The sequence below is a fragment of the Nonomuraea sp. NPDC001831 genome (assembly GCF_042892035.1).
In the GTDB taxonomy this organism is placed as follows: Bacteria; Actinomycetota; Actinomycetes; order Streptosporangiales; family Streptosporangiaceae; genus Nonomuraea.
This window is the reverse complement of the sequence record NZ_JBIATU010000010.1, coordinates 222,577-279,306: the sequence shown is the minus strand read 5'-3', so window position 1 is coordinate 279,306 and position 56,730 is coordinate 222,577. Positions and strand designations below refer to the sequence as shown.

Genomic DNA, 56,730 nt, shown 5'->3' with positions numbered 1-56,730 from the left:
GGGTGATGTCCACTATGGTCCATGGTGATACTCCTTAGGAGGGGTGACCGATTTTTAGGGGTATGGGGTATGCCGGTAAAGAGGGAGGTGAGCCTCTTGTCGGCGGCATGTGGGCGAAGAGAGGTCCGAGGACCGGCTTCACGCGAGCGACCAGGCTACTATGACGTATAGTAGACATAAAGGCGTGCCCCCACCGTCCGTCCGCCTCGGGAACAGCCCGGCCGCCCCCGTTCGGGCGGGCATGAACAGGCGGGGACACGGCGGCGCGGTGTGGCCTCGCCGGACCGTGCCCTGTGGCTCCATGGAGATCCGGCCCGGCCCCGCGCGCTGAGTGCGGGGTGGCGGCCGGCATCGTCGCTCGGCACGCCGCTGCCGGCCGGGCCGGGGGCTATCGCGGCGACGAGGCTCTGCATGGAGAAGGCGGCCACCGTCGCGGCCATGGCGGTGCGACTGGTCGCGGGGGCCGTGGGGCACTGGACGCGCTGGGAGATCGCCTGACGCCGTCCGGCCGCCTGGCTACTAGCGGCGGTAGTAGGTCAGAGCGACAGCAGCGAGTGGCAGTGGTGGGCCAGGAACGAGCCGACCCCCGGCGCCAGCGCCACCGCCGCGGGCCCGCCGAGCAGCGCGCTGACCGCCAGCAGCCCGGTCAGCCGTTCGCGGCGGCCGAGCGGCTGCTCGGGGCCGAGCAGCCGGCGTACGCGGCTGAGCGCCGTCTCCCCGCCCGCCCCGAGCGTGAACGCCGGCGCGCGCCCGGTGGCCAGGCTCACCAGCGCCGCGGCGATCTGGGCGCGCGGGTGACGGCGGGCCGCGACGTCGTCGGCGAGCAGCTCGACCAGCCGGGCGATCTCGGTCCTGGCCCGCTCGAACAGCGGCACCCCGGGAAACGCCCGGACCAGGGCCTCGGCTCCCGCCAGCACCAGATGATGACGGCCGCGCAGGTGCGCCCGCTCGTGCTCCAGCACGGCGGCGATCTGCTCCGGCGTCAGGGCCCGCAACGCGCTCGTGGTGATGACGGTCTGCGCCCGCCGGCCCGGCACGCAGTACGCCAGCCGTTCGTCGTAGTCGATCACCACCACGCCCAGCTCGGCGTCGCGCCGTCCGAGCAGCCGCAACATGGCGGTGTGCCGGCGACGTTCCACGGCGGCCCGCACCAGCACCGTCCCGCCGCACCAGAGCACCCTGGCGAGCACCGCGCCGGCCGCCAGCATGGCCGCGAACCCCACCCGCGACACGCTGGAGCCGTCGCCCAGCATGTCGGCGCACGCCTCGAACAACCCCGCCAGCCCGTGGCCCACGATCTCGGCCGGCACGGCGAAGGCCAGCGCGGCGAGCACCGCCGAGGCGACCACGGACGCCGCCCCCGCCTGCCACAGCGCGATCGCCAGCCGCGGCGCCCGGTCGGCCCACTTCGCGGCCCGCTGCCCCGGCACGGGCAGCCAGACGGCCGCCACCACGGTGTAACAGGCCAGCACGACGGCGGCGATCATGCGGGACGGCCCCGCTGCGGGTAGACCTGAAGGGCCGCCTCCAGCGCCGCGGCCTCCTCGGGGGTGAGCCGTTCGAGGAAGTGCACGAGGGTGGCGGCCTGGTTGCCGCTGCCCGCGAGCGCGCGGCGCATCAGGTCGGCGGTGTAGGCCTCCTTGGAGGCGACCGGTTCGTAGACGTAGGCGCGGCCGACGGCCGCGCGCCGGAGCATGCCCTTGGTGTGCAGCTTGTCCATCACGGTCATCACCGTGGTGTAGGCGATGGTCCGCCGCTGCTTGAGGTCTTCGAAGACGTCGCGGACCGAGGCGGGACGCCGCCTGGCCCACATCCAGTCCATGATCGTGGATTCGAGCTCGCCAAGGCCACGCATCATGCCGGTCATGCTACCCGCGGTCGTAGTCAGAGCGCCTCGCCCGCGGCGATGGACCGCTTGAGCCTGATCAGGTCCTTCGGCGCGTTGACGGCGACCGCGCCGACCAGCACGCCGTCGCGGGCGAAGGCCACGGCGAAGCGGTCCTCGTCCGGGTGGCCGGCGACGATGCGCGCCTCGTCGGCCAGGTGGGGCAGCCCGGCCGTCTGGATGCGGGCGCCGTGCACGTGGGTGGCGAAGTTGGGCACGTCCGCGAACGGCTGCGCCTCGTCGGGCCCGGCCAGCAGGTTGCGGGCGGCCACCGCGCCCTGCTCGTTGGCGTTGGACCAGTGCTCGACGCGGATCAGGGCGTCGCCGTACAGGCGGTGCGGCCAGCGGGCCACGTCGCCCGCCGCGACGACGTTCACCGAGCCGGTGGCGTACAGCGTCGGCTCGCACAGCACGCCGTCGTCCACGGCCAGGCCGCTGCCCGCCAGCCATTCGGTGTTGGGCGTCACGCCCATGCCGCCCACGACCAGGTCGGCGGACAGGACGCGGCCGTCGTCGAGCCGCACCTGCCCGCCGGTCACCTCGGTGACGCGGACACCGGTGACGAGTTCGACGCCGTTGCGCTCGTGGTGCCCGGCCAGCCAGCGCGCCGCCGCCGCGCCGAGGCCCGCGTGCATGGGGTGCGGGCCGGAGTCGACCAGGGTGACCTTGCGGCCGAGCTGCCTGGCCGTGGTCGCCACCTCGCCGCCGATGAACCCGCCGCCGATGACCAGCACGTGCTCGTGGCCGGAGTCCAGCTCGGCGCGCAGGGCCAGGGCGTCCTCAAGGGTGCGCAGGGTGTGCACGCCGTCGAGCCGCCTGGGACGGGCGCCGCTCGCGACGACCAGGCCGTCGTAGCCGAGCTCGGCGCCGTCGTCGAGGACGACCGTGCGGCTCCTGGCGTCCAGGCGTACCGCCTGCCTGCCGCGCAGCCAGTCGTCGCCGAGCTCCTCCGCGCCGGGGAGCGTGACGTCCTCGTCGCCGCGCAGGACGCTCTTGGACAGCGGCGGCCGGTTGTACGGCGCGTGCGCCTCGGCGCCGACCAGCGTGAGCTCGCCGTCGAAGCCCTCCCGGCGCAGGGTCTGGACGGCCCGCAGCCCCGCCAGCGAGGCGCCGACCACAACGATCTTGTCAAGAGTTCTCATGCGGGGCAACGATACCGGTAGGGGGTATGGCCGAGGCAATGTGACGCGCGTCTCACATACCCCTCCTCCGTATGGCTTGCCTTTCCTGAAGATCGGGCGTACGTTCTCTTCCGACATACCCGGCCGGGGTATCACGAGAGGAGCGAGGCGATGAGCACGAAGACCTACACGGTGTCCGGAATGACCTGCGGCGGCTGCGCGGGCACCGTCAAGACCGAGATCGGCAAGGTCGCCGGGGTCTCCTCGGTCGACGTCGAGCTGGCCACGGGGCAGGTGACCGTCACCTCCACCGACGCCCTCGACGACGCGAAGATCAGGGACGTCGTCGAAGAGGCGGGCTACGAGCTGGTGGCCGGCTGAGCAGGCGGGACCACCGAAGCGGCGCCGGGCCGACCCCGGCGCCGCTTCGGCCTGTCCGGGGCTGATCCCGCCGCCGGTTCGGCTCGGGCGGCGGGATCGGCGCCGGGCTCCGGCTCAGGGCTCCCGGGTCAGCGCCTGGTGCAGGCCCCGGCAGGCCCGGGTGAGCGAGGTCGAGCCGCGTCTGTCCGCGTGGGCGGCCACCTCCGGGATCGCGCCGCGCGCGCCGGCCCACATGGCGACGTCCGTGGCCAGCACGACGGCGTCGGTGTGCGCACGCCGGGCCCGCTCGCCCCCGCGCGGGAGGAAGACGGCCAGGAAGTGGCGCAGGATCGTCCACGCCTCGGCGTGCGCGCCCTGCCGGGCGGCCAGTTCCAGTGACGGCAGGGCGAGGTCGGCCCGCGCGCCGCCGCGGCGGCTCAGCATGCCCAGCGCACGGCCCGTCTCAGCGGCGGGCAGCGCGCCCTTGGCCGCCAGTTCGAGCAGCGGGGGCACCGCGTCGTCGCCCTCCGCGGTGAGCAGGAAGGCCAGGACCAGGGCCGTGGCCGGGCCGGACTCGCCTCCGGCCAGCGCCAGGCCGCGCAGGTCGTCGATGCCGGGCGGGACCGCGTAGTCGAGCAGGCAGAGCGCCAGATGGGCCGCCGCGAGCTCCCGGTGGTGCGGCGTCATGCGCGGCCAGAAGTCACGTGACCCGCGCCGGAAGCGGCCCCTCCCGGAGGGCGCGGCCAGCAGGGCGTCGACGCGGGCCAGGCCGGTGGGCTCGGCAGGCGGCCAGCTCACGGCGGCGATCCCGCGCCGGTCGAGGACCTGCTCATGGGACGCCGAGCCGAGCTCGGGGCTCCAGGTCACCTCGACCCGCGGGGGCGGCGGCGCGCCGCGCCCGAGCCGGCGGGCCACCGCGGCGGCGGCCTGCGAGGCGATGCCCTGCGCCCGTCCGGCCAGGTCGGGGGCCGGTTCGGGCGGCAGCCGCAGCAGGGCCTGGGCCAGGTCGAACGGCAGCGGTTCGCGGCCGGAGCGCGCGCACCCGGCCAGGCGGGTGAGCAGCGTCTCGGGGTCGAGGTGGCCGTCGGCGCGGGTGGGCGTGGCCAGCAGGACCGGGGGCAGGGCTCCGGCCTTCGCGGCGCGCAGCAGCTCGTCGAGGCGGGACAGCAGGAAGGCGTGAGGGCCGGCGCATACCTCCGGGCGGGGGAGCCGGTCCCACTCGGCGGGCGCCGGCCGGGCGCCGGGGTCGTAGAGATCGGTCTCGACGTCGTCCGTCCGCAGCAGCTTCTCCTGCACGTCGTCGGGCAGATCGTGCAGCGGGAGCATCGTGCGCAGGCCGGGGAGCAGGCGGAAGGCCGTGGCCGCGAGGTTCACCATGCCGTCGTACAGGGCCTGCCCGACGTCGCCGGGCGTGCTCCGGTACGGCGTCCACTCCCGCGGCGGACGCGAGCCGGGCGGCCCCGGATCCTCGCCCGGGTTGACCAGCTCCCTGGCCAGCGCGGTGCACCAGTCGCGCGGCGACTCCCACACCGGCATGTCGTAGAGCACCGGCCGCAGCTCCTCGCCGAACCGCCGGGCCAGCGTCTCCCGCAGGGAACCGGGGTTCGCGTGGGCCTCCCGGACGACCGCCGCCAGCCACGCCTCGACGGCGATCCAGTCCACCTCCGCCGGCGGACCGGCCTCCGGGCTGCGGACCGGGAACGGGCCCGGCACGGTGGCCGCGGGCAGCAGGCCAGGGGTGAAGTCGCCGGTCCGGCCCGCGCCGAAGCGCTCGTGCAGCCGCCGGGCCGAGGCCGGGGGCAGCAGCTCGGCCCCCTCCAGGAGCGCTGCGGGGTCGGTGAGGTGACCGGCGTACTTGAGGGTGAGGGCGACCGCGCGGTCGCGCACCTCGTGGGAGGCGTGCCCGTACGCGTTGCTCAGCGCCGCGACGTGGTCGTTGACCCGTTCCGGCTGGGGGCCGAGGGCGCGGTCGAGCCAGGTCAGGCCCTTCACCGCGAGCCCGGCCTCCGGGCGGAAGGTCATCGACTCGACGGCCTCGGCGACGTCCGCCGGGTCGAGCCGGGCCCCGCGCACCTGCCGCCAGGCCAGCTCGGCCACCGGGCCCGGCGCGGTGGCCAGCAGCCGCAGGTAGTCGCGCAGCCGTCCGGCCGACTCCGCCGGCGTGGGCGCCACGAGCGTGTGCAGCCGGACGAAGAAGCGCAGGTCACGCGTGTCGCCGCCGAGCAGGAAACGGCGCACGCAGCCCGCGATGACCTGCTCGCGCGGCAGCGCGCGGCCGGCCAGGGCCAGCCAGTGGGACGGCTCGGGGGTGAGCTTCTCCTCGGCCAGCGCCCGGCCCGCGCCGGGCGCCTCGAAGATCCGCGGAAGCAGGTGGGGCGTCAGCGGGTCGTCGGCCACGGCCGGCGCCGACAACCAGGCCGCCACCAGCGGCTCGTGGTCGGGCGGGGGGACCGGGCCGTCGCGCAGCAGCGCCAGAGCCAGCGGCACGGCCCGGTCGTCGGGACGGCGGACGCGGCGCGCGAGCCGGGCCGCCAGCTCGGCCCGCCAGGCCGCCGGCCGGCCGGAGACCGCTCTGACCAGCCGGTGCGGGCTCGGCACGCCGGACGTTCCCGGATCGAGGTCGCGCTTCATCAGCCAGGTGGCCGCGCCGGCCGGGCCGGGAACGGTCGCCGCGCCCACCATCATCAGCGCCTCGGCGGGACCGGTGAGCTGGTCGAAGGCGTCCCAGCGGGCGGCGAGCAGCCGCGGGCGCAGCTCGGCGAGCAGGCCCGGCAGCTCGGCGGCGACGGCGGCCCGCTCGGCGCCGGTGAGGTCCGGCAACCGCGCCGCCAGCCGTTCGGCGTCACAGGCGAGCACGAGGCGCCTGATCTCGGCGCGGACGTCGTCGGCGGTCATGACGTGGCTCCGGTCAGCTGGGCGTGGAGGCGGCGGCAGGCGTGGGCGAAGCGGGTCGTCCGGCGGCTGCCCGCGAACTCGGCGACGACCGGGATCTCCCCGCGCGCGCCGGTCCAGAGCGCCACGTCGGTGGCGAAGGCGACGAGCCGGGTGTGGCTCACGGTGACCCGCCGCCCCTCGCCGGGCAACATCACGGGCAGCAGGGCCCGCATGACGCGCCACACCTCGTGGTGGCCGCCGGCCTCGGCCAGCCGGGTCAGGGCCGCGATGGCGGGGGTGGTCTCCTGCCAGGTGCGGCGCAGCACCAGCGCGAGCCGGCGGCCGATCTCCTCGGCGGGCAGCTCGCCCCTGGCGGCCAGGCGCAGGGCCAGCGGGATCATGCCGGGCACGCCGCCGGCCAGGAGGAAGGCGAGGATCAGCGCCGTGGACTCGCCCATCGGCCCCTGGGCGAGCTCCAGGCGGGTGATCTCGGCCGGAGCGGTCCAGGCGCCCCAGTGGTGGCCGTGCAGCAGGTAGGGCAGGAAGTTGACGGCCACCACCTCGCGGTGCGAGGGCAGGACGGCGGGCCACGCCCCCAGCGTGTGGCCGGACTCGCCGCCCGCCCGCTCGGCCGGTTCGCGCAGCACCACCTCGTCGATCAGCCGATGGCCGGTCGGGGCCGTCACCCGCAGCACGGGCCGCAGCCTGACCTCGGTGAAGTGCTCCGGCTCGCCGTCGCCGAACTCGACCATGGACGCGTGGACCATGTGCCGCCACACGTGGCCGCACTCGGGGTCGGCCATGCCGTCACCGGCGAGCCAGCGGGCGGCCGACCGCGCCGCCTCCGACTCGACCTTGGCAGCTCGCTCGGCAGCCGCCGGATGGCGGCCCCGCGGCAGCCGCAGCAGCGCCTGCGCCAGGTCGGCGGGGAGCGGTTCCACCCCGGCGGCGGCGCACGTCTCCAGCCGGCCGACCAGCACGTCGGGGTCGAGGTGGCCGCTCGTCCAGGTCGGGGTGGCCAGCAGCACCGGCGGGAGGGCGTTCGTGCGCAGGGCCGCGGCCAGCTCCGCGTAGCGGTGCAGCAGGAAGTCGTGGAGCGGGGCGACCCGGCCGAGGCGGGGCAGGCGGTTGCGCCGCCGCCACTCGTCCTGCTCGGACAGCGCCTGCGGCAGGTACGAACGCCGCCGCGGCGGCACGAACACGACGGTCACCTGCGCGAGCGGCTCGTCCGGGCCCGGCGGGGGCACCGGTTCCCCCAGCCGCATCGCCGCGATCCGCACGGGATCCACGCCGAGCGCGGTCATCTCGTCGTAGGCGCGGTCGAGGAGGTGGTACGGCATGACCTCCACGGAGTCGTCGTACCGGACGCCGGGCCTCTTCCGCACCGGACGGGGATCATCGGGTTCGTTCAGCCTGATCCGGCCTCCGGCGAAGGGGATCTCCCGGTCGCCCTCCCGGGCCACCGCCTTGGCGGGACCTTCGTCGCTGGTCCAGGTGATGGAGAAGACGCGCAGCGGGGCGTCGTCGTCGAGGAAGCGGCCGGGCCGGTAGCCGCCCACCGTGATCCGCCCGGTCGGCGGCTCCTGGTCGGACTCCTGTCCGCGGGTGACGGCGCGCACCCCCATGGAGTGGGCGGCGCGGTCCCAGAACCTCTCCGGCTGGATCGGCGGGAGCTCTGGCACGCTGCCGGGGGTGACGAGCTCGGCGGCCAGCGCCGTCCGCCAGTCGCCGGGGTCGAGGCACACGTCCCTGAGCCGCCAGTGGCCATGGGCCTGCGCGACGTGGGCCTGCTCGACGTGGGGCGCGAGCCTGCGGCGCAGCTCAGCCCGGTCGTCGGCGACGCCGGTGACGAAGGCCGCCAGCCAGCGCTCCTCGTCGATCCAGGGCTCGTGCCCGTCCGGGAAGATCGACGGCTCGGGGAAGGGCAGCGCCTGCGCGGGCTCGGGCAGCGGCGGGAACTCCTTGGGCTCCAGCAGCTCCTCGACCGGGGTCTCCCCGCCGAACCGCTCGGCCAGCCTCGCGCCCAGATCGGCGGGGAGCTCGCGGACGGCGTCGAGGATCGCCTCGGCGTGCTCGGTGAGCAGGCCGGCGTGTTTGAGCGTCAGCTCGACCGCCCGGTTGCGCACGTCGAAGGACGTGTGCCCGTACGCCGTGGTCAGCGCGGCGACGAAGTCGGCGGCGGTCTCCGGCGTGGCCCGGATCGCCTGGTCGAGCCAGCGCAGCCCGGTGGCGGCGAGCTTGGCCTCGGCCCGGAAGGTGAGCGCGTCGACCGCCTCGACCAGGTCGGCGTGGTCGAGCGGCATCGCGGCGCGCACCCGCGCGGCGGCCGACTCGGCGACCGTGCCGGGCGCCGACGGCAACAACCGCAGGTAGTCGCGCAGACGGGCGGCCGACTCCGCGGGCGTGGGATCGAGCAGCGTGTGCAGCCGGACGAAGAACCGCAGGTCCTGCTGCTCGCCGCCACGCAGGAACCGGCTCACGCAACCGTCTAGGGCCTGCTCCCTGGGTGTCTTGCGGGCGACGGCGGCCAGCCAGCGGGAGGGCCGGGGCTGCAGCGACTCCTCCCGCAGGACGCGGCCGGCGCCGTCGGCGTCGAAGATCCGGGGCAGCAGCACGGGGGCCAGCGGGTCGTCGGGCACGGTCGGCAGGAACAGCCAGGCGGCCACCAGCGGGTCGTGGTCGGGCGGCACCGCGCCGGACCGGCGCAGCAGCTCCAGGGCCAGCGGCGCGATGCGGTCGGCGGGACGGCGCACCCGCCGGGCCAGCCGCACCGCGACGTCCCGGCGCCATTCCGGCGGACGGGCGGCCGCCACCCGGCACACCTGGTCGACCCTGATGGCCGGCCCCCAGCGGCGGTTGACGTCGCGGCCGGTCATCCACGTCACCGCGGCGGCCGGGCCGGTGATGAGTCCGACCCCGGCCACCAGCAGTGCCCTGGCCATGCCGGTGAGCAGCTTGTCGACCTCCCAGGAGACCATCTCCCCGAAGTCGTCGGGGTGCTCGGCGCGCACCTGCTCGGTGCGGACCCGGCGCAGCTCCTTGACCAGGCCGGGCAGCTGCCCGGCCAGCTCGGCGCGCTCCTGCTCGGTGAGCGTGACCAGCAGGTCGGCCAGGCGGCCGGACTCGTTGCGGACGACGAGGTCGCGGATCTCCGTCCAGCGGGTCATCGGGAGACCTCCACGGCGGCGCGGGCGACGATCCGGGCGGCCAGCACGTGCTTGCACGGGCCGCGGGAGCCGCGGTGGTCCCACCACCACTCGCAGGTGCAGGAGCCGTCGGCCAGCGAGACCTGACGCGTGCCGCCCGAGGTGCGGACGGTGGCCGACTCGCCGTCGAGCCGCACGGCGCCCGCCTCGACGAGCCTGCGCGCCTTGGCCAGCCGCGGGTTGAGCACGGTCACGTTGTCCTTGTCGTAGGGCAGCTCGCGGTGGAAGTGGGCGGCCTCGGCCAGGTCGTAGCCGACCCGGCCGGCGACGCCGAGCTGCGTCAGCGCGGCCCGCACCCGGTCGGCGGGGATGCCGGCGCGGTCGGCCAGCAGGCCGATCTCGACCTCGGGCTCGAAGTTGAGCAGCATGCCGACCAGGTCGGCGTCGTTCTCGGCCGCGTCGGTGGCCAGGTCGTCGAGCACCGCGCCCTCGCCGGAGAAGCCGCGCCAGCGCTCGGGCGAGAGAGTGAGCGTGTAGCGCATGCCCGGCAGCTCCAGCTCCCAGGCGCTGGAGGCGGCGTCGGACGGGCCGTACACCCGCAGGGCCTTGGCGAAGCGGAGCAGCGGCAGCAGGGTGGCCAGCCGGTTGGGCCCGGCGAGCTGGACGGACCCGGGAGCCGGGCGGTCGGAGACCTTCAGGTCGCGCCCCGCCTGCGCCACCCACACCGTGCCCCTCCTGGGCAGCCCGCGCAGGAAGCGCACCGCCGCCATGCCGGCCAGCTCGCCGCGCTGGTCCATGCCCGAGGCGATGACCTGCACCTCGGCGAAGCCGCGCAGCCAGCGCTCGGGCAGCGGCACCTTCTTCTCCACCACCGCGCCGTCCGTCGTGGTCACCACCAGCTCGTCGAGGCCCACTCCCAGGTGCAGCGGGTCGCGCGCGCCGATGCGCGCCAGCGCCTCCCGCAGCGGGGCGTTCACGTCGACGTTGGTGGTGCCCCGGTCGAAGACCTCGCCGTCGAGCGCGCCCTGCAGCAGGTCGAGCCGGGCGTACACGCCGCCGCAGGCCGAGAACGACTCGAAGCGCAGGCGGTCGCCGTTGCACGTCACCACCGGGTCGCGCACCCAGCCGGGCCGCTCCTGCGGCTGGTGGTAGCGGGCCAGCGCCACGTCGGCGACGCCGAGCAGGGCCGCCGCGGCGGGGGCGGCCTGGGTCACCACGCCGCTGAAGAAGCGGGGGGCCACGGCGGGGCCGGACAGGGCACGGCCGCCGGAGGTCGCGAGCCCGAGGCGACCGTCGATGAGGGAGGAGGGCGCGGCGTACGTGTACGCCTGCGTCGCTGAAGTCATGGCCGGGACGATAGATCGCGCCACCGACAAGATCTCCGCTGCGCGTTCCGCCGGTTTTGAGGCCAGATCATGTTTGATTCCGGATGGTCTACTCATTTCGGACAAGCCGGTTTATGCTCTGGGCATCTCGAAGTGGATCACTCCCCAGGAGGCGCCCATGAAGAAGATGACCATCCGCCGCAAGAGCACGCAGCGCCTGATGTCCGGGGCCCGCCGGCTCTGGATCGAGTGGTGCTGGTAGGTGCCGAGACGGCGGGCGCTCTCGGGTGCCCGCCCCTGCGGCTCCCGGTGCGGCCGTGAACCGCTACGACTGCCATCGCGGCCACGGGCCCTACGCCGGGGTCGCCGGATTCCTCGCCACGATCGCCGCCGACCGTCCCCGCCTGGCCGCCCGCCATCGGGTCGAGCTGTACGCGATCGCCCCCTGGCTCGACCGCACGGCGCGGCCGGCCGTCGAGGAGGAGCCGATCCGGTTCCACCCCGCCCGCCGCACCGCCTGCCTGGCGTACGGCGCCGCCGAGTTCGCCGCCGCCTGGGCCGGCAGCCTCCGCCGCCCGGTCACCGTCACCTTCGACCACGTCGCGAACGCCGACGAGACCACCGCCGAACTGCTGGACACCCTGGTCCCGCGGACCGCCGCCACCCCGCTTCACCTGGACCTGCGTGCCGACGGCCCAGCCGAGCCGCCGCCGCTCCCCACGGACCCGGACGCCGTCCGCGCCGCACTCGGCGACGGGCTGGCCCGCGGCTTCTACCACCACGCGGCCCGCGTCGCCGCCCACGGACGCACCCTCGTCACCCCGGACGGCGACCTGCGGCAGTGGTGGGCCTGCACCACCGGCCTGGCCACCGCCCTGGCGGCGCTGGAGCGCGCCGAGGAGGCGCTCGCTCTCTACGACGAGGCCCGCGCCGCCACCGATGACCCGAAGATCAACATGTCCGCCGCGTACGCCACCGCCATGTTGTACGCCCGCCACCTCCCGGCCGCCCGCCAGGACCCCGCGCAGGCGCGGCACTGGCTGGAACAGGCGCTCGACCTGGCGCGGAGCGTGGACGACCCGCGCCAGCAGGTGATCTCCACCGTCTTCTACGAGCAGGGCCTGGCGTTGCTGGACGCCAGGGCGGGCGCACCCGGCCAGGCGCTGCGGCTGGTCGACGACGGCCTGGCCAGGCTGACCGCGGTGCTCGCGCCGGGCGAGCACCCGCAGCACCTGGCCCGCCTGCGGCACAACCGCGCCCAGGTGCACCTGGCGCTCGGCGACCCGGAGCGGGCCCTGGCCGACCTGGACAGTGTGATCGCCCACGATCCGGACAACAGCGAGTACTACGTGGACCGGGCCGCCCTGCACCGGGCGGCCGGTCGCGTCCAGGCGGCGATCAAGGACTACGGCACCGCCATCAGCCTGGGGCCGCACCTGCCCGAGGCCTACTACAACCGCGCCGTGCTGCACCTGGAACGCGGCCGCCACGACCGGGCCCGCGAGGACCTGGAGCACGCGCTCGCCATCGACCCCGGCCACCTGGACGCCCGGATCGCCCTGGTCAACGCCCACCTGGAGCGCGGCGCGCTCGACGCCGCCGAACGGGAGGCGCTGGCCGGCCTCGCGCTGGCCCCCAAGGATCCCGCGCTGTTGTGCACGCTCGGCCTGATCCGCTCCGAGCGCGGCGAACCGGCCGAAGACCTGTTCACCCAGGCTCTGGAGGGCGACGAGACGCTGGTCGAGGCGTGGACCAACCGCGCCGCCGTCCGCTTCGAACGCGGTGAGGTGACCGCCGCCGTGGCCGACCTGGACCGGGCGGTGGCCCTGTCGGCCGCGCCCGAGCCGCGCTACAACCGGGGCACCGCGCTGGCCCGGCTCGGCCGCTGGGAGGAGGCGGCCCGCGACTTCACCGACGCGCTCGCCCAGCCCGGCCTGGACCGGGCGCTCCGCCGCGACCTGCGCGCCGAGCTGGCCCGCTGCCGGCGCGCCCGCCCAGGCTGACCCGCGCCGGCTGACCCGCGCCGGCTGGCCCGCGCCGGCTGGCCCGCGCCGGCTGACCGCGCCGGCTGACCGCGCCGGCTGACCCGCAACGGCTGACCCCCGTCGGGGTCAGCCCGCCGATCGATGCGCGGCCGGGGTCACCCCCGGCCGGTCCTGTCACAGGTGGTGTCCTCGCCGGGCAGGACGCCGTCCACCAGGTACCGGGTGACGGTGGCGTCCACGCAGGCGTCGCCCGCGGCGAGGTAGGCGCCGTGGCGGAAGGCGCCGCGCAGGGTGACCATGCGCGAGCCGCTCAGCGCCCGGTGCATGGACCGCTGGCCGGCGAAGGGCGTGACGGGGTCGCCGTCGGCCCCGACGACCAGCAGCGGGACGTCGTTGCCGAGCCCGGTGGGCGCCTCCACCGGCGCGGCCGGCCAGAACGAGCAGGGGCCGAGGTTGCGGGTCATCGGCCCGAACAGCGGCTCGTCCGCGCGGTGGGCCTGGATGTCGCGGTAGTACGACTCCAGGTCGCGGGAGGCGGCCCGGTCCGCGCAGAGGATCGGGGTGCCCGCCCGGTCCTCGGCCGGCCCGGACCCGGTGAACAGGCCGTCGAGGGTCTCCTTCAGCGACGCCGGGACGGTGACCGCCTCGCCGCGGGCGGCGCCGGCCAGCGTCCGCACCTCCGCGGCGAAGCCGGCGTACGCCTTGGCGCTGTCGTCGTAGAGGCGGACGAACAGCAGGTAGGGGACGTGGTGGGCGTCGATCCGGTACCCGCCGACGCGCAGCGGACGACGGGACGCGGCCCGGTTCACCCGCTCCACGGTGGCCAGGACGTCGGCCTCGGTGGCGCCCAGCCCGTACTCGGAGTCGCGGGCGGCGGCCCAGGAGGCCCAGTGCCTCAGCGCGGCGTCGATCGCCGGGCCGTTCGCGGACAGCAGGTCGGGGCCGTAGACGTCCGGGTCCACCGCGCTGTCCAGCACGAACCGGTCGGCGCGGCCGCCGAACAACTGCGTGTAGACGGCGCCCAGGTAGGTGCCGTAGGAGTAGCCGAGGTAGGACAATCTGGGCTCGCCGAGCGCGGCGCGGATGACGTCCATGTCGCGGGCGGTGTTGCGGGTGGAGGCGTGCGGCAGCAGGTCACGGTTGCCCTGGACGCATCCGGCGGCCAGCTCCTGCATGAGCGTGGCGCTCTCGCCGAACGTGCGGCGGGTCGGGCCGGCCGACCTGGTGGGGGTGTCGGTCGTCCACCGGCAGCGGATCGGCGTGCTGCGGCCGACGAAGCGCGGATCCATCCCGATCAGGTCGTAGCGGGCCGCGACGGCGGGCATGAGCCTGCCGAGCAGCGGCCGTTGCAGCCCGCTTCCGCCCGGCCCGCCGGGATTGATCAGCAGGACGCCCCGGCGCGCGCCGGGATCGGCCGCCTTGATCCGTGAGATCGCCACCGACACGGTCCGCCCCCGGGGCCTGCGGTAGTCCAGCGGGACGGTCACCTCGGCGCACTGGGCGCCCGCCGCGTCCAGAGCCGCGCCGGCGTCGTCGCCAGGACCGGTCGCGCAACGGTGCCAGGCGAGCGCCTGACGGTGGAACCTCGCCAGGGCGTCGGTCCCGTTGTCGCGCCTGACGTCCGCCGACGCCTGTCCGGTGACCGCCATCCCCGCCAGCAGGGTCGCGCTCGCGGCGACGGCTGTGACGATCTTTCGTGCACGCACAGAAAGCCCCCTTTTCTGATGATGTCGGCACCGACGCTAGGGGGCCGTGCGATTGATCTTGATCGGCCGAACGGCCGACCGGGATCGGCCGTACGGACATTCCGGCGTCCTGACCCGGACGGCCTGGCCCGCAGCAGGTACGCCTCTCCCGCGACACCCGCGCCGGGCCGCCGCGCGCGGGGCTCGGTCAGTGGCCGTCGCAGCAGGCGGTGCGGGCTTCGTCGAGGTGGGCGGGGTCGTTCCACCAGTGGCCCGCCGTGCTCGGATGGACGGGGACGCGGGCCTTGACCCGGCCGGCGGGCGCCGCCCGGCCGGCGGCAGCGGTGGCGGTAGTGGTCGTGGCGGACGGGTAGGGCGCGAGCAGCTGCTCGACGGTGTGGTGCCTGCCGCCGACGACGACGGCGGTGACGTTGGCCGCGTCCTCGATGCGGGACAGCGGGTCGCCGTCGACGATGGCCAGGTCGGCGTACATGCCCTCGGCGATCCGGCCCAGCGGGAGGCCCAGGTAGGCCCCGGACGTGCTGGTCGCGGAGGTGAGCGTCTCGCGCGGGGTCAGGCCGTACCGGACCATGGCCCGCAGGTTCATGTGCAGGCTGAGCCCGAGGTGGTCGATCGGCGCGTCGGTGCCGGCGGTGACCACGCCGCCGCCGCGGATCATCGCCTTGAGCTGCGCGACCTGGTTGGCCAGGTTCGTCCGGACCACCTGGACCGTCGCCGGGTCGGCGGTCTGCGCCGCGGTGACCGTCGCCCGCAGCGCGGCCGTCCGCCAGTTCGGGTAGAGCCGGCGCACCCGTTCGTCGGTGACCAGCGAGGTGTCCTCCCGGTACAGGGACGAGGAGTTGAACAGGGTGGGGGTCCTGGCCATCTTCGAGGCGTTGAACATGGAGATGACGTCGGAGTAGCCCGAGCCGACGTTCGTGACGGTGCGCGAGTAGCCGAACCGGTTGGTGGCGCCGACGTGCTCGGTCTGGTCGCCGCCCATGGCGATCGCCGGGTAGTGGTAGTGCGAGCTGACCGGTTTGCCCTGGCGGTGGGCCCAGTCGATGACCTCCCGGTGCCAGACGACCGGCAGCCGCACGTAACACTTGAGCAGGTCGTAGTCGAGGGCGGCGGCCCGCCGCAGTTCGAGCCGCAGCTGCTCGTGCGAGTACGTCGGGCGCATGAAGTTGTAGTAGATGCGCGCCCCGTCGATGGCCTCGCCGGTGCCCAGGTAGCGCGGCGCGAGCCGGGCGCCCGACTGCACCGACTCCCGCTCCTCGACCATGTGGTACGCGGGCGAGCCCGGCGAGCGGGTGGTGGTGACGCCCAGGGCCAGCCACAGCGGACCCTGCCGCGACCCGTAGGCGTAGCCCTGCATCTCGCGGTGGTGGTGGATGTCGATCAGGCCGGGCATGACGAACCTGTCGCGGGCGTCGATCAGGTCGCCGGGCCGTCCGTCCCGGTGCGGCTCGATCGCGGCGATGCGCTGGCCCCGCACGACGATGTCGACGTCACGGACGACGTGGCCGGAGACGCCGTCCCACATGCGGCCCGCGTGGATGACGACCTGGTCGGGGCCGGGGTCGTTGCGCCAGGTCAGCCGCACCGGGACCGGCCGGGCGGGCTTCCCGTCGAGGCTCGCCCGCTTCAGCCGGCCCTCGTTCAGGTAGAGCAGGGTGGCCGAGTCGCCGGCCCAGACGGGGGCGTCGGACACCTCGCGGGTGACCTGACGGGCCGCCCCGGTGGGCCGTCCGGACGGGTCGACGGGCAGCACCCACAGGACCGACTCCATGGCGAAGGCGAGCATCGTGCCGTCGGGCGACCAGACGGGGCCGTCGTCGCCACGGGTCTGCAGGGAGCGGTGGGGCGCGGGGTCGACGTACGTGCCGGCGCCGGTGGCCCGGTCCACGAGCAGGATCTTGGACAGCCCCTCCCGGTAGCGCCGCGAGTACGGCACCACCGCGGCCATCGCCAGCGTCCTGCCGTCGGGGGACCAGGTCGGGCGGCCCGGCTCGAAGGTCGCGTCGTAGATCTTCTGGCGGTCGCCGGTGGAGACCTCCACGACCCACAGGGCGCCGTCCTGGTCCAGGTAGGCGATCTCGCTGCCGTCCGGTGACCAGCGGACCGACAGGGCGGCGGAGTCGGTCAGCCGGGTCACCTGCCGGTCGGCGCCGGTGTCCAGCTCCCGGACCCAGACGTTGAGCGTGCCGGTGCGGTCGGTGACGAATGCCAGCCGCCGCCCGTCGGGGGAGAAATCCGGGTCGGCTTTCCACCAGCGGTCCCGGAAAAGCGGTTCGGGGGTGCCGCCGGCGCGCATCAGATAGATGTCGTTGAGCGCGCGGAAGGCGATGGCGGAGCCGTCCGGTGAAACGGCCGGGCTGCCGATTCCGACGACCGGGAATGAGCTCGGCTCGTCGAATACCCGGGCTTTTTTCCGGTACTTCGGAGTGGTCGTCGTCAGCGCGGCGGTGAATCCGACCGTGCCGACGGCGGAGGAGCCGAGACGGCGGACCTTGATGGCGCCCGCGGAGGTGTAGTAATAGCGTCCGTCCGCGGCGAAGCGGGCGCGGAACGGGAACACCTCCTCGCCGGTGACGAGCGCGCCCGCGGTGCCGGCCAGGTCGTTGGCGCCCGAGTGGAAGTGGTGGTACGCGAGGTCGACGCCGTTCGGCAGCCAGGACGGCTGGTGGACGACCTGCCCGGCGGGCACCGTGACCGCGGTGTCGCGCCGGCCGGTGGCGACCTCGACGACGTCGATCCTGGTGTCGGCGACGACGAAGGCGATCTTGCTTCCGTCGGGCGACCAGGCCGGCTCGTACTCCTCGGCGGAGCCGTCGGTCAGCACGCGGCTCGCTCCGGTGGCGACGTCGAGCAGGTGGATGCCGTAGCTGCCGCCCGCGTCGGAGGAGTAGGCGATGGTGCGGCCGTCCGGGCTGTAGCGGGGCTCGCGGTGGTCGTACGGGCCGCTGGTCAGCTTCCTGATCGCGGATCCGTCGGGCCGGATCGTCCACAGGTCGAAGACGCCGTCGCGGTACGACTGGAACACGATCGTCCTGCCGTCGGGGGACCAGTCGGGCTGGGCGATGTCGTACAGGTCGCTGGTGAGCCTGCGGGCGGCGCCGCCGGAGGCCGAGCAGACCCACAGGACGCCGAGCAGGTCGAGGGCGAGCAGGCGGCCGTCGGGCGAGGGCGCGACGGCGAAGTCGGTGCCGGAGGTGACGGCCGTCCGGCCGGCGTCCCGCGCCACGCGGGCCCGCGCCGGCGCCGCCGGGGCCAGCGCGGCGGCGAGCGCGGCGCCGCCACCCGCCAGGACGGCCCGCCGGGACGGCCCTGACCTCGATCCGGACGGGGCGGCGGAGACGTCGGAGTGAACGGGGGCGTGAGACATCGCGAATTTCCATTCCACTGTTCAGGTGGTTCGGCGAAAGGCTGAACGTGACGACGCGCGATTCATGGTCCCAGACGAATTGTCTGATCGCCTCGGAGTTCATCTGATCGGCCAACATTGTGTGGCTGGAATATGCCTTCAGGAAAGTAGATATGTCGGTCAAAAGAATAAGTCAAGAGGGACGGGCGGGACGGGATCGCCGGCAGAAGTGGGGCCAGCCCCACCCACCCGTACGGCCAGCCCCATGTTCCGGCCCGGTGGGTGCTTCCTAAGCTCGCTGCCACAACGACACGGAGGAGACAGACCATGACGAACCCCGGCGACCTGACGACCGCGACGACGGCCCTCGGCGACGCCCGTGCCCAGGAGGCCCTCGCCACGGTGAGGAAGTGCGTCACGCTCTTCGGGGTCGTCGGTGTCATCGTGCTCGGCGTGGTCGCGGTGATGGCGTTCACCGGCGGCGAGGCGTCCTCCTTCATGTGGGTCCGGGGGGTCGTGCTGGTCGCGATGGCTCCGCTGCTCCACCGGATGACCGTCCGCGCCGCGGAGGGGTCGTACAAGGCGTTCGACCGGGTGCGCACCCTGTCCACCGTCGTGCCGATCGCGATCATCGGCGTGGATTTGATCCCCGGCCTCTGCCCGGCCTGGTACGCCGTGCTCCAGGGCCTGTCGGCACTGGCCCTGGCCGGCGTCGCCTTCGTCACCCGCGGCGCGGCGCTGCGCGCCGCCTTCCCCGGCGGGAAGTGAGGCCCGGGCCCGCGCGTCAGGCGGGCGGCTGGAGCATGGGCACGAGGAAGCGCCTGGCCACCTCGGCGAGTTGCCCGTCGTCGTCGAGGTCGATGACGGCGCTGGGGATGGCCAGGAAGGAGGTGGAGATGCGCACCATCATCTCCGCCACGAGGTCGGCGTCGAGGCCGTCGGACACGTTGCCCGCGCGTTGCTCCCGGCGGAGCTGGCCGGCGACGAACTGCCGCACCGTGGCGAGCGTCTGGCCGCCGTCGGTCATCAGGGACGGCACGAGCTGGTCGGGCTCGGTGGCGATGAGACCGCCGATCAGCGGGTTGCCGCGGATGGCCCGCAACGAGCTGACGAAGCCGAGGACCACCCGGTCGGCCGGCGTGCGGGCCTGCTCGATGTCGATGAGGAACTGGTCGAAGTAACGGCGGAACTCCCGGCGCACCACATGCTCGACCAGCGTGTCCTTGCTGTCGAAGCGCCGGTAGACGGTGATCCGCGACACCTTCGCCAGGCGCGCGACGTCTTCCATGGTGGAGCGCCTGATGCCCATCCGGCAGAACTGCTCGTAGGCCGCGTCGAGGATGCGCGCCCGCAGCTCGTCGGGGTCGCCGACGCGTTCGACGGCGTCGACGAAGGCGCGCTCCAGCAACGACGCCGAGCCCGACGGCGCCATGAAGCCGGACAGCACGGATTCCACGCTCACCTCCTGGATCGATTCTGCCTCAGGGGCGGGTCTTGTGATGTCCATCACAACGTGCTCTCATGATGATACACAGACTCATGGTTTGTTTCTCAGTATCACCCACTTCTCGGCTCCGGACGAGAAGGAGGAAGCGGCGTGGGAGAACTCAGCAGGCGTGATTCCGGCGACGGCGACGGCACGCGCTCCCTGTTCGGTGGATCTCCGGCGAGCCGATCGAGACTGCCCTGAGCGGGACCCCCCATCTCGAAGGAGTGCAGAGCATGGCAGAGCTGAGCAGGCGCGAGATCCTGATCTCGGGCACCGCCCTCGGAGCCCTCGGCGCGCTGGGGATCACCTCCCCGGCCCAGGCCAAGACGCTCGCCGACGGCTGGGAGTGGCCGGCCGGCGGCTCGGTCGCGGGCTCCGGCACCGGCGCCGACCCCCGCTGGGTGTGGGACGACGTCGCCGACCCGCTCCTCGCCTCGCTGTTCGACCGCGGGGTCATCCCCGAGGTCAACCGGCTCCTCCACGACTGGAACCGCAACGACCAGCCGCTGCCCGCCGGGCTGCCGGCCGACCTGCGGGCCTTCATCGAGCAGGCGCGTCAGCTCCCGTCCTGGGCCGACCAGGCCAAGCTGGACGCCGCGTCGCGGTTCCACGCGCTCAAGGGCAACTACATCGTCGTGCTCACCATCGTCGGGGCCGGCATGCTGGCCACCGCCATCCCCAAGGAGGCCCGCGCGGTCTACTACTCCGCGGGCGGCGCCGACCTGAAGGACCGGGTCGCCAAGACGAACGTCCTGGCGTACGCGGTCAGGCCCCAGAACGCCTGGGGGCCCGGCGGCACGGCCGTGGTCGAGGCCGTCAAGACCCGGCTGGTGCACGCGGCCGTGCGACACCTGCTCAAGTCGTCCCCCCACTGGCCGGGGCCCATCCCGATCAGCCAGGAGGACATGCTCGTCACGTGGCACACCCTGGCCACCTACTCCATGCGCGGGATGCGCGAGTGGAAGGTGCGCATCTCCGCCGCCGAGTCCGCGGCGTACCTGCACTCGTTGCAGCTGCTGGCGCACATGCTCGGCATCAGGGACGAGTTCATCCCCGCCACCTGGGACACCTCCTACGCCCAGTCGGACATCGTCCTGCCCAGGAACATGGGGCCGACGCCGGAGGGCGTGGAGCTGAACGACATCCTGCGCGACATGCTCGCGGAGCTGACCAGCCCGGGCAGCATCGACAAGCCGCTCGTCAACGCGTTCTCCAGGTACCTCACCGGCAACCAGGCGGCCGACTGGAACGGCATCCCGCGCGAGCCGCTGTGGGACCCGGTCGTCAAGACCGCCTGGCCGCTGCTGGTGGCGTTCAGGGAGGGGGTGATCGGGCTGCCGCTGGTGCCGGCCGCGGCCTGGCTGCTCGACGAGATGATCAAGAAGTGGACCACGTTCTACCTGACCAAGGGCGCGCAGACCAAGATCGTGATCCCGACCGGCAACCGCCCCGGCTGACCCCGGCGGCTCCGATCTGCGAACGCGCGGGCGACACCCGTGGGGCAGGGCCCCTTGCCCCACGGGTGTCGCCGGCTCGCGCCTCGCGCCGGGTGGCGCGCCTTCGATAATCGGGTCGACAGGCGGGCTCGCGGTGCACTGTGATGGTCCGGCCGCCCGCCGCACGGAGCGGGCCCGTCGCTGGAGTCGTCCTTGGCAGTCCCGGGAGTCGCGCCCGTCCGCCCCACGATCGACGCCGCCCTGGTCAGGAGGCTGGTCGACACGCAGTTCCCGCAGTGGGCCGCGTTGCCGCTGCGGCTGCTCGACCCGGCGGGCTCCGACCACGTGATCTACCGGCTGGGCGAGGAGCTGTCCGTCCGGCTGCCCCGCCACGCCGACGCCGTCGGGCAGGCGGACAAGGAACACGAGTGGCTGCCCAGGCTCGCGCCGCGGTTGCCGCTGGCCGTACCGGTGCCGGTGGAAGTGGGCGAGCCGGGCTTCGGCTATCCGTGGCGGTGGGCGGTGTCCCGCTGGCTGGAGGGGGAGGTGGCCACCGTCGAGGCGCTGGCCGGCTCGTCCGTGGCCGCCGAGGGGCTGGCGGAGTTCCTGGTCGCCCTGCAGCGGTTCGCGCCCGAGTGCGTCCCGTCGCTGAAGGACCGTCCCGACCTCGCCGGGCAGCCGCTCGCGGGCCGGGATCGCGCGACGCGGGCCGCCATCGCGGCGCTCGGCGGCGTGTTCGACGGCGCCGCCATGACCAGGCTGTGGGACGCGGCCATGAGCGCCCCCGGCTGGGACCGCGCCCCGGTCTGGTTCCACGGCGACTTCCACACCGGCAACGTGCTGACCGTCGAGGGCCGCGTCAGCGCGGTCATCGACTTCGGCGGGCTCGGCATCGGCGATCCGGCCGCCGACCTGATGATCGCCTTCACCCTGATGTCGGCCGGCAGCCGGGCCGCCTTCCGCGCCGCGCTCGGCGTGGACGAGGCCACCTGGACCAGGGGCCGCGGCTGGGCCCTGGCCACCGGCCTGAACGCCTACACCACGTACGCCGCCGTCAGCCCGAGGGTCGCCGCGCAGACCACCCGCCAGATCACCCAGGCCCTCGCCGGCTAGACCGGTGCTGCCCGGAAAGCTCTGATCACACCCGCCGCGACGCCGCCCGGCCCGGCCGCGCCGGAAGGGGGCGTCAGCGGTGGGGGCGGAAGGTGCGGCGGAGGTCTGCGACCCATTCGTCGGGGATCTCCCACGGGATGAAGTGCCCGCCGCGATCGTGGCAGGTGATGCCGGCGTGGTTGTACCAGGCGGCCCGGTCGCCGTCGAGGAAGCTGCGGATCCGCTGCTCGCCGGTGGTCACGCCGGGCGGGTTCTCGAAGCCGACGAACGTGATGCCCGTGGGCGCCTCGACGACCGGCCACCGGTCGTGCGACGGCGTCCAGGGGTAGCGGTTGTTGTTGGCGTAGGTGCGGATCGAGCTGTCGATCGTGTTGCCCGCCCAGAAGATCGTCGCGTGGGTGAGCAGGTCGTCCTTGGTGAAGACGGTCTCGACGTCGCCGTGGTTGTCGGACCACTTCGTCCAGCGTTCCAGGATCCAGGCCAGCATGCCGGCGGGGGAGTCGGCCAGGCCGTGGCCGAGCGTGGACGGCGCCAGCATGTGCGCCGCCAGATGCACCGCGAACCGCCGGTCCAGCTCGACGAACCGGGCGTGCACGTCGGCGGGCAGGCCGTCCGGGATGGGCAGGCCGCCGCTCAGATCCCAGGCGCGGTCGCCGTTGAAGAGGGTGAGCTTCTGCGCCGAGCCGATGTGGATGGCGTACAGCTCGCCGGCGTACTTGTGGCCGAGCTGCCCGGTGACCAGCGCCCCGACGTCGCATCCGGCGGCGGCGTACCGGTCGTGGCCGAGGACGCCGGTCATCAGCTCGTGCCACACGTCGGCGATCTTCCAGAAGTTCATGTCCGGACGGCCGTCCAGCGGGGCCGAGAAGCCGAAGCCCGGCAGCGAGGGCACGATCACGTCGAACGCCTCCGCCGGATCCCCGCCGTGGGCGCCGGGGTCGGCGAGCGGGTCGATGACCTTCGACCAGTGCCAGAACGTCCAGGGCCAGCCGTGGCTGAGGATCAGCGGCACGGGGGCGGGGCCGACGCCGGGCTTGCGCATGAAGTGCACCGGCACGCCGCCGACGTCCACCCGGTAGTGCTCGTAGGCGTTGATCGCCCGCTCGGCCGCCCGCCAGTCGAAGCCGTCGGCCCAGTAGGCGACCAGCTCGCGCAGGTACTCGCCGCGCACGCCGTAGAAGCCGTCGTCGTTCCCGGCGGACGGCGCCCATCGGGTCATGGTGAGCCTGCGGCGCAGGTCGTCGAGCACCTCGTCCGGCACGTGCAGCGGCTCGGGGCGCAACGGGAAGGGGCTATGCGTCAAGGGAACGGTCCTCCTGGTCTTCGACCCGCGTGGCGATCTCGGTCAGGCGGCCGAGGACGCCCGCGTACCGGGCCAGGTCCGCGCGCTCGTCGTCGCTCAGGTGCGCCACCAGGCGGGCGACCCGCGCCACCCGGTCGGCGCGCCGGGAGCGCACGATGTCCCTGCCCTCCTCGGTGAGGGTCAGCAGGACGGCGCGGCCGTCGCGCGGGTCGGGGCGGCGCGAGACCAGCCCGTCCCGTTCGAGCTTGGCGACCAGGCTGGTGAGCGCGGGCTGCTTGAGCTGTTCCGTCGCCGTCAGGTCGGTGAGCCGCATGGGCCCCCTGCCCGCCAGGGTGTGCAGCACGGACAGGGTCGAGAAGCTGAGCCGCCTGACCGAGGGCAGCCGGATGAAGTACGCGTTGAAGTCCTCGATCGCGCCGACCAGCGCGTCGAGGTCGAGGGCGGGACCGGGATCCGCCGGAGAGGACGCCACGCCCTCACTTATATCGAACTTCGATATAAATGCGCTACATTCGGTGAGCTACACCATTAATGAGGACGGCGGCGCCGCGACCGACAGGTCGATCTCCGGGTCGAAGAGCACCTTGGCCAGGTGCTCGACGCCGTGGCACACGGCCCCGATGGCCACGCACTCGTCGCCGAGCACGGAGGCCCGCAGCTCGGGCGTGCGCAGGCACATCGTCTCCAGCTCGACCCGCAGCGGCTCCATGAGCACGTCGGCCGAGCGCGAGAACCCCCCGCCGAGCACCACCAGGTCCGGATCGACGGTGAGGGCCATCGCGGTGGTGGCCAGCGCGAGCACCTTGACGTAGCGCAGGACGGCCCGGCGGGCCTCGACGTCCCCCTGCCTGGCGGCCTCGAACACGGCCCCCGCGACCGCCTCCGGCGGCGTGCCGGGCTCGACCGAGGGGACGGCCTGCAAAAGCTCGCCCACGTGACCGAGGTTGAACAGCGGATGCACGCCGATCTCCCCGGCGGCGCCGCCGCTGCCGCGCAGGGGCACCCCGTCGAGCACGACGGCGGCGCCGGCCCGGCGGCCGACGTGCAGGAAGATCAGGTTCCGCGCGTCGCGGGCGATGCCCCTGCGGCACTCGGCCAGCGCGGCCAGCCTGCTGTCGTTCTCCACCAGGACGGGGCAGTGCAGCCGGTCGCCGAGGTGGTCGGCCAGCGGCACGTCCGACCAGTCCTGGATGGCCCGCGAGAGCACGACGCGCCCCTGCAGGTCGACATAGCCCGTGCTGCCCGCGACCGCGAGCCAGACGTCGGAGGCGGCGGTGCCCGAGCCGGTCAGGCAGGCGTCCACCGCCCGGTCGACGGCGGCCAGCCGCTCGGCGCGCGGCTGCTCGGGGGTGACCGGCTCGCGGGTGGTGTGCAGGACGTTGCCGTCGAGGTCGGCCACGACCACGAGCACCTTGTGCGCCCCTATGTCGAGCCCGAGCACCCGGCCCGTCTCCGCGTGGAAGCGGTAGCGGCGCGCGGGCCTGCCCTTCTCGCCGCCGCTCGGATCCATCTGGACCACCCAGCCCAGCTCCATCAGGTCCTTGACCACCACCTTGATGGTGGCCCTGGCCAAATCGGCGCGCTCGGCGAGCTGGGTCAGCGTCGCCGGCCCGCCGGCGCGCAGGGCCGAGAGCGCGGCGAGGGCGTTGAGCCGCCGGAGCCGCTGAAGGTCGCCGCCGGTCACGGAGAGCGTCACTGATGACCCTTCTTGACGAATCTTAATGGTGAGCTCCATCATAAATCCTGATCGAGGCGCTCACCCAGAAAAAAGAGGCCAGATCACGGGCATGGCCGCGGGCGGCTCGCGGCGACCGGAAGCCGAGCGCCATGCTACGACCCGCCGCCCGCCCTGTCACCGACCGACGATCCCGCCCCCCGACCCCCCAGGGACCTGTCTTGCTGCTGCCACGACCCGTCCATGTGACCCCAGACGGCGGGGAGCCCTTCGCCCTCACCGCAACCACAGTGATCGCCGCCCCTCCCGGCCTGTCGCGGGTGGAGGGCTGGCTGCGGGCCGCGTTGTCGCCCGCGACCGGCCTGCCGCTGCCCGCCGGAGCGCCGGGGCCGGGGGCGATCGAGTTCGTCCTGACCGCCGGGCTCGGCCCGGAGGGCTACCGCCTGACCGTGCGTCCCGACGGGGTGCGCGTCGAGGCGGGCGACGCGGCCGGGGCGTTCTACGGCGCGCAGACCCTGCGCCAGCTCCTCCCGCCCGCGGCCTTCCGCAGGGGCGCGGTCGGCGAGCGGGACTGGCTGCTCGCTCCGGTCACCGTCGCCGACCGGCCGCGCTTCCGGTGGCGCGGCTGCCTGATCGACGTGGCCCGGCACTTCCTGCCGAAGCCCGACCTGCTGCGGTACATCGACCTGCTGGCCGCGCACAAGCTCAACGTGCTGCACCTGCACCTCACCGACGACCAGGGCTGGCGGCTGGAGGTCAAGGGGTATCCGAAGCTCACCGAGGTCGGCGCCTGGCGCAGGGAGAGCCCGCTCGGCGACCGGCGGCACGGCGTGTTCGACGGCCGCCCGCACGGCGGCTTCTACACCCAGGACGACCTGCGCGAGATCGTCTCGTACGCGGCCGACCGGTTCGTCACCGTGGTGCCGGAGATCGAGCTGCCCGGCCACTCGCAGGCGGCCATCGCGGCCTATCCGGAGCTGGGCAACCTCGACGAACGGCTGGAGGTCGCCACCGGGTGGGGCGTCTCGCCCAACGTGCTCAACGTCGAGGACACCACGCTCGCCTTCTACCGGGACGTGCTCGACCAGGTCATGGAGATCTTCCCCGGCGAGTACATCTGCGTGGGCGGCGACGAGTGCCCCAAGGAGCAGTGGCGGCAGAGCCCGTCGGCCCAGCGCCGCATCGCCGAGCTCGGCCTGCGCGACGAGGAGGAGCTGCAGAGCTGGTTCGTCCGCCAGTTCGCCGACCACCTGGCGGCGCGCGGCCGGCGCCTGCTCGGCTGGGACGAGATCATCGAGGGCGGCCTGCCGCCGGGGGCGACCGTGGCGTCCTGGCGCGGGACGTACGGCGCGGTCGTGGCGGCGCGGGCCGGGCACGACGTGGTCACCTGCCCCTTCACCGAGCTCTACCTGGACTTCCGGCAGTCAGACCGGCCCGACGAGCCGGTCCCGATCGGCAACGTGATCTCGCTGCGCGACGTCCACGGCTTCGAGCCGGTGCCGCCGGAGCTGACCGAGGCCGAGGCCGCCCGGGTCCTCGGCGCGCAGGCCAACCTCTGGACCGAGCACATCGACTCGCCCCGCGGGCTCGACTACATGGCCTTCCCGCGGCTGTCGGCCTTCGCCGAGGTCGTGTGGAGCCCCGCCGGCGGCGACTTCGACGACTTCCTGACGCGGCTGCGCCACCACGAGCGCCGGCTCGCCGCGCTGGGCGTGGAGTACCGCAAGGAGACCGGCCCCGAGCCGTGGCAGACCCGGCCGGACGTCCGCGGCCGGCCTCGGGAGCGGGCGGAGACCGAGGCCGAGGTGGCGGCCTGGACCCGCGGCCTGCGGCGGAACCTCAGCGAAGGGAAGCGAGCATGATCAAGCCTCTGTCCGCCGTCCTCGTCGGCCTGTCCTGTCTGCTCGGCCTGGTCACCCCGGCCCGGGCGGCGGCTCCTGAGCTGTCGGCGTACTTCAGCAGGCCGAGCGTGGACGGCACGCTCGCCGACCCGCTGCCCGCGAAGGTGCTGGAGCTGATCGGGCTGGCCGCCCCGGACTCCACGCTGCGCGTGGCGACCTTCGTGCTGGAGATCAAGGCCGTCAAGGACGCGCTGGTGGCGGCGCACGGCCGGCGGGTCGACGTACGGGTGGTGTCCGAGGGATCGGGGCACAACGCGCTCCTGGACGAGCTGGCCGCGGCGGGCGTGCCCGTCACGCTCTGCGACAGGGGCTGCAACGGGCCGGACACCGACATCAGCCACCACAAGTTCCTCGTGTTCAGCCGGCTCACGGACGGCAGGACCGACGTGGTCGTGCAGAGCTCGCAGAACCTCGCCCCCGACACCGGCCTGCACCAGAACATGCTGATCAGCTCGGACGACGCCGCGCTGGCCGACGGCTACCGGCAGGTGTTCGACACGCTGGTCTCCCAGGTGCGCACCTCCTGGCGGGCGCCGTTCACCGCCACCAGCGGCAGGGTCACGGTCTGGATGGAGCCCCGTGACACCGCCTACGACCAGAGCGCCTACGGCAGCGCCGACCTGGTCGCGGCCATGATCCGGGACGTGGGCTGCCCCGGCTCGATCCGCGTCGTGCAGTCGCAGTTCGCCACGGACCGGCCGCTGGTCATCGCCGAGCTCAAGGCCAAGAAGCAGCAGGGCTGCGACGTCCAGGTGCTCGTGGCCGAGGGCAACCAGACGGCCGCGACCGCCGCCGAGCTCGCCAAGGGCGGGATCGTGGTGCACACCTTCCGGCCCGGCGGCTGCCACTACCCGGCCGGCGACACCTGCGCGCCGGACAACATCCACTCCAAGATCATCCTGGTGGACGGGCCGTCGGCGGCGGCGGGCGGCGCGCGGCGCAGCTACGTCTACACCGGCTCCCACAACCTCAACGGCGGCTCCCTGACCGCCTCGGACGACTCCTTCGTCCGCGTCGACGACCCGGCCGTCTACGCGGCCTACGACGCCGACTTCACCGCCATGAAGGACGAGGTCGTCAAGATCGTCCCCAGGGCCTACCCCGGGGCCGGGCTCCAGATGACCGCCAACGGCCCCGACGACCAGCGCGCGCCCAGGGCCGCCGCCGTGCGGTCCGGCTACACGGCCGTGGCCTGGGAGGACGACCGCGACCGCGCCTCGGTGGACGGCGCCGAGGTGTACGCGCGCATCTACCGCGACGGGCAGCCGGTGACCGGCCCCGTCAAGGTCTCGATGGGCGGCGTCGGCTGCGCCGCCGGCTGGAACCACGTGCAGCCGTCGGCCGGCGTCGACGACGCGGGCAACGCCTACGTCGCCTGGGCCGAGGACGGCGACTGCCGGGGCGAGCACAACATCGCGGTGCGCAGGCTCTCGCCGTCGGGCACGCTGAGCGCGACGATCTGGGCCAACGACCCGCAGTGGAGCGGCGACCAGACCCGGCCGAGGATCGCGGTCCGCGGCGCCGGCGGGTTCACGGTGACCTGGGAGGACGGGCCCACCCACACCGTCCGCGCGGCCGGCTACGCCTCGCTGACCGCCCGTTCCTTCGCGCCGCTCCAGGTGGGCGCCGGGGACCGGCCCGACGTGGCCGTCGACGGCGCGGGCACCGCGACCGTGGTCTGGCAGCAGGCGCCCGACGTGTACGGCAGGCGGATCTCGGCGACCGGCGCGACCGTCGCCGCCGCCACCCGGATCAACACCAACGCCGCCACCCAGCACCTGGCCCCCGCCGTGGCGACGACCCCCGGCGGCGACAGCGTCGTGGTCTGGAGCGACAACGTGGCGGTCACCGGCGGCGACGTGACGACCGTCTGGCGGGTGCGGGCGCGCGGCCTGACGCCCGCCCTGGGACAGAGGTTCGCGGAGACCCCCGTCGCGTTCGGCAGGTACGCGCCGAACACGCCCTCCGACGGCGGCAAGGAGTACCCGCCGCTCTGCGGGAAGGTGGACCAGACCTACCGGTGCGCCGTCCAGGGATCGCCGTCCGTGGCCGTCGAGGACACCGGGCGGTTCGTGGTCGGCTGGACCGAGTCCGACCTGTGGAACGCCGGCCGCTCCCACGAGGTGTACGCCCGCGGGTTCAACGCCGACGGGACGACGACCGGCCGCTTCGCCTGCGAGCGCATGAACCCCAACACCGCCGGCGACCAGTCGGGCACCGCCGTCGCCGCCGACGGCAGCGGGTTCCACCTCTTCTACGTCGAGGACTTCGACGCCAACGGATACGGCGACGTCGTGGCCAGGACCGGCTTCACCAACACCGGACTCTGAGCCCGCCGCCCCGCCGAGATCCAGAACCTGATCATCATCCCCCGACGCCTTCTAGAGAAAAGGAACTGCCCGTGCGCCTGCGTATGGCACTCGCCGCCGCCCTGGCGATGACACTGGCCGGTTGTGGCTCCGGCTCCGACACCACCGCCACCAAGCCAGGAAAAGTCACGATCAGCTACGCGATCTGGGAGAAGAACGACCAGCCCAGCACCCAGAAGATCATCGACGCCTTCCAGAAGCAGCACCCCGACGTCACCGTCAAGCTTGAGATCACCCCGTGGGACCAGTACTGGACCAAGCTCCAGACCGCGGCCACCGGCGGCGCGGCCCCCGACGTCTTCTGGATGAACAGCCTCAACGTGCGCATGTACGCCAAGGGCGGCGTCATCGCCCCCTTCGAGAACGCCGACGTCAGCGCCTTCCCGCAGGCCATCGTGGACGGCTACCGCTACGACGGCAAGCTGTACGGCATGCCGCGCGACGTCGGCGTCCCCGTGCTCTGGTACGACAAGGAGCTGTTCGACAAGGGCGGCGTCGCGTACCCGACCGCCGACTGGACCTGGGACGACCTCAAGGCCGCCGCCAAGAAGCTGACCGACCCGGCCAAGAAGCAGTACGGCCTGCTGGCCCCCCTGTGGGACCAGGGCGGCTTCTACCCCACGATGATCCAGGCCGGCGGCCACGTCATCTCCGCCGACGGCAAGAAGTCGGGCTTCGACGAGCCCGGCTCCATCCAGGGCCTGGAGTTCTGGACCGACATGATCAACAAGGACAAGGTGGCCCCGCCCCTCCAGGCGACCACCGACACCAGCCCCGTGCAGCTGTTCATGACCGGCAAGTACGCCATGTACTACGGCGGCTCGTGGCTGGCCAGCACGTTCAAGGCCAACACCGAGCGCGGCGGCAAGGTCGACGTGGCGCCGCTGCCCAAGGGGCCCGCGCAGGAGGCCGTCATCCTGCTCGGCCTGGCCAACTCCGTCTCGGCCAAGAGCGAGCACCCGGCGGAGGCCGCGCAGTTCGCCACGTTCCTGTCCTCCGACGAGGCCGAGAAGATCCTCAGCGACTCCGGCGGCGCCTCGGTCTCCTCGCGGGCCGGCACCCAGGACGGCTGGTTCGCCGCCTTCCCGGACTACCACCTGAAGGAGGCGTTCGACGCCTCGATCCCGAACGGCGTGCCGTACCCCGTCTCGCTCAACACCGCCAAGTGGCAGGACGTGCAGAACAAGCTCCTGGCCGAGGCGTGGGCGGGCACGCGGCCGACCGCGGAGGCGGCCAAGGAGATCGCCGCGCAGATGAACGAGATCCTGGCCAAGGAGTAGCCGATGGTGCTGACCGAGGAACGGGCCGCCGTCAAGGCGGCGGCCCCGCCGGGGCGGCGGTCGCGACGCGACTGGCTGTGGGGTTACGGGCTGATCGCGCCCATGGCCCTCGGGCTGGCCGTGTTCTACCTGTGGCCGATCGTCCAGACGCTCTACCTCAGCTTCACCGAGTCGGGCGTGTTCGGCGGGCAGACGTGGGTGGGCCTGGACAACTTCGCCGCCCTCCTCGGCGACGAGGAGATGGCCGGCGCGCTGCGCAACACGCTGCTCTACTCCGTGCTCGTGCTGGTCGGGGTGCCGCTGTCGATCGTGATCGCGGCGCTGCTGAACGTGCCGGGGCTGCGCGGGCTCGGCTTCTACCGCACGCTGTACTTCCTGCCGGTGGTCACCATGCCCGCGGCCGTCGGCCTGACCTGGCGCTACCTCTACAACGGCGACTTCGGCCCGATCAACTACCTGCTCGGCCTGGTGGGGATCGACGGGCCGTACTGGGTGTCCGACCCCGAGTTCGCGATCTACGCGGTCGCGGTGGTCGGGATCTGGACCTCGCTCGGGTACAACGCGGTGTTGTTCCTGGCCGGGTTGCAGGGCATCCCCAAGCACTACTACGAGGCCGCCTCGATCGACGGCGCGGGCCGGGTGCGGCAGTTCTTCCGCATCACGCTGCCGCTGCTCACGCCCACCACGTTCTTCGTCGTGGTGATCACGCTGATCAACACGCTGCAGGTCTTCGACCTGGTCTACCTCATGATCGACACCAAGAGCCCGGCGCTGGCGGGGAGCCGCACGATCGTCTACCTCTTCTACGAGCAGGGCTTCGTGCAGAACAGCCGCGGCTACGCCGCCGCCATCGCGGTCGTGCTGCTGGCCCTGATCCTCATGCTGACCGCCGTCCAGTTCCGGCTGCAGAGGCGGTGGGTCCACTATGAGTAGGCGCTGGATCGTGCACGCGGTCCTGCTCACCGGCGGCCTGATCATGGTCATGCCGTTCGTCTGGCAGCTCGTGGTCTCGCTGCAGACCATGACCGAGTCGATGCGGGTGCCGCCCACGGCGGTGCCGTCCTGGCAGTGGCACAACTTCGCCGACGTGTTCAGGACCGTCCCGCTCGGGCGGCAGTTCCTCAACACCGTGGTGGTGACGGCCGCGGTGACGGCCGGGCAGCTGCTGCTGTGCTCGCTGGCGGCCTTCGCCTTCGCGCGGCTGGACTTCCCCGGGCGCGGGCCGGTCTTCATGTTGTTCCTGGCCGTGCTGATGGTGCCGGGGGAGCTGTTCCTGCTGCCGCGGTACGAGATCATGCAGGGGCTCGGGTGGCTCAACAGCCTCCAGGCGCTCATCGCGCCCGGCGTCTTCGGCGCCTTCGGCACGTTCCTGCTGCGGCAGTTCTTCAAGACCCTGCCCAAGGAGCTGGACGAGGCGGCCCGGCTGGACGGCGCCAACCCGCTGCAGATCTACTGGTGGATCATGTTGCCGCTGGTCCGGCCCGGCCTGCTGGCGCTCGGGCTGCTGACCGTCATGTGGTCATGGAGCAGCCTGCTCTGGCCGCTGGTGGTCAACACCGACCCGGAGATGATGACGCTCTCCGCCGGGCTGGCCTCGCTGCGCGGCCAGTACCTGACGAACTACCCCATCCTCTTCGCGGGGTCCGTCGTGGCCTCGCTGCCGGTGATCGTTCTCTTCGTGGTCATGCAACGGCAGCTGATCGCCGGGATCGCGTTCACCGGCTCGAAGGGCTGATCGGCAAGTCTTTTCTCCCGCTATATCCCCTTATTTAGGAGTATGCGTGTCCTCGTTCCGTAAGTGGATTATTGTCGCCTTAGGCGTCACTCTGGCCTCGTCCGCCTCACCGGCACTGGCCGCGCCCAAGCCCGTGGACGTGCAGTTGTTGTCGCTCACCGACTTCCACGGCTACATCACCCCGCAGAGCAACGCCACCGACGGCACGATCAAGGATCCGCAGGGGAAGACCCTGGTGGTGGGCGGCGCGCCGTACCTGGCGGCCCATCTCGACCGGCTCCGGCAGGGGCACGAGAACACGGTCACCTTCTCCAGCGGCGACAACTTCAGCGGCTGGCCCACCGAGGTGTCGTACCACGCCGACGAGCCCACGATCGAGTTCCTGAACAAGATCAAGGTGGAGTTCACCACGGTCGGGAACCACGAGCTGGACCGGTCGCTCGAGTTCCTGCGCGACCACATGGGCAAGGGGGAGTGCTTCGGCGAGGTCGGCCTCGACAGCTGCTTCACCGACTCCGACGGGCAGCCCTTCCACGGCGCCGACTTCGACATCTCCACGGCCAACATCACCATGAAGGGCGACACCCGCCCGGTGCTCCCGCCGTACGTGATCAAGCGGTTCCAGGGCATCCCCGTCGGGTTCATCAACCTGACCACGCCCACCACCGTGGACGGCTCCACCTCCTACCAGCCGTCGCTGGACAACCTGCCGCTGGTGGAGACGGCCAACAAGTACGCCGAGATCCTCAAGCGCCGCGGCGTCAAGGCGATCGTCGCCAACGTGCACGAGGGCGGCAAGGCCGGCGAGGACTACAGCGGCTGCGGGGACCAGAAGTCCGGGCCCATCTGGGACTTCGCCAAGAACGCCTCGCCCGACATCGACGCCATCGTCACGGGCCACTGGCACTGGTTCTTCAACTGCTCGATCCCCGACCCCGCGGGCAACCCCCGCCCGGTCGTCGAGGCCGCCAACCACGGCCGCCTCATCAGCGAGATCAACCTCAGGCTCGACCGCCGCACCCGCGACGTCATCAGGACCGCGACCACCGCGGCCAACCACCCGGTGACCCGCGACATCACCCCCGACCCCGCCATGGTGAAGCTGGTCGACCACTGGAACGCCATGCAGAAGGAGACCTACGCCAAGCCGTACGGGACCATCACCGGCGACCTCACCAGGACCCGCGACGCCACCGGGCAGAGCACGCTCGGCAACACCGTGGCCGACGTGGAGTACTTCGACTCCCACCAGACCGAGGGCGGCAAGGCCGACCTGGCCATGGTGGCCGTGGCGCCGACCAAGGGCTCGAACTCGCTGCGCGGCGACCTGAGGTTCGCCAAGGGCGCCAACGCCGCCGACGCCGACGGCAAGGTGCTCATGGGCGAGTCGTGGGCCGCCTGGGGTTACGCCAACCCGGTGGTCACGGTGTCGGTCAAGGGCTCGCAGCTCGAACAGGCCCTGGAGCAGCAGTGGCAGACGCAGGCCGACGGCACCGTGAAGTTCGCGCCGCTGGCCGTGTCGAGGAACGTGCGCTTCTCCTACTCCCCGAACCGGCCCGTGGGCGACCGGATCAACCCCGCCGACGTGGTCATCGACGGCCGGCCGCTCGACACCGGCCGGACCTACCGGCTCGCGGCGCTGGCGTACACGCTGCTCGGCGCCGACGGCTACACCGCCTTCGCCGGGTACACCGACGCGGTGCGCGGCAGCCGCGACTACGAGGCCATGCGCGCCTACCTGCGGCAGGGCCCGCTGACCCCGCCCGCCCTGGACCGCGCGGTGGCATTGCCGTAGCGCTCCCGCCGCGGGGGCCGCGCGGCCCCCGCGGCCCCCGGGCCCGGCCCGCTGGGCGGCCGGCGGCTGCTGTGGTGGATGGCCGTGCTCTTCGGCGGCGCGGCCGCCGGGGCGGCGATCTTGTCCCGGTGGGCCCATCCGCCCGTGTGGGCGCTGGCCGTGGTGGCCGCGGGGCCGGCGCTGCGCTCGCCGGCCGGGCGCCGCGCACGGCCTGGATGCCAGGGTCACCGGAAAAGCCCCGGCGCCGTCTCGCGTGGGACAAACCGGTCAGTGAATGACTGGTAACGTCTGCGCGATGACGATTTCTCATGACGTGGCAGGCGACGGACCGGCGCTGCTCCTCCTGCACGCGGGTGTCTGCGACCGGCGCATGTGGGACCCCCAGTGGGAGCCGCTGATCGCCGCCGGTTTCCGGGTGGTCCGGTGCGACCTGCGCGGCTTCGGGCAGAGCCCGCTGCCGACCGAGCCGTACAGCAACTCCGGGGACGTGCTGGGCCTGCTCGACAGCCTGGGCATCGACCGGTTCTTCCTGGCCGGCAGCTCCTACGGCGGGAAGGTGGCGCTGGAGGTCGCCGCGAGCAGCCCCGAGCGGGTGGCGGCGCTGGTCCTGCTCTCCGCCGCCCTGCCCTGGCGGGAGCCGAGCGCCGAGCTGCGCGCGGTCGGCGAGCGTGAGGACGCGCTGGTCGAGGCGGGCGACCTGACGGGTGCCGCGCAGCTGATGGTCGACCGCTGGCTGGGCCCCGACGCCGACGAGAAGGCCGGGCGGGCCGTGCACGAGATGCAGCTGCGCGCCTACGAGCTCCAGCTCGCCGAGGGGGTCGTCGGCCCGGTGAAGGTCCAGGTGGACCCGGCGGCCGTGACGATGCCGTGCCTGGCCGTGTCGGGCGCGCACGACGTCGCCGACTTCCGGCACACCGAGGCCGACCTGCCCGCCGCCCGCAACGTCGAGCTGCCCTGGGCGGCCCACCTGGCGAGCATGGAACGGCCGGCCGAGGTCACCGAGCTGATCGTCGAATTCCTGCGCGAGCAGACCCGCGCCTGACGCGTCAGGTCACGAGGAGGGGCAGTGAGCCGGCACGTCGACCGCGAACTCGTCCAGGCCGCCGCGGAGGTCGCCCGCACTCGTTGCCGGGGTGACAACCACACCATGGCGGCCGCCGCGCGCGCCCGCGACGGCCGGATCGTCACCGCGGTGAACGCCTACCACTTCACCGGCGGCCCCTGCGCCGAGCTGGTCCTCATCGGCGCGGCGGCCGCCCAGGGCGCGTACGAGCTGGACGTGATCGTCGCGGTGGGGGACCGGGAGCGCGGGGTCGTCCCGCCGTGCGGCCGTTGCCGTCAGGTCCTGCTGGACTACTTCCCGGCCCTGCAGGTCATCGTGGGCGACGGCGACCGCCTCCGTACGGTCCCCGTCACCGACCTGCTGCCCGAGACCTACGTCTGGGCCGACCACCAACTGCCTCCCGGCACCCCGTCCTGACCCCGGATCCCGTCCTGACCCCAGCTCCCGTCCTGACCCCGGCTCCCGTCCTGACCCCGGCCCCCGGCCTGACCTCGCGCGCACGCCGCGCCGGTGAGGGCGGGCCGGGGGCCGGCGCGGTCAGATGAGGCCCAGCGCGAGCATGGCGTCGGCGACCCGGCGGAAGCCGTCGATGTTGGCGCCGGCCACGTAGTTGCCGGGCATGCCGTACTCGTCGGCGGTCTGCAGGCAGCGGCCGTGGATGTCCTGCATGATCTCCTGGAGGCGGCGCTCGGAGAACTCGAACGTCCAGGAGTCGCGGCTGGCGTTCTGCTGCATCTCCAGCGCGCTGGTGGCCACCCCGCCCGCGTTGGCCGCCTTGCCCGGCCCGAACGCGACGCCCGCCTCCAGGAACACCTTGATGCCCTCCGGCGTGGTCGGCATGTTGGCCCCCTCGCCGACCGCGACGCACCCGTTGTCCACCAGGAACGCGGCGTCCCGGCCGGTGATCTCGTTCTGCGTGGCGGACGGCATCGCCACCTCGCAGGGCACCTCCCACACGCTGCGGTCCGGGACGAAGACGGACTGCTCGCCCCGGCGCTCGGCGTAGGTCTCCAGGCGGCCCCGCTCGACCTGCTTGACCTGCTTGAGCAGGTCGAGGTCGATGCCCTTCTCGTCGACCACGTAGCCGGAGGAGTCGGAGCAGGCCACCACGACGCCGCCGAGCTGCTCGATCTTCTCGATCGTGTAGACGGCCACGTTGCCGGAGCCCGACACGACGACCCGCTTGCCGTCGAACGACGTGCCGCGGGCCTTGAGCATCTCCTCCACGAAGAACGTGCAGCCGTAGCCGGTGGCCTCGGTGCGTACCTGGGCGCCGCCGTAGACCAGGCCCTTGCCGGTGATCACGCCGGATTCGTAGCGGTTGGTGATGCGCTTGTACTGGCCGAACAGGTAGCCGATCTCGCGCCCGCCGACGCCGATGTCACCGGCCGGGACGTCGGTGTACTCGCCGATGTGCCGGTAGAGCTCGGTCATGAAGCTCTGGCAGAAGCTCATCACCTCGCGGTCGGAGCGGCCCTTGGGGTCGAAGTCCGAGCCGCCCTTGCCGCCGCCGATGGGCAGGCCGGTCAGGCCGTTCTTGAAGATCTGCTCGAACCCGAGGAACTTGACGATGCCCAGGTAGACCGACGGATGGAAGCGCAGCCCGCCCTTGTACGGCCCGAGCGCGCTGTTGAACTCCACCCGGAAGCCACGGTTGATCTGCACCTCGCCCTGGTCGTCCAGCCACGGCACGCGGAAGATGATCTGCCGCTCGGGCTCGCAGATCCGCTCGATGATCTTCGATTCGGCGTACTCGGGATGCTTGCCGAGAACTGGGCCGATGCTTTCGAGCACCTCGCGCACGGCCTGGTGGAACTCGACCTCGCCGGGGTTCCGGCGCAGGACGTTGTCGTAGGTCGACGACAGTTTCTCGTGCAACAAGGGCTCCCTACATCACTGGTGCGATCGTGCTCACTTTACGATTCGGCCACGCGTGAGCAGCAGCCGCCCCGCCCCGAGGACGCCCGCGCCGACCCCCGGACGGCGACGGCAAAGGAAGGTTTTGCCCGCCCGGCCGAGTGCGGGAGGGGGGCGGGGTAGCGCGCATCCTATGACCGGCAAGCGCAAGGACGATCCGTCCGTGGGTGACGAGGTGTCCTGGAAGAGCCACGGGTCCACGGCCCGCGGCAAGGTGGAGAAGAAGATCACCAAGAGGACCAAGGAGGCCGGCCGTACGGTGGCGGCCTCGCCCGACGACCCGCAGTACGTCGTGCGCAGCGACAAGAGCGGGCGCGAGGCCGTGCACAAGCCGTCCGCGCTGCGCAAGGGCAAGGGCAAGGACGCGAAGTGAGCGGCGACCGGGACGTGGCGGCCGAGTTCGGCCAGGCCGTCAACATGACCGCGCACGAGCTGGAACGCTGGCTGGACACCGAGGAGTCGAAGCAGGTCGGCCAGAAGCAGGACGGCGGCGGCGAGTCGACCGGCCACGCCTCCGGCCGCGAGATCGTCCGCCTCCTCCGCAAGGGCAGATCCTCCTGGACCGGCCATGACTACGAGCACATGGCCAAGGTGATCGGCTACATCCACCGGCACCTGGCGCAGCGCCCGTCCGGTGACGTCCGGGAGACCCGGTGGCGCTACTCGCTGATGAACTGGGGGCACGACCCGCTCAAGTGAGACGGACGAGCGGCGCGTGGCGCTCGCTGCTCAGTCGTCGTGGGCGATGAGCATGAGCTGCCGCCACAGCAGCACCACGAACACCGCCGAACCGGCGAAGGCGAACCAGAAGGGCGCCGCGACGCCGAACCGGGTGGCCAGCACGCCGCCGATCAACGAGCCGACCACCAGGCCGGCGTAGACGCAGACGGTGTTGACGCTGCCCACCCGCCCCTGGAGCTCCTGCGGGACCGCGCGCTGGCGGACGGTGCCCGAGGTGGTGCCCCAGATGAAGGCGTGCGCGCCGAAGACCAGGAAGATGGCTCCGGCGACCCACGGCGAACGGGTCAGGGCCAGGCCCAGGTGGGTGAACGTCTCGATGATGAGCCCGATCCGCATCAGGGCGCCGAGGCTGACCCTGCGGGTGATGGTCCCGTACAGGCCGGTGCCGATCAGGCCGCCGATCCCGCCGATGGTGGTCATCAGGCCGAACCCCATCGCGCCGAGGCCGAGCTGCTCCTGGGTGTAGAGGACGAGCACCGACCAGGCCGCGCCGAAGGTGAAGTTGAAGATCAGGATGGTGAGCGCCAGCGTGCGGACCGCCGGGTGCCGCACCGTCCAGCTGAACCCGGCGACGAGCTCGCGCACGGTGTTCGGGCGCGGCGCGTCGTCCGGCCGGACGCGTGCCGGCAGCGCGATCCGGGAGACCAGGACCATCCCCGCCAGCACCAGGAGCAGCTGGCTCGCGAACGGCCAGGTCAGGCCCAGCCCGAACAGCGCCGCGCCGATCGGGGGCCCGGCGAGCTGGTTGAGCGTGATGAACCCGGTGCCGAGACGGGCGTTGGCGACGATCAGGTCGTCCCTGGAGACCATCATCGGCGTCAGGGTGGACGTCGCGTTGTCGGCGAACACCTCGGCGATGGACCGGAGCGTGAGCGCCGCCAGCGCCGTCGCCACGGTCACGGTGCCGGTCGCCATGAGCACGACGAGCGCCGCCAGCACCACGGCGCGTACGGCGTTGGCGACCAGCACGATCCTGCGGCGGTCGTACCGGTCGGACAGGACGCCGGCGTACAGGCTGAACGCCAGCGGCGGCGCCCAGCTGACCAGGGCGGACAGCGAGATCATCAGCGGGTCGCGGGTCAGCGTCGCGATCAGCAGCGGGCCGGCGGCGGCCGCGATCCCGTCACCGAGATTCGTCAGCCAGCTCGACGCCAGCAACCATCGGAACCCTGTCCCCAACCGGGCCGGCAGGACCCGTTCCACGACTGTGACCACGAGCGCAAAACCATACGTTTCACCGGGGGGCGGGGCAACACGTTTTCCACCAGGCCCGAAGCGCCCGCCCCGGGGCAGCCCAGGGCCGCTGCAGGCCGCCCCGGGCCGCTCAGGGGCGTCGCGTCGCGGGCCATCGCGGGCCATCGCGGGCCATCGCGGGCCGCCGCGGGCCGCTCAGGGGCGTCGCGGGGTGGGGGAGCCCCATGCCCGCCGCGGGGCCGTCAGAGGGTACGGGAACCCCGCGCCCACCTTGGGCGGGCCAGGGGGTGCGGGAACCTCGCGCCCACCTGGGGGCGTCACGGGGTGCGGGAACCCCGCGCCTATCCTGGGGCGTCGCGGGGTGCAAGCCCAGCGACCACCTGAGGTGTCACGGGGTGCGGAAGCCGCGGAAGGTCACAGGTCTGCGGGTTCGGAAGCCGAGCCGCTCGTAGAGGGCGATCGCGCCGGTGTTCGCCTCGGCCGCGTGCAGGAACGGACGCTCGCCGCGGGCCACGATCCGCGAGACGAGCGCGCCGACCAGGCGGCCCGCGTGGCCCCGGCCGCGCGCCTCGGGCGCCGTGCACACGGCGCTGATCTCGGTCCAGCCCGGTGGCCGCAGCCGCTCGCCCGCCATCGCGACCAGCTTCCCGCCGTCGAAGACGCCGAGGTAGGTGCCCATTTCACGGGTACGCGCCCAGAACGGCCCCGGTCGCGTCCTGGCGACGAGGTCGAGCATGTGCGGGACGTCGTCCGCGCCCAGTTCCGTGACGTCGCCGGGCGCGGCGGGGGCGCGGTCGCCGCCGTCCCAGATCAGCTGGCGGCCGTCGAGGGCGAACACCGGCTCCCAGCCGGGTGGCGGGGTCGCCGGGGAGCTGAACAGGTCGGCGAGCTCGCCCGGCCCGAGCAGCCGGGCCAGGTCGGCCCACGCCCGCTCGTCCGGCTCGGCCGGGACCGAGGAGAAGGTCGCCACCTCGGCCCGGTACGTGGCCGCCGCGCCGAGCCGCCGGGCGAGGTGCGCGTGACGGCCGCGCAGTGACGCGCCTACCGGGTCGTCGAGCGGGCTGGCGTCGGGATCCGCCATCGTGGTGTGCGCCTCTCGGGTGTTGCGGAGGGAGCCGGCCGGCGGGACGGGGGGCGTCCGGCGCCGGTCATCCTAGTGACCTCACCGCCACCGCCTCCGCGCCGGGCCCTCCGTCAGTCCGGTGCCGGGCCAGCCGGAGCAGGCGGCGGGGCAGCGGTGGGGCCGTGGCGGTCAGGGGCGGGGTGGGGACGTGGCTTCGATGGCCTTTCTCATCTCCGCCGCGCCGCACCGCATCCGCTGGCCGACCTCGGCGGCTCGCGCGTCGGGCAGCACGTCGGTGATCCAGATCAGCCGGCCGGCCCCCTCGCCCTCAGGGTGGACCTCGAAAGAGGCGTGATGGTGGGCCAGCGGCGGCCTCGCGCCCTCCACGACCGCGTAGGCCAGGCGGCGGGCTTCGTCGTCGATCGCGACGATCAGCTCGCGGATCACGTGCCCGTCGGGGAACGTCAGGAACCGCTGGTCGCCGTCCAGCCTGGTGTCCTGGACGCGGCCGGGGAGCAGTCGTTCGTGCACGGCCCCGACGTCACGCAGGACGTCCCAGATGTGGTCGGGGGAGGCGTCGATGACGACTTCGTGCCGGATGGAGGCCATGGGGATCCCTTTGTTTACGTACTTCATTATGAAGTGCTTCGCTATGTTAGCGAACGTCCCAGTCCTCCCGTCGCGGCGGGTAGGCGAAGGTCTGGCGGTGGGCCCAGTCGCCGCGCACGACGCGGTAGTCGTGCGCGGCCTCGCTCGCGGGGTGGTCGGGGCCCACGTCGACCCGGTCGGCGACCGACCAGACGCCGTTGATCCGGTGCTCCACGGTGTAGAGGAACTCGTTGAACCCCGAGCCCGACACGCAGGTGTTGACGACGGTGAGCGCACGCCGGCCCGCCGTCAGCCCCGGCGGGAGGTCGACGATCTGGTTCCGCCACTTGTGGACGGCGTCCTCCAGCAGCGGCCGCCACCTCGCCGCGGGCACGCCGTCGACGGTGATGGTCGCGTCCTGCAGGCCGACGCCGGCGTCGAGCCGGCGAATCAGCCGTACGCCGGTGTTGGCCGGGCTGACGCTCACGGTGAACCGGCTCGACCCGCCGCGGGGGAACGCGCGGCCGTCGTCGGTGACGATCTGACCGGCGTCCACGGCCTGGCCGGAGTCCACGGCCTGACCGGCGTCCACGATTTGGCCGGACGTGCTTTCGGGCCGCGGCTCGGGCCGTCCCGTCAGCCGGACGGCGACGATGACGGCCAGGGCCAGCGCGGCGGCCACCGGCACGGCGATCCCGGCGAACAGGACGGCCCGCCGCGGCCCGCCACCCAGCACCGATGCCGCCCCGCCCGGCAGACCCGGTCCCGCCCCGGCCGGCAGGCCCGGTCCCGTCCCGCCCGGCAGGCCCGGTCGTGCCCCGCCCGCCATGCCCGGTCCCGCCGGACCGGACGCGGCCGGCGGGGGGCCGTCGGATGCCTGCGAGCCGCGATCGTCCCAGGCCCCGGCGGGCAGCCGGCTGATCCGCACCCGGTCCCAGGCCCGCTCCCAGGCGGGAAGCTCGTGGTCGGGCACCCGGCACCCGCGCAGGAACGCCACCATGACCGCCTTCTTGGGAAAGCGCCGGCCGGCCAGCATGTCGGCGCACGTGCTGCGCGGCAACCGGGCGCCGCCCGACCTGTCGGCCCGCGCCTGCAACTCCCGCAGCGACACGTCGGCCCGGGCGAACTGCTCGGCCAGCAGCCGCACCAGGTCCTCGTGACGGCTCACCGACTCAGGCCCGGTGGCCTCCGCGGCGCCCGGCGGCAGCCCGCCACCGTGGACCTCGCTCATCGCTCCGCACCCCGCCCTCTCTTGACCGGGCCGTAAGGCCCCGCAGACCAGCGACAGAAAGTGTACGGACGGTCGCGCCGCGTGTCCGGGTTCTCTTGGCCCGGCCGTCACTCCGCTCCCGTGCCGTGCGGGAGACACGGCTCGACACGGCTCGGCTCCGGGCGGCACGCCCGATGATCGACCCCCTGTTCCCCGACACGCCGCTGTCCCTCTGCCCCGCGCCGGAGCCCCGCCTTGGGTGTGCGGGGAGCGTCAAGGTGAAGACGGCGAACCCGGTGCACACCGCGACTCGCTCAGCGTTTCTCGTGGGGTTCGCCGGCCAGCCAGTCCCAGCTGGTGATGGTGGTGCGCATCAGGCGGGCGGCGGTGGACAGGTGGCTGTCGGCGCCCCAGAACAGGGTGAGTGTGCGGCGGCAGTCGGGGTCGTCGACGTCCACCCAGGCGAGCGGGGCGCGGGTGGTGGAGCGGCGGGCCAGGGACGGGACGAGCCCGATGCCGAGCCCCGTGCTGATCAGGTCGGCGATGGCGCTGGACTCGTCGCCCTCGCAGACGATCCGCGGCGTGCGGCCCCTGGCGGCGAAGAGCCGGTCGAGCAGCCGGCGCTGCCAGTGTCCCTTGCGGGCGGTGACGAACGGCTGGTCGGCGAGGTCGTCGATGGTCACCGACGTACGGCCGGCCAGCGGGTGATCGAGCGCGGTGGCCAGCCCGACCGGCTCGTCCAGCAGTTCGGCGGCCTCCAGCCCGTCGGCGTGGATCGGCTGGGAGGCGACGCACAGGTCGAACTCCTGGGCGCGCAGGCGGCGGGACATGTCGTCGGCGGGGGCCCAGTGGAGCTCGATCTCGGCGGCGGGATGGGCGCGCTTGTAGGCCGCGAGCGGCCCGGTGAGGGTCAGGAAGGTCTCCGAGGCCAGGCGTACGGTGCCGAACCCCTCGCCGACGGCCTCGGCGACGGCGCGCCGTCCGGCGTCGAGCTCGCCGAGCGCCCGTTCGACGAAGCCGCGGAACAGGGTGCCCGCGCCGTTCAGGCGGAGCCGGCCGCCGCGGTCGAACAGCGGCGTGCCCAGCTCGCTCTCCAGGCGGGCGATCGTCCGGCTCAGGGACGGCTGCGCGACGCGCAGCTCCTCGGCGGCGGCGCTGAGGTGTTCGAGCCGGGCCACCACCAGGAACTGGCGGAGGGCGTTCAGATCCATCATGCCTCCCAACGCATAACACCATAGCAATATAGATCTTGGACAAGATAACTCGGGAGCCATAGCGTCGGAGGCGTTTCACCAGGACGGACATGAGGAGGACCCTCGATGCTGAGCGTGGTCGACGGGCCGCGAGCCGATGCCGCGCGCCGCACGGCACCCGCGGGCTGGACGTTGCGCGCGACGGTCAGCGCCCACATGGTGGCGATCGCCGGGCAGCCGGTGTTCGCCGGCGTGTACCTGACCGGCGACTACGACAGCCTGCGCTGGCACTCCCTCGGCGCCGACGTGGTCACCTCCGTCGGCTACCTCCAGCTGATCGTGGCGATCGTGGTGTGGGCGCGCCTGCGCCGCAGCGGGCCGTTCCTGGCCACGGCGGCGGTGGTGGCGGCCGAGACGGCGCAGTACTTCGCCGGGCTCGACGGCGCGTTGTGGCTGCACATCCCGCTGGGGGTGGCGACCGTCGCCGCGCTCACGGTGCAGTTCATCGACGTGTGGCGCCGGCCCTTCCCGCGTCGGGCGGCCCGCGATGCCTGAGCTCGACCGGCCGGCGCGCGGCGTGACCAGGCGGCAGGCGCTCGGCATCGGCGGCGCGCTCGGGCTGATGGCGGCCACCGGGCTCGGCGCCTCGGCCGCCATGGCCCGGCGGCCCTCGATCACCGGCGCCGAGCTGCGCAGCGACCTACCGCTGCCGCCGCCGTTCCAGGTGCCGCTGCCGATCCCCGCCGTGCTGGCGCCGTCGGGCGCCTCGGGTGGCGCCGACCGTTACGAGATCGTCCAGCGCGAGACGACCCTGGAGATCCTGCCCGGCGTACGGACCAGGGCCTGGACGTACGGGGGCACCTTCCCCGGGCCGACGATCGAGGCGCGCCGGGGCCGGCCGATCACCGTGACGCACCGCAACGACCTGCCCGTGCCGACCGTCGTCCACCTGCACGGCGGACGCACCCCGGCCGACTCCGACGGCTACCCGACCGACCTCGTGCTGCCCGAGGGCTGGACGGAGCCCACCATGCACATGGCGCACGGCTCCGGCATGGGCGGCATGGGCGGCATGCGTGACCCGCGGGCCGTGCTGAGCAGGCGGACCAGGGACTACACCTTCCCGCTGGACCAGCGTCCGACGCTGCTGTGGTACCACGACCACCGGATGGACTTCACCGCCCCCGCGATCTGGCGCGGCCTGGCCGGGCTGCAGATCGTCCGCGACGACGCCGAGCAGGCACTCGGCCTGCCCGCGGGGCCGCGCGAGCTGCCGCTCATGATCGCCGACCGGGCGTTCACCGCCGAGGGCGAGCTCGCCTACCCCGCACTCGACCCCACCCTGCGGGAGCGGCCGGGCGTGCTCGAACCGTACATAGCGGGCGTGCTCGGCGATGTGATCCTGGTCAACGGCGCCCCCTGGCCCGTCCACGAGGTGGACGCGGCCCGCTACCGGCTGCGCCTGCTGAACGCCTCCAACGCCCGCCACTACGAGCTCGAAGCCGTGCTCGACGACGGGCGGCGGCTCGACCTCGTGCAGATCGGCGCCGACCAGGGGCTGCTCGCGGCCCCCGTCACCCACCAGGCGCTGCCGATCGCGCCGGCCGAGCGCTACGACGTGGTCGTGGACTTCGCCCGCGTCCCGGTCGGCGGGCGCGTCCGGATCGTCAACCGGCTCGGCTCGGGCCGCACCCGGGACGTGATGGCCTTCCGGGTCGCGCGCGCCGCGGCCGACGACAGCCGGGTGCCCCGCGTGTTGTCCACCGACCTGCCGGAGTGGCGGCGGGCGGACGCCGTACGGGTGCGCGAGTTGTCCTTCCGCGCCGGCCGGATGCACGACGGCCGCGGCTGGCTGATCGGCGGGCTGCCGTTCGACCCCGCCCGCTCCGACGTCACCGTGGGCCTCGGCGACGTCGAGGTGTGGCGGATGGTCGCCGATGTCCACCACCCCGTCCACCTGCACCTGGTCGGCTTCCGGGTGCTCTCGCGCAGCGGCCGGCCGCCGTTGCCGCACGACGCGGGGCTGAAGGACACCGTCTCCCTGCGGCCGGGCGAGTCGGTGGAGATCATCACCCGGTTCGACGGCTACCGCGGCCGCTACCTCTTCCACTGCCACAACGCCGAGCACGAGGACATGGCCATGATGGCCAACCTCCAGATCGTCTGACACCCAGGTCGTCTGACACCCCCCGCGCACCCCGGCACCGTTCACAAGGAGCGTCACCATGCCCGCCGATCCCGGCATCGTCATCATCGGCGCCAGCCTCGCCGGCGCCCAGGCCGCGCGGGCCCTGCGGCTCGACCACGGCTACGACGGGCCGCTCACGCTCGTCGGCGACGAGCATCCCCTGCCCTACCAGCGTCCCGCGCTGTCGAAGGGCTACCTGCTGGGCACCACCGAGGCCGCCGAGCTCGACGTCCTGGACCCGCGGTTCTACGCCGCCCAGGACGTCGCCCTCGCCCTCGGCGCCCCCGCCACCCTGCTCGACCTCGACGGCCGGCGGGTGAAGCTGGGGCGCAACGTGGAGCTGCCATTCGGCCAGGTGCTGATCGCGACCGGCGCCCGTCCGCGCCGCCTCCGGGTGCCGGGCGCCGACCTCGACGGCGTCCACTACCTGCGCGACCGCGAGGACAGCGAACGGCTCGGCGCGGCCCTGCGCGCGGCCTCGGCCGTCGTCGTGGTCGGCGCCGGCTGGCTCGGCTGCGAGGTCGCCGCCGCCGCCCGCGCGCTCGGCGTGCCCACGACCGTGGTCGACCCGCTGCCCACGCCGCTCTACCACGTGCTGGGCGACCGGATCGGCGGCGCTGTCGCCCGCCTGCACCTTGAGCACGGCGTCGAGCTGCTCACCGGCGACGGCGTCGAGGCGGTGCTCGGGACGCGCTCGGTCGAGGCGGTGCGCACGGTCGCCGGGCGGCGCGTCCCGGCCGACCTGGTCGTGGTCGCCGTGGGCGCCGTCCCCAACACCGAGCTGGCCGAGGCGGCGGGGCTGCGCGTCGACGGCGGCATCGTCACCGACGGCCATCTGCGCACCTCGCACCCGGCCGCGCTGGCCGCCGGCGACGTCGCCCGCCACCGGCACCCGCGCTACCTGAAACCGGTCCGGATCGAGCATTGGGACAACGCCGTCGTCCACGGGACCGCCGCCGCGGCCACGCTGCTGGGCGAGCCGGTCACCATCGACCACGTCCCGTACTTCTTCTCCACGCAGTACGGGGCCACCCTCGAATACGTCGGCCTGCCCACCACGTCCGACCGCGTCGTCACCAGGGGCGAGCCGGAGGAGCCCGGGTTCACCGCGTTCTGGCTCGACCGCGGCGTCCCGGTGGCCGCGCTGACCGTGGACAGCCAGGACGCCGGCCACCTGCGGTCCCTGGTCGCCGCCGGGCACACCGCCGATCCGCGCCGGCTGGCCGACCCCGGCGTCCCGGCGGCCGAGCTCCTGCCGCACGCCCCCGCCGGCGCCTCATGAACGGCGGCGGCCCGGCTCAGACGCGCAGGACCGCCTGACGGGTGTGCCCGCGGCTGCCGCCGACCTCGACCTTGACCGCCCGCTTGGACCGGCGCACCCCCCGGTCGCCCTCCTTGACCGACCTGACCGGCCACGGCAGCTTGATCCGCACCTCGTCGGCGGTCCTGGAGGGGTCGGAGACGGCCAGCCGGACCCGGTGACGGTCGTGGCGGAGCAGCACGACGCACGGCCCGTCGGAGGCGAGCGGCCCGTGCGGGGTGTCGACGGCCCCCGCGCGCCAGAACACCGCGGCGATCAGGTCGTCCCGGCTGACGGCCTGGACCGTGCGGGAGTTGGCCAGGATCTCGACCCGCCCGCGGTAGGCCGCGGTCTGCTCAGGGGTGGCGCCGGGCAGCACGGCGTAGGCGTAGCGGGCCCGGCGCGGATCGACGCCGTGGTCGACCAGGATCGTCGTGTAGTGCCTGGTGACGGGGGTCGTGTCGCCGCCGGTGGTGGCGCCGGTGTCGATGTCACGCCAGCGGCCGGTGCGCCGCTCGCGGATCACCTTCGCCTCGGCGCCGTCGAGCAGCGCGTATCCGGCCACGCCGGACAGGTGGATCCAGCCGTCGCCGCGGGTCAGCGGGGGATGGGCGCCGTGGGTGTTGCGGTTCTCCACGACGGTCTCGACGCGGCGGCCGTCGGAGGCGGTGATGCCGGTCCCTAAGGCGATCACCCCGTCGTCGAGCAGGAACCACGCCTTCCTGGCTCGCAGCGAGGAGCCGTCGGCGATCAGCCTCATCGCCGCCACGCCGTACTCGCCGTCGAGCGCCGCGCCGCCCGCCCACGGGGTGGGCGGCAGGCGGCGCGCGCCGTGCGGGAGGTCGGCGCGCCCGCGGATGTCGACCGTGGTGCCCGGCAGCCGGTACGGGTCGATCGTCGGCCACAGGTCGCCGTTCCAGTGGGTCAGGTCGTCGGTGTAGAGGTACGTCATGCCGTCGCCGGTGTACCAGCCGTGCAGGTTCTCCTGGTTCATGCCCTCGGCCGCGCCGATGCGCTCGGAGCTCATCGCGATGGCGTACGCCCAGGTGGGACGCCGGTGCACGACCCGGTCCATGTCGGCGAAGACGTACGTGCCGGTCGTGCGGGGGCCGACCGGCACGGACGCGTCCGCCAGCAGGGCCTGCGCCCGCGCGACGCTCGCCAGCGGGGCGACCGCGGCGTACGGGACGGCCTGGTTGCGGGTGAGCCAGCCCTTCACCATCGGCCGCCAGCGCCGGGCGTGGCGCTCGGGCGCCGTCTCCAGCAGCGTCAGGATGGCCTCGACCGCCTTCTGCCCCGAATGGTGGTCGCGGTGGCCCTGCACCGAGATCTGCCGGCCGCGCACGCAGTCCATCATCAGCCCGTCGAAGATGAACGGCGTGAACGAGCGGTCGACGAAGTCGTAGACGTTCCCGATGTCGCGGATCTCCCAGGGTGACCTGGCCAGCATGGCGATCAGCTTGGCCACGCTCTCCAGGTAGTCCACGCCGTAGCTGCCGTTGTAGGGGAACACGCCGTGCTGGATGAAGGAGCCGTCGCGGTAGAAGCCGTCGCCCGGCCCGCCGGTGGGGCGCAGCAGGTCGGAGACGGCCTTCCTGGCCCGCTTGAGCAGGCGGGCGTCGTGGGTGAGCAGCCCGCGCATCGCCACCGCCATGGCCTTGCCGGCCCGGTTGGCGCCGGTCTCGACCACGCCGGGGTGGCTGACGCGGCGCTCGGGGTCGGGGCACCAGTGGCGCAGCGGGCGCAGCCAGCGGCGCAGGTCGTCCTTGGGCAGGCCGTCGTAGAGCAGGGCGCAGGTGTCGGTCAGCGCGCGCGGGACGCCGATCTCCCACCAGTACCAGTTGCTGCCGCGGCGGTCGAGGCCCTCGCGGTAGGCGTGCTCGTACAGGAAGTCCAGGGCCCTGGCCGCGGTCTCGGCGACCCGCTGGTCGCGGTGCATGTCGGTGCCCGGCGTGGCCCAGCCGAGCGCCAGCGTGCGCATGCGGTTGTAGGCGCGGTTGAAGTTGCCCGTACGGGGGTCGTCGAGCGGTAGGTCGGGCCACAGGCTCGGCCGGCCGGGAGCGGGGTCCATCTTGCGCAGCACCGCGTTGGCCGAACCCTCGACGGCCCGCGTCTTGTCCAGGTACGCCGGGTCGTACGTGGCGCCGGCCAGCAGGCTCACCCATCGCTCCCGGGCCGCGTCGAACGCGGCGGCGCCGACCGCCTCGGCCGGCCTCTCCCACAGAGCGATTCCGGCCACGGCCGCGGCCCCCAGCAGGGCGGACCGGCGGCTGAGGGGGTGGGTCATGGAAGCCTTTCGACAATCAGCCATCTACCAGATGAAAAGATCCTATGTCGGCGGCAGGGGGGATCATTTCGCCTTCGCGATGGGGTACCCGGCATCGACCACATTGAACTGCGATGAACCGTATTGAACTGTTCGCTCCGGCGATCGATCATCAGGGGCAGTAGCGCTTCCTCGCGTCAGAGAGGATCTCCATGATTCGTCGCGCATCGCTCGCCGTCCTGCTCGCCGTCGGCACGCTCACCGTCGCCGGCTCGCCCGCCCACGCCCGCGCCTGCCAGATCGACTACCACTGCGAGACGTACTACTACAGCGACTCCACCCGGACCACGGTGGTGGGCGTCAAGTACGAGAACTGCGTGGGCGACGTGACGTGGGTGGGCACCCGCGGCTCGTACCCGGAGTTCCACGAGACCCCCTGCTAGGGGGTCCGCTCGGCGGGGTGTTGCGCAGGCACGCCCCGCCCGCCGCGTCCGGCCGGCTCACACGGTGATCACGACCTTGCCGAACGGCCCGCCCGACATGTAGTGGCGGTAGGCGTCGGGAGCCTGCTCGAAAGGGAAGACGCGGTCGATGACCGGGCGCAGCCGGTGGGCCTCGATGAGCCGGTTCATGGCCAGGAACTGCGCGCGGCTGCCGACGGCGATGCCCCGCAGAGTGGCTCCCGACCGGAAGACCGCCCGCGCGTCGAGCGGCGGCGGGTCGGCCAGGACGAACCCGACGCTGGCGACCTGGCCTCCGATCGCGGTGGCCGACAGCGACTGCCCGAGGTCGCCGACGACGTCGATGACGTGTTCCGCGCCCTCGCCCCCGGTCAGCTCGCGCACCCGGGCCGCCCAGTCGGGGGTGGCCCGGTAGTCGACGACCTCGTCGGCGCCCAGCGCGTACAGGCGTTCGGCCTTGGCCGGGCTGCTGGTCGTGGCGATCACCCGGGCGCCCAGCGCCTTGGCGAACTGCAGCGCGAACAGCGACACCCCGCCGGTGCCCTGGGTGACGACGGTCCGGCCGGGCAGCGGGCCGGTGCCCTCGCCGGTCAGGGCGTTCCAGGCGGTGACCGCGGCGCAGGGCAGCGTCGCGGCCTCCTCGTAGGACAGGTGGGCCGGGATCGGCACGAGGGCGTGCTCGTCGAGCAGCGCGTACTCGGTGAGCATGCCGTCCAGCGAGCCGCCGAGCTGCGGCAGGTGCCGCAGCGCGAACGGGCCGTCCTGCCAGCTCGGGAACAGGGTGGCGGTGACCCGGTCGCCGACGCCGACCGACTCGACGCCGGGGCCGGTGGCGACGACGTCGCCGGCGCCGTCGGAGACCGGCACCACGTCCGGTTTCACCGGGAGCACGTAGTCGCCGCGCAGGATCATCAGCTCGCGGAAGCTGAGGGAGGTGGCCCGTACCGCCACCACCACCTGCCCGGGGCCGGGCGTGGGGACGGGGTGTTCCTTGATCGACAGGCCCTCGACGCCGGCTCCGCTGTCGACGTGGTAGCTGCGCATGACGTCCATCAGGCGGTCGCCAGGGGGACTTCGCCGGCGGTCTTGCTGAAGCCGAGCGCCTCGACGATCCGCCCGTCGCGGACGCGCATGAGGTTCACGCCGCTGACCCAGTCGGAGGGGCCGGTGCCGTAGCGGTAGTGCCAGTGGATGGTGGCGCGGTCACCGGCGACGATGACCTCCTGCGGCTCGAACGCGCTGGTCAGGTCGTCCACGAGCGCGCCCCACCAGTCCAGGCACGCCTGGCGGCCGGTGACGCGTTCGCCGGTGGGGGCCGGCTGCACGGACTCCATCACGCAGTCCTCGGCGACCAGGTCGTCGAGCAGGCCGCGGTCACGCTCGACGAAGGCCCGGTTGAAGCGCTCCATGACGTCCGCGGTGGATGGGAAGGACACGGTTCCTCCAGAAGGAAGCGGGAGTAGATCGATCGGTCTATCTATGTATATCGACCGGTTGATCTACTCGTCAACCCGTGGCAACCTGGATCCATGACAGTTCGTACGGGACCGGGCCCCCGGGAGCGCCTGCTGACGGCCGCCGACCAGCTGATCTACAGCCAGGGCGTCAACGTCGGCGTCGACGCCCTGCTCAAGGCCGCCAACGTGGCCCGGCGCTCGCTGTACGAGCACTTCGGCGGCAAGGACGGCCTGATCGTCGAGGTGCTCAGGTCGGCCGCCGGCGCCGACGCCGCCGACTACCGCCGCACCATGGACGCCGCCGGCCACGACCCGCGCGAGCGTCTGCTGGCCGTCTTCGACCGGATCGGCGAGATCGTCGCCATGCCCGGTTTCCACGGCTGCCGCTACCTGGCCGCCGACCTCGGGCTGACCGACCCCGGCCACCCCGCCCACGAGATCACCCGTGACTACCGCCGGCAGGTGCACGGGCTGCTGGCGCGCGAGCTGACCGCGCTCGGCCACCCGCAGCCCGACCGCGCCGCCGACCAGCTGCTCATCCTCATCGACGGCACCCTCGCCGTCGGCGCGACCCGCCCCGGCACGAACCCGGCCGCCGCCGCCCGCGAGCTCGCCGAACACGTCATCACCCCCTGACGGGCCCGCGCGGGCCGGTGCCCGAGGGCGGGGGCGGCGCTTACCGGCCCGTCACGGTCAGGGTGGTGCCCGAGGGCCCGGGGCGGCGCTTATCGGGCCGTCACCGTCAGGGTGGTGTGCGGGCCGGTCGCGGGGCCTTCGGGGCCGGCCAGGTCGAGCGCGAAGCCGTCGGCCGTGCTGCGGCCGAGCAGCCGCGCCGGTTGCCCGCAGAACAGCGGCCGGAGGTTGCGGTGCGCGATGCGGGTCACCCGCTCGGGACGCCCCTCCAGCCGCAGCGTCTCGGCCAGGGCGAGCGTCATCAGCGGCCCGTGCACCACCAGGCCGGGATAACCCTCCACGCGGGTGGCGTACGGCCAGTCGTAGTGGATGCGGTGGGCGTTGGCGGTGGCCGCCGAGAACCGCATGAGCAGGGTCGGATCGGTGTCGAAGTGCCACTCCCAGGCGCCCGCCCTGCGGAACGGGGAACCGGCGGCCCGCGCCGCCACGGCCTCCTCGGCCGCCGCCGCCGGGCCGGTGGGCGCCCCGGCCTCCCGGTAGATCAGGTCCTGCCGCTCCTCCAGCCGAGGATCGCCGTCCTGGCCGGTCAGGCGGGTGCGTACGACCACCACGACCAGCCGGCCCGTCCGCCCCGACTTCTCGGTGACCGACTCCACCGTGCTCTGCCTGCGTACGGTCTCGCCGACCCGCAGCGGCCCGTGGAACACGACCTCGCCCCCGGCGAACATGCGCCGCGGCAGGCCGACGGGCGGCAGGAACGAGCCGCGTACGGGATGCCCGTCGCCCCCCAGCACGGACGAGACGGGCCAGCGCGCCAGCGCCGCCCAGTGCCACAGCGGCGGCAGCTCCGCGCCCGGCCCCGGGGCCGGCACGCCGTCGTCGAACAGGGCCGCGAGCGCGGCGACCGACGACGGATCGACCAGCTCGTCACTGACGACAGTGGACGGCTCCCACCCCTGCACGCTGCTCCCCGCCCTCCGCCGTGACCGCCGCGAACCACGGTACGCCCAGGCCGGGCCCGCGCGGCAGTGCGCGGTCGCCCCGGGGGGAGGGCGAGCGTCAGCGGGCGGTGATGATGCCGCCGGGCAGCAGGGCGCCGAGGGTGGACGTGTCGTTGACCGCGTTGAGCACCTCCAGCACCGGCTGGAGCAGCGCGCCGACGGGCCCGCCGGCGGCCAGCGAGTCGGCGGTGGCCGGGGTGGTGAGTGCGACGGCCAGCAGCGCGCCACCGGCCACGGCGCAGGTGATACGGCCCATGAGCTTCATGGACACCTCCATGGGAGTTACCGAAAGTGATCGTCCAGCACTCTACGTGACAGGAGGGTGTCCGTCCGGTAAGGCGCACGGTCAGGGCTGGACAGGGAGCATGACCTCCACCGTGGTGCCCGTCCCCGGCGCGCCGCTGACCAGGCAGATGCCGCCCAGCTCGGCCGTGCGCTCGCGCATCGAGGTCAGGCCGACGCCGGACCGGTGCTCGGGCGGCAGGCCCCGGCCGTCGTCGGCGACCAGCAGGCGCAGCGCGCCGGGCTCGCGGCGCAGCTCGACCCGGACGCGGGTGGCCCGCGCGTGCCGCCGCACGTTCGTCAGCGCCTCCTGCGCGATCCGGTAGACGGCCACCTCGACGGCGGCGGGCAGGCCGGTCAGGTCGCCCTCGGCGATCACCTCCGCGGCCGGCCCGTCCGGCGCGGCCAGCGCTCGCACGGCGGCGGCCAGGCCCAGGTCGTCCAGGGCGGGCGGGCGCAGGCCGTAGACGAGCTGCCGCAGGTCGCCCGTGACGGCGTCCATGCCGGTACGCAGCTCGCGCAGCAGCCCGTCGGCCGCCTCCGGCGAGCTCTTCAGGCTCAGACGGGCCATGTTGACGGTCATCGCCAGCCCGCTGAGCGTCTGGCCGAGGCCGTCGTGCAGGTCCCGGCGCAGCCGGCGGCGCTCCTCCTCGCGGGCGGCCAGCATGCGTTCGCGCGAACGTTGCAGGTCGGCGGCCAGGCGGACCGCGTGGGCCACGTCGGCCGCGTACGGGACCAGCGTGTCCAGCACCCGCTCGTCGTGCGCGGCGGGGAAGCGGCGCGCGGCGGGCGGGCCGACCAGCAGCCGGCCCACCCACTCGCCGTGCCAGATCAGCGGCACCTCGCGCGGGGAGTCGCCGACCTGCCCGCGCGAGGTGCTCGCCACGCTGACCGGGTGGCCCGGCTCGCCGCTGGTCACCTCGACGGCGACGCCGCGTACCGCCAGGCCCTCGCGCAGCACGCCGACCACCGCCGCCAGCGCCTGCGCGGGATCGCCCCGGCGCACCTCCTGCGCCAGCCGCTCGGCCAGGACGCGCGGATCGCCCACCGGCCCGTAGAGCAGGCGGTCGACCGCGCGTTGCAGCGCCCGCCGCAACGGCTGGAAGAACGCGCCCGTGAGCAGCGCGGACGCGAGCCCGGCGACCTGGTGGTACCCCGACACCAGCAGGCTCGACAGCGTGGCCACCCCGAAGTAGACCCCGCCGACCACGGCCAGCAGCCCGGCGGCGACGAACGTCCGGCTGACGACGGTGTCGATGCCGTAGAGCCGGTAGCGGGTCACCGAGATCACCATCGACACGGGGATGACCGCCGCCCACCCGATCGACAACCAGTACAGCTCCGGCACGACGACGCCGGCGAGCATGAAGACGATGTACCCGCCGAAGGAGAACAGCGGCCAGCCGATCTGCCGCCGCACGACCGGGTCGGCCCGGCGGAAGCGCAGCACCATCGACCACGCCGCCAGCGGCAGCGTCGAGAGGATCCCGGTCCAGGCCACCACCGTGACCACCGGCCAGATCGGCGCCAGCTCCGGAACCTGTAACGGGTTGGGGATGACCGCGGGCAGCGGATAACCCTCGGCCGCCGGGTCGGGACGCAGGAACATGTGGGCCAGCTCCACCGCGGTCGACACCGCGCCGAGCAGCACCACCAGGCGCCAGCGCCGCGACGGCAGCCTGCCGTCGGGGGAGTACAGCGGCAGCAACATCTCCAGCAGCAGCCCGGACACCGCCCAGCCGGCCTGCGCGGGGAACCTCAGCATCCCCGCCAGCGCGAGATCCCCGTCCGCCGCGGCGGCCAGCATCGCCGACTGGCAGAAGGTGTTGACCGCGCCGCCGAGGCCGCCCGCGCACATCAGCCACGCCAGCCTGAGCCGCGGCCGGTGCACGATGAGGAACGCGCTGAAGGCCGGGAAGGTGACCCCCGCCGCGGCCAGCGGGCTGAAGATCTCCGGCAGCCGCCACTCCGGCGGCAGCGCCGCGTACAGCAGGACCGCCGCGAGCACCAGCACCGGCGAGACCACGGCCAGGACGACGGCGACCACCCGGGCTGCCCACGCCATCCGTCCCCGCCTTCCGGCTGCCGTTCCCGCCCGACACTAGCGTGCCCGCGGAACGGTCCGCCATGATCCGGCCCGCCGGCCGGACCGGCCGGCGGGTCAGCGCAACGACCGCAGCAGGGCGCTCCGGTCGAGGGCCTCGACGGGCCACGTACGGGAGCGCAGGGTGCCCCGGTCGCGGTAGGCGCGCATGATCGCGACGTGTTCGGGCAGCTGGACGAACCCCCGAAGATCGTCCTCGCTCCGCCACACCGACAGCGAGCCGACCCGGCGGCCGGCGAGGTCCGCCCAGAGCCACATGCCCACCGCCCCCGGCAGGCCGGGCCAGTGGCGGCTCAATGACCGGCCGTGCCGGGCGATGCCGGGCAGGTCCCGGAGCCGCCGCAGGCGGAAGTCCGTCAGGGCGGCGACCAGCGGGCCCGGCCGGTCGCTCTCGGGGCCGGGGATCCAGCGTGAGGTCAGCATGCGGCACACCGGCCGGTCTCGGACGTCATGCCGCCAAACTATATTAACGACCGATCGTTTGTATATCGAAGGCGGCGGTCAGGCGCGGCCGGGGGCGAGGGCGCCGGCCAGCTCGCGCCAGTGGGGCATCGCCGTCCGGCCCGGCTCGATCCCGATCACCTGCACGGCCACGTGGTCGGCGCCCGCGTCCACGTGGGCCCGCAGCTTGCCGACGACGGTGTCCAGGTCGCCCCAGAAGACGAAGTCGTCCACCAGGCGGTCGCTGCCGCCGCCGGTGATCTCGCCCTCCGCGTACCCGAGCCGCCGGAACTTCGCCACGTTGTACGGCGTGCTCAGGTAGGGGCGCAGGTGCTCGCGGGCGGCGGCGCGGGCCTTGGCGGGATCGGTCTCGAACAGCACCGGATGCTCGACGGCCAGGAACGCGTCCGGCCCGAGGAGCTGCCGTGACTCGGCGGTGTGCGCGACGTTGACGTGGTAGGTCTGGGCCCCCGCCGCCCGGTCGCGGGCCAGTTCGAGCATCTTGGGCCCGTACGCGGCCAGCAGGCGGCGCACGCCCGACTTGGGAGCCGGGTTGACGGTCTCCAGCTCGTCCAGCTCGTCGAGGTAGGCCCGCATGGCCGTCAGCGGGGTCGTCCCGGGGCGGGGGGCGCCGCCGAAACCCAGGCCGAGCACGTGCCGGTCGGGGTAGGCGTCGGCCAGCAGCAGGGCGGCGCCGTACGTCCACCTGGCCTCGCGGGCCCAGATCTGGGCGATGCCGTTCACGATGTGCATCCTTCGCGTGCACGACAGCAGGAAGCCGGCGTGGGTGAGCGCCTCGCGGCCGAGCAGCTCGGGCATCCAGAACGCCCGCCACCCCTGCTCCTCCAGCTCCTGGATCGACTCGCGCATGTGCGCGGCCGGCACGTGCTCGAAGTCGAACGTGTAGATCCCGAACGTGCCGAGATCCAGGCCGTCGATGGTGCCCATGAGACATCCCCTCATCGTGTGTCCATCCTCAGAAGCATAGACATATCGCAAAATGTCGATATATGGAAACCGACCTCTGTCGTCCGGGGGGCTCGGTGAGGAGCGGCTTCTACAGGGTGCGGCCGAGGGTGGCGACGAGCTGGGCGATGCGGCGCTCGTCACGCTTGTAGTGCGTCCACTTGCCCACGCGGGTGGCGCGTACCAGCCCCGCGCGCTGCAGCTCGCTCAGGTACGCCGACACCGTCGACTGCGCGAGCCCGACCCTGGCCTGGATGTGCGTCACGCACACCCCGACCTCCACCGGGTCGGCGATCGCCCCCTCCAGGGAGAAGTGGCGTTCCGGCTCCCGCAACCATGACAGCAGTTGCAGCCGGGTCGGGTTCGCCAGCGCCCGCAACGCCTCGGACAGCTCTGAATCGGTCATCAGTGGAGCCTCCGCCATGGATGCGAGCATAGTGAGCCATCGACGTATCGCGGTAACCCGATGCGTGCCAGGTCGCCGCCCGCCGGGTTCCTCGACGGCAGGCAACGCCTCGGTAGATCTTCTGCACCCGAAGTAATCCATCCAGTCAAGACGATTGCCTCAAATAAGTCGATCGCCTTATATTCCGAAGTGTCGGGCTTTCAAGCTGGAGGACGCATGACCGCTGACGCGATCCCCGATTTCCCCTTCGACCGCCCCACGGCGCTGGAACCGCCCCCACAACTCGCCGACCTGCGGGAGAAGTGCCCCGTGGCCCACGTACGCCTGCCCAGCGGCGACGTCGCGGCCCTGGTGACCAGGTACGACGACGCCCGCGCCGTCATGGCCGACCCCCGCTTCAGCCGCAACCTCG

The 56,730-nt window shown here is 73.4% G+C and carries 50 protein-coding genes (2 of these 50 cut by a window edge); 22 read left to right on the top strand and 28 right to left on the bottom strand.

Annotation, left to right across the window (positions count from 1 at the left end; all coding sequences use genetic code 11):
- From ACFYYW_RS30515 to ACFYYW_RS30500, 4 genes are all read right to left on the bottom strand, one after another.
- On the bottom strand, positions 1-23 hold the 5' portion of the coding sequence (locus ACFYYW_RS30515; protein WP_387653614.1) for a DUF4396 domain-containing protein. It extends 547 nt beyond the left edge of the window; the window shows 23 of its 570 coding nt (coding positions 1-23); its start codon is at positions 21-23; its stop codon lies beyond the left edge, outside the window.
- Between the two features lie 513 nt (positions 24-536).
- Complete coding sequence (locus ACFYYW_RS30510; RefSeq protein ID WP_387653611.1) at positions 537-1,487, bottom strand: M56 family metallopeptidase; 951 nt, start codon at positions 1,485-1,487, stop codon at positions 537-539.
- Positions 1,484-1,858 carry a BlaI/MecI/CopY family transcriptional regulator gene (locus ACFYYW_RS30505; protein ID WP_352329368.1) on the bottom strand — a complete coding sequence of 125 codons (375 nt, stop codon included), beginning with the start codon at positions 1,856-1,858 and terminating at the stop codon, positions 1,484-1,486. The genes ACFYYW_RS30510 and ACFYYW_RS30505 overlap by 4 nt, the downstream gene beginning before the upstream one ends.
- A gap of 26 nt (positions 1,859-1,884) precedes the next feature.
- On the bottom strand, positions 1,885-3,027 hold the full coding sequence (locus ACFYYW_RS30500; RefSeq protein WP_387653606.1) for an NAD(P)/FAD-dependent oxidoreductase: 1,143 nt from the start codon (positions 3,025-3,027) through the stop codon (positions 1,885-1,887).
- A 150-nt stretch (positions 3,028-3,177) separates the two neighbouring features.
- Between ACFYYW_RS30500 and ACFYYW_RS30495 the strand changes: the two genes are divergently transcribed.
- Complete coding sequence (locus ACFYYW_RS30495; protein ID WP_352329364.1) at positions 3,178-3,387, top strand: heavy-metal-associated domain-containing protein; 210 nt, start codon at positions 3,178-3,180, stop codon at positions 3,385-3,387.
- 114 nt (positions 3,388-3,501) lie between these two features.
- Here ACFYYW_RS30495 and ACFYYW_RS30490 read toward each other — a convergent pair whose 3' ends face one another.
- The 3 genes from ACFYYW_RS30490 to ACFYYW_RS30480 are packed head-to-tail and all read right to left on the bottom strand — an operon-like array spanning position 3,502 to position 10,732.
- Positions 3,502-6,261 (bottom strand): hypothetical protein, encoded by a 2,760-nt coding sequence (locus ACFYYW_RS30490; protein WP_387653603.1) that lies wholly within the window; start codon positions 6,259-6,261, stop codon positions 3,502-3,504.
- Positions 6,258-9,407, bottom strand: a complete 3,150-nt coding sequence (locus ACFYYW_RS30485) for a hypothetical protein (protein ID WP_387653600.1) — start codon at positions 9,405-9,407, stop codon at positions 6,258-6,260. The genes ACFYYW_RS30490 and ACFYYW_RS30485 overlap by 4 nt, the downstream gene beginning before the upstream one ends.
- A complete protein-coding gene (locus ACFYYW_RS30480; RefSeq protein ID WP_387653598.1) occupies positions 9,404-10,732 on the bottom strand; it encodes an SWIM zinc finger family protein in 1,329 nt (442 codons plus the stop codon). Before ACFYYW_RS30480 ends, ACFYYW_RS30485 begins: the two co-directional genes overlap by 4 nt.
- Here ACFYYW_RS30480 and ACFYYW_RS30475 point away from each other — a divergent pair.
- Both ACFYYW_RS30475 and ACFYYW_RS30470 read left to right on the top strand, forming a co-directional pair.
- Positions 10,707-10,973, top strand: coding sequence for a hypothetical protein (locus ACFYYW_RS30475; RefSeq protein WP_387653595.1), 267 nt, complete (start codon positions 10,707-10,709; stop codon positions 10,971-10,973). The genes ACFYYW_RS30480 and ACFYYW_RS30475 overlap by 26 nt on opposite strands.
- A gap of 55 nt (positions 10,974-11,028) precedes the next feature.
- Positions 11,029-12,714 carry a tetratricopeptide repeat protein gene (locus ACFYYW_RS30470; protein WP_387653592.1) on the top strand — a complete coding sequence of 562 codons (1,686 nt, stop codon included), beginning with the start codon at positions 11,029-11,031 and terminating at the stop codon, positions 12,712-12,714.
- 137 nt (positions 12,715-12,851) lie between these two features.
- Here the strand turns inward: ACFYYW_RS30470 and ACFYYW_RS30465 are convergent, their stop codons facing one another.
- Together ACFYYW_RS30465 and ACFYYW_RS30460 are read right to left on the bottom strand one after the other, a co-directional pair.
- A complete protein-coding gene (locus ACFYYW_RS30465; protein ID WP_387653589.1) occupies positions 12,852-14,402 on the bottom strand; it encodes an alpha/beta hydrolase in 1,551 nt (516 codons plus the stop codon).
- Positions 14,403-14,589: 187 nt separating this feature from the next.
- Entirely contained in the window at positions 14,590-17,769 is a 3,180-nt protein-coding gene (locus ACFYYW_RS30460) for an amidohydrolase family protein (protein WP_387653586.1), read from the bottom strand.
- Between the two features lie 306 nt (positions 17,770-18,075).
- Between ACFYYW_RS30460 and ACFYYW_RS30455 the strand changes: the two genes are divergently transcribed.
- Positions 18,076-18,516 (top strand): hypothetical protein, encoded by a 441-nt coding sequence (locus tag ACFYYW_RS30455; RefSeq protein ID WP_387653583.1) that lies wholly within the window; start codon positions 18,076-18,078, stop codon positions 18,514-18,516.
- A 16-nt stretch (positions 18,517-18,532) separates the two neighbouring features.
- On the opposite strand, the gene ACFYYW_RS30450 is transcribed toward ACFYYW_RS30455, so the two are convergent.
- Positions 18,533-19,204: a TetR/AcrR family transcriptional regulator gene (locus ACFYYW_RS30450; RefSeq protein WP_387653580.1), complete on the bottom strand. Its 672-nt coding sequence runs from the start codon at positions 19,202-19,204 to the stop codon at positions 18,533-18,535.
- Between the two features lie 266 nt (positions 19,205-19,470).
- Between ACFYYW_RS30450 and ACFYYW_RS30445 the strand changes: the two genes are divergently transcribed.
- Both ACFYYW_RS30445 and ACFYYW_RS30440 read left to right on the top strand, forming a co-directional pair.
- Entirely contained in the window at positions 19,471-20,694 is a 1,224-nt protein-coding gene (locus ACFYYW_RS30445) for an oxygenase MpaB family protein (RefSeq protein WP_387653579.1), read from the top strand.
- Positions 20,695-20,886: 192 nt separating this feature from the next.
- The gene (locus ACFYYW_RS30440; protein ID WP_387653577.1) at positions 20,887-21,786 is read left to right on the top strand and encodes an aminoglycoside phosphotransferase family protein; all 900 of its coding nucleotides are present in this window, start codon (positions 20,887-20,889) and stop codon (positions 21,784-21,786) included.
- A gap of 73 nt (positions 21,787-21,859) precedes the next feature.
- On the opposite strand, the gene ACFYYW_RS30435 is transcribed toward ACFYYW_RS30440, so the two are convergent.
- The 3 genes from ACFYYW_RS30435 to ACFYYW_RS30425 are packed head-to-tail and all read right to left on the bottom strand — an operon-like array spanning position 21,860 to position 24,785.
- On the bottom strand, positions 21,860-23,089 hold the full coding sequence (locus tag ACFYYW_RS30435) for an epoxide hydrolase family protein (RefSeq protein WP_387653575.1): 1,230 nt from the start codon (positions 23,087-23,089) through the stop codon (positions 21,860-21,862).
- On the bottom strand, positions 23,079-23,561 hold the full coding sequence (locus ACFYYW_RS30430) for a MarR family winged helix-turn-helix transcriptional regulator (RefSeq protein WP_387653574.1): 483 nt from the start codon (positions 23,559-23,561) through the stop codon (positions 23,079-23,081). Before ACFYYW_RS30430 ends, ACFYYW_RS30435 begins: the two co-directional genes overlap by 11 nt.
- 48 nt (positions 23,562-23,609) lie before the next feature.
- Positions 23,610-24,785, bottom strand: coding sequence for an ROK family protein (locus tag ACFYYW_RS30425; protein WP_387653572.1), 1,176 nt, complete (start codon positions 24,783-24,785; stop codon positions 23,610-23,612).
- 131 nt (positions 24,786-24,916) lie between these two features.
- Between ACFYYW_RS30425 and ACFYYW_RS30420 the strand changes: the two genes are divergently transcribed.
- The 8 genes from ACFYYW_RS30420 (at position 24,917) to ACFYYW_RS30385 (ending at position 35,324) form a co-directional block, all read left to right on the top strand.
- A complete protein-coding gene (locus tag ACFYYW_RS30420; RefSeq protein ID WP_387653570.1) occupies positions 24,917-26,626 on the top strand; it encodes a beta-N-acetylhexosaminidase in 1,710 nt (569 codons plus the stop codon).
- Positions 26,623-28,995 (top strand): phosphatidylserine/phosphatidylglycerophosphate/cardiolipin synthase family protein, encoded by a 2,373-nt coding sequence (locus ACFYYW_RS30415; RefSeq protein WP_387653561.1) that lies wholly within the window; start codon positions 26,623-26,625, stop codon positions 28,993-28,995. The genes ACFYYW_RS30420 and ACFYYW_RS30415 overlap by 4 nt, the downstream gene beginning before the upstream one ends.
- Before the next feature lie 71 nt (positions 28,996-29,066).
- A complete protein-coding gene (locus tag ACFYYW_RS30410; protein ID WP_387653556.1) occupies positions 29,067-30,314 on the top strand; it encodes an ABC transporter substrate-binding protein in 1,248 nt (415 codons plus the stop codon).
- A gap of 3 nt (positions 30,315-30,317) precedes the next feature.
- Complete coding sequence (locus ACFYYW_RS30405; protein ID WP_387653553.1) at positions 30,318-31,247, top strand: carbohydrate ABC transporter permease; 930 nt, start codon at positions 30,318-30,320, stop codon at positions 31,245-31,247.
- Positions 31,240-32,049 (top strand): carbohydrate ABC transporter permease, encoded by an 810-nt coding sequence (locus tag ACFYYW_RS30400; protein WP_352322804.1) that lies wholly within the window; start codon positions 31,240-31,242, stop codon positions 32,047-32,049. Before ACFYYW_RS30405 ends, ACFYYW_RS30400 begins: the two co-directional genes overlap by 8 nt.
- Before the next feature lie 133 nt (positions 32,050-32,182).
- On the top strand, positions 32,183-33,844 hold the full coding sequence (locus ACFYYW_RS30395; RefSeq protein ID WP_387653550.1) for a bifunctional metallophosphatase/5'-nucleotidase: 1,662 nt from the start codon (positions 32,183-32,185) through the stop codon (positions 33,842-33,844).
- A gap of 295 nt (positions 33,845-34,139) precedes the next feature.
- Positions 34,140-34,886 carry an alpha/beta hydrolase gene (locus ACFYYW_RS30390; protein WP_352322802.1) on the top strand — a complete coding sequence of 249 codons (747 nt, stop codon included), beginning with the start codon at positions 34,140-34,142 and terminating at the stop codon, positions 34,884-34,886.
- Positions 34,887-34,910: 24 nt separating this feature from the next.
- On the top strand, positions 34,911-35,324 hold the full coding sequence (locus ACFYYW_RS30385; protein WP_387653546.1) for a hypothetical protein: 414 nt from the start codon (positions 34,911-34,913) through the stop codon (positions 35,322-35,324).
- A gap of 120 nt (positions 35,325-35,444) precedes the next feature.
- On the opposite strand, the gene gdhA is transcribed toward ACFYYW_RS30385, so the two are convergent.
- Positions 35,445-36,788: an NADP-specific glutamate dehydrogenase gene (gene gdhA, locus ACFYYW_RS30380; protein WP_352322800.1), complete on the bottom strand. Its 1,344-nt coding sequence runs from the start codon at positions 36,786-36,788 to the stop codon at positions 35,445-35,447.
- Between the two features lie 169 nt (positions 36,789-36,957).
- On the opposite strand from gdhA, the gene ACFYYW_RS30375 reads away from it, so the two are divergent.
- Together ACFYYW_RS30375 and ACFYYW_RS30370 are read left to right on the top strand one after the other, a co-directional pair.
- Positions 36,958-37,197, top strand: coding sequence for a DUF2945 domain-containing protein (locus ACFYYW_RS30375; protein ID WP_387653544.1), 240 nt, complete (start codon positions 36,958-36,960; stop codon positions 37,195-37,197).
- Positions 37,194-37,523, top strand: coding sequence for a DUF3140 domain-containing protein (locus tag ACFYYW_RS30370; RefSeq protein WP_352322798.1), 330 nt, complete (start codon positions 37,194-37,196; stop codon positions 37,521-37,523). The genes ACFYYW_RS30375 and ACFYYW_RS30370 overlap by 4 nt, the downstream gene beginning before the upstream one ends.
- A 30-nt stretch (positions 37,524-37,553) precedes the next feature.
- Here the strand turns inward: ACFYYW_RS30370 and ACFYYW_RS30365 are convergent, their stop codons facing one another.
- The 5 genes from ACFYYW_RS30365 to ACFYYW_RS30345 form a co-directional block, all read right to left on the bottom strand.
- Positions 37,554-38,723 (bottom strand): MFS transporter, encoded by a 1,170-nt coding sequence (locus ACFYYW_RS30365; protein WP_352322797.1) that lies wholly within the window; start codon positions 38,721-38,723, stop codon positions 37,554-37,556.
- Positions 38,724-39,147: 424 nt separating this feature from the next.
- Positions 39,148-39,840, bottom strand: coding sequence for a GNAT family N-acetyltransferase (locus tag ACFYYW_RS30360; protein WP_387653539.1), 693 nt, complete (start codon positions 39,838-39,840; stop codon positions 39,148-39,150).
- A gap of 171 nt (positions 39,841-40,011) precedes the next feature.
- Entirely contained in the window at positions 40,012-40,431 is a 420-nt protein-coding gene (locus tag ACFYYW_RS30355; RefSeq protein ID WP_387653537.1) for an SRPBCC family protein, read from the bottom strand.
- A gap of 46 nt (positions 40,432-40,477) precedes the next feature.
- Positions 40,478-41,641: a hypothetical protein gene (locus ACFYYW_RS30350; protein ID WP_387653534.1), complete on the bottom strand. Its 1,164-nt coding sequence runs from the start codon at positions 41,639-41,641 to the stop codon at positions 40,478-40,480.
- 293 nt (positions 41,642-41,934) lie between these two features.
- Complete coding sequence (locus tag ACFYYW_RS30345) at positions 41,935-42,834, bottom strand: LysR family transcriptional regulator (RefSeq protein ID WP_387653531.1); 900 nt, start codon at positions 42,832-42,834, stop codon at positions 41,935-41,937.
- Positions 42,835-42,939: 105 nt separating this feature from the next.
- On the opposite strand from ACFYYW_RS30345, the gene ACFYYW_RS30340 reads away from it, so the two are divergent.
- Genes ACFYYW_RS30340 through ACFYYW_RS30330 form a run of 3 tightly spaced genes read left to right on the top strand, consistent with a single transcriptional unit; the run spans position 42,940 to position 46,283 of the window.
- Positions 42,940-43,368, top strand: a complete 429-nt coding sequence (locus ACFYYW_RS30340; RefSeq protein ID WP_387653529.1) for a hypothetical protein — start codon at positions 42,940-42,942, stop codon at positions 43,366-43,368.
- Positions 43,361-44,980, top strand: coding sequence for a multicopper oxidase family protein (locus tag ACFYYW_RS30335; protein ID WP_387653526.1), 1,620 nt, complete (start codon positions 43,361-43,363; stop codon positions 44,978-44,980). The genes ACFYYW_RS30340 and ACFYYW_RS30335 overlap by 8 nt, the downstream gene beginning before the upstream one ends.
- Positions 44,981-45,038: 58 nt before the next feature.
- Positions 45,039-46,283, top strand: coding sequence for an NAD(P)/FAD-dependent oxidoreductase (locus ACFYYW_RS30330; protein WP_387653524.1), 1,245 nt, complete (start codon positions 45,039-45,041; stop codon positions 46,281-46,283).
- Between the two features lie 16 nt (positions 46,284-46,299).
- On the opposite strand, the gene ACFYYW_RS30325 is transcribed toward ACFYYW_RS30330, so the two are convergent.
- Positions 46,300-48,588 (bottom strand): polysaccharide lyase 8 family protein, encoded by a 2,289-nt coding sequence (locus ACFYYW_RS30325; RefSeq protein ID WP_387653521.1) that lies wholly within the window; start codon positions 48,586-48,588, stop codon positions 46,300-46,302.
- 191 nt (positions 48,589-48,779) lie between these two features.
- Between ACFYYW_RS30325 and ACFYYW_RS30320 the strand changes: the two genes are divergently transcribed.
- Entirely contained in the window at positions 48,780-49,010 is a 231-nt protein-coding gene (locus ACFYYW_RS30320) for a DUF6289 family protein (protein WP_352327772.1), read from the top strand.
- 57 nt (positions 49,011-49,067) lie between these two features.
- Here ACFYYW_RS30320 and ACFYYW_RS30315 read toward each other — a convergent pair whose 3' ends face one another.
- Both ACFYYW_RS30315 and ACFYYW_RS30310 read right to left on the bottom strand, forming a co-directional pair.
- The gene (locus ACFYYW_RS30315) at positions 49,068-50,072 is read right to left on the bottom strand and encodes an NAD(P)-dependent alcohol dehydrogenase (RefSeq protein WP_387653519.1); all 1,005 of its coding nucleotides are present in this window, start codon (positions 50,070-50,072) and stop codon (positions 49,068-49,070) included.
- Between the two features lie 8 nt (positions 50,073-50,080).
- Positions 50,081-50,464: a nuclear transport factor 2 family protein gene (locus ACFYYW_RS30310; protein WP_352327770.1), complete on the bottom strand. Its 384-nt coding sequence runs from the start codon at positions 50,462-50,464 to the stop codon at positions 50,081-50,083.
- 93 nt (positions 50,465-50,557) lie between these two features.
- On the opposite strand from ACFYYW_RS30310, the gene ACFYYW_RS30305 reads away from it, so the two are divergent.
- Positions 50,558-51,121: a TetR/AcrR family transcriptional regulator gene (locus ACFYYW_RS30305; protein WP_387653516.1), complete on the top strand. Its 564-nt coding sequence runs from the start codon at positions 50,558-50,560 to the stop codon at positions 51,119-51,121.
- Between the two features lie 89 nt (positions 51,122-51,210).
- Here the strand turns inward: ACFYYW_RS30305 and ACFYYW_RS30300 are convergent, their stop codons facing one another.
- From ACFYYW_RS30300 to ACFYYW_RS30275, 6 genes are all read right to left on the bottom strand, one after another.
- Complete coding sequence (locus ACFYYW_RS30300) at positions 51,211-52,080, bottom strand: MaoC family dehydratase N-terminal domain-containing protein (protein ID WP_387653513.1); 870 nt, start codon at positions 52,078-52,080, stop codon at positions 51,211-51,213.
- Between the two features lie 97 nt (positions 52,081-52,177).
- Positions 52,178-52,384, bottom strand: a complete 207-nt coding sequence (locus ACFYYW_RS30295) for a hypothetical protein (RefSeq protein WP_387653510.1) — start codon at positions 52,382-52,384, stop codon at positions 52,178-52,180.
- 81 nt (positions 52,385-52,465) lie between these two features.
- A complete protein-coding gene (locus ACFYYW_RS30290; protein WP_387653507.1) occupies positions 52,466-54,466 on the bottom strand; it encodes a sensor histidine kinase in 2,001 nt (666 codons plus the stop codon).
- 96 nt (positions 54,467-54,562) lie between these two features.
- Positions 54,563-54,928: an antibiotic biosynthesis monooxygenase family protein gene (locus ACFYYW_RS30285; protein ID WP_387653505.1), complete on the bottom strand. Its 366-nt coding sequence runs from the start codon at positions 54,926-54,928 to the stop codon at positions 54,563-54,565.
- A gap of 78 nt (positions 54,929-55,006) precedes the next feature.
- Positions 55,007-55,894, bottom strand: coding sequence for a TIGR03620 family F420-dependent LLM class oxidoreductase (locus tag ACFYYW_RS30280; protein ID WP_387653502.1), 888 nt, complete (start codon positions 55,892-55,894; stop codon positions 55,007-55,009).
- Between the two features lie 109 nt (positions 55,895-56,003).
- Positions 56,004-56,318, bottom strand: coding sequence for an ArsR/SmtB family transcription factor (locus ACFYYW_RS30275; RefSeq protein ID WP_387653499.1), 315 nt, complete (start codon positions 56,316-56,318; stop codon positions 56,004-56,006).
- Positions 56,319-56,534: 216 nt separating this feature from the next.
- On the opposite strand from ACFYYW_RS30275, the gene ACFYYW_RS30270 reads away from it, so the two are divergent.
- Positions 56,535-56,730: the beginning of a cytochrome P450 gene (locus tag ACFYYW_RS30270; RefSeq protein ID WP_387653496.1), read on the top strand. 1,028 nt of this gene lie beyond the right edge of the window; 196 of the gene's 1,224 nt are visible here — the first part of the coding sequence; the start codon lies at positions 56,535-56,537; its stop codon lies off the right edge, out of view.

Coding starts and splice junctions, on each gene's coding strand:
- ACFYYW_RS30420 (WP_387653570.1), top strand. CDS start 24,917: ATGCTACGACCCGCCGCCCGCCCTGTCACCGACCGACGATCCCGCCCC.
- ACFYYW_RS30480 (WP_387653598.1), bottom strand. CDS start 10,732: ATGACTTCAGCGACGCAGGCGTACACGTACGCCGCGCCCTCCTCCCTC.
- ACFYYW_RS30335 (WP_387653526.1), top strand. CDS start 43,361: ATGCCTGAGCTCGACCGGCCGGCGCGCGGCGTGACCAGGCGGCAGGCG.
- ACFYYW_RS30345 (WP_387653531.1), bottom strand. CDS start 42,834: ATGATGGATCTGAACGCCCTCCGCCAGTTCCTGGTGGTGGCCCGGCTC.
- ACFYYW_RS30500 (WP_387653606.1), bottom strand. CDS start 3,027: ATGAGAACTCTTGACAAGATCGTTGTGGTCGGCGCCTCGCTGGCGGGG.
- ACFYYW_RS30325 (WP_387653521.1), bottom strand. CDS start 48,588: ATGACCCACCCCCTCAGCCGCCGGTCCGCCCTGCTGGGGGCCGCGGCC.
- ACFYYW_RS30455 (WP_387653583.1), top strand. CDS start 18,076: ATGACGAACCCCGGCGACCTGACGACCGCGACGACGGCCCTCGGCGAC.
- ACFYYW_RS30375 (WP_387653544.1), top strand. CDS start 36,958: ATGACCGGCAAGCGCAAGGACGATCCGTCCGTGGGTGACGAGGTGTCC.
- ACFYYW_RS30510 (WP_387653611.1), bottom strand. CDS start 1,487: ATGATCGCCGCCGTCGTGCTGGCCTGTTACACCGTGGTGGCGGCCGTC.
- ACFYYW_RS30405 (WP_387653553.1), top strand. CDS start 30,318: ATGGTGCTGACCGAGGAACGGGCCGCCGTCAAGGCGGCGGCCCCGCCG.
- ACFYYW_RS30280 (WP_387653502.1), bottom strand. CDS start 55,894: ATGGGCACCATCGACGGCCTGGATCTCGGCACGTTCGGGATCTACACG.
- ACFYYW_RS30340 (WP_387653529.1), top strand. CDS start 42,940: ATGCTGAGCGTGGTCGACGGGCCGCGAGCCGATGCCGCGCGCCGCACG.
- ACFYYW_RS30390 (WP_352322802.1), top strand. CDS start 34,140: ATGACGATTTCTCATGACGTGGCAGGCGACGGACCGGCGCTGCTCCTC.
- ACFYYW_RS30490 (WP_387653603.1), bottom strand. CDS start 6,261: ATGACCGCCGACGACGTCCGCGCCGAGATCAGGCGCCTCGTGCTCGCC.
- ACFYYW_RS30285 (WP_387653505.1), bottom strand. CDS start 54,928: ATGCTGACCTCACGCTGGATCCCCGGCCCCGAGAGCGACCGGCCGGGC.
- ACFYYW_RS30460 (WP_387653586.1), bottom strand. CDS start 17,769: ATGTCTCACGCCCCCGTTCACTCCGACGTCTCCGCCGCCCCGTCCGGA.
- ACFYYW_RS30505 (WP_352329368.1), bottom strand. CDS start 1,858: ATGATGCGTGGCCTTGGCGAGCTCGAATCCACGATCATGGACTGGATG.
- ACFYYW_RS30400 (WP_352322804.1), top strand. CDS start 31,240: ATGAGTAGGCGCTGGATCGTGCACGCGGTCCTGCTCACCGGCGGCCTG.
- ACFYYW_RS30320 (WP_352327772.1), top strand. CDS start 48,780: ATGATTCGTCGCGCATCGCTCGCCGTCCTGCTCGCCGTCGGCACGCTC.
- ACFYYW_RS30445 (WP_387653579.1), top strand. CDS start 19,471: ATGGCAGAGCTGAGCAGGCGCGAGATCCTGATCTCGGGCACCGCCCTC.
- ACFYYW_RS30355 (WP_387653537.1), bottom strand. CDS start 40,431: ATGGCCTCCATCCGGCACGAAGTCGTCATCGACGCCTCCCCCGACCAC.
- ACFYYW_RS30295 (WP_387653510.1), bottom strand. CDS start 52,384: ATGAAGCTCATGGGCCGTATCACCTGCGCCGTGGCCGGTGGCGCGCTG.
- ACFYYW_RS30275 (WP_387653499.1), bottom strand. CDS start 56,318: ATGACCGATTCAGAGCTGTCCGAGGCGTTGCGGGCGCTGGCGAACCCG.
- ACFYYW_RS30290 (WP_387653507.1), bottom strand. CDS start 54,466: ATGGCGTGGGCAGCCCGGGTGGTCGCCGTCGTCCTGGCCGTGGTCTCG.
- ACFYYW_RS30330 (WP_387653524.1), top strand. CDS start 45,039: ATGCCCGCCGATCCCGGCATCGTCATCATCGGCGCCAGCCTCGCCGGC.
- ACFYYW_RS30360 (WP_387653539.1), bottom strand. CDS start 39,840: ATGGCGGATCCCGACGCCAGCCCGCTCGACGACCCGGTAGGCGCGTCA.
- ACFYYW_RS30485 (WP_387653600.1), bottom strand. CDS start 9,407: ATGACCCGCTGGACGGAGATCCGCGACCTCGTCGTCCGCAACGAGTCC.
- ACFYYW_RS30350 (WP_387653534.1), bottom strand. CDS start 41,641: ATGAGCGAGGTCCACGGTGGCGGGCTGCCGCCGGGCGCCGCGGAGGCC.
- ACFYYW_RS30305 (WP_387653516.1), top strand. CDS start 50,558: ATGACAGTTCGTACGGGACCGGGCCCCCGGGAGCGCCTGCTGACGGCC.
- ACFYYW_RS30415 (WP_387653561.1), top strand. CDS start 26,623: ATGATCAAGCCTCTGTCCGCCGTCCTCGTCGGCCTGTCCTGTCTGCTC.
- ACFYYW_RS30495 (WP_352329364.1), top strand. CDS start 3,178: ATGAGCACGAAGACCTACACGGTGTCCGGAATGACCTGCGGCGGCTGC.
- ACFYYW_RS30315 (WP_387653519.1), bottom strand. CDS start 50,072: ATGCGCAGCTACCACGTCGACAGCGGAGCCGGCGTCGAGGGCCTGTCG.